The 57,671-nt window shown below is 42.6% G+C and carries 43 protein-coding genes and 2 pseudogenes (2 of these 45 cut by a window edge); 23 read left to right on the plus strand and 22 right to left on the minus strand.

All coding sequences use genetic code 11. From position 1 onward, the window contains the following. Window positions 1–117: the 3' portion of a class I SAM-dependent methyltransferase gene (locus tag JFC08_RS04750; protein ID WP_198329899.1), read on the plus strand. The gene continues 561 nt to the left of window position 1, outside the view; only the last 117 of its 678 coding nucleotides appear in the window; its start codon lies off the left edge, out of view; the stop codon is at window positions 115–117. A gap of 91 nt (window positions 118–208) precedes the next feature. On the opposite strand, the gene JFC08_RS04755 is transcribed toward JFC08_RS04750, so the two are convergent. Together JFC08_RS04755 and purD are read right to left on the minus strand one after the other, a co-directional pair. Then, window positions 209–1,603 (minus strand): ABC1 kinase family protein, encoded by a 1,395-nt coding sequence (locus tag JFC08_RS04755; protein WP_198329900.1) that lies wholly within the window; start codon window positions 1,601–1,603, stop codon window positions 209–211. Window positions 1,604–1,901: 298 nt separating this feature from the next. Then, complete coding sequence (purD, locus tag JFC08_RS04760; RefSeq protein WP_198329961.1) at window positions 1,902–3,230, minus strand: phosphoribosylamine--glycine ligase; 1,329 nt, start codon at window positions 3,228–3,230, stop codon at window positions 1,902–1,904. A 457-nt stretch (window positions 3,231–3,687) separates the two neighbouring features. Here purD and JFC08_RS04765 point away from each other — a divergent pair, with 457 nt between their 5' ends. Beyond that, entirely contained in the window at window positions 3,688–8,535 is a 4,848-nt protein-coding gene (locus tag JFC08_RS04765; protein WP_198329901.1) for an NAD-glutamate dehydrogenase, read from the plus strand. A 159-nt stretch (window positions 8,536–8,694) separates the two neighbouring features. Here the strand turns inward: JFC08_RS04765 and JFC08_RS04770 are convergent, their stop codons facing one another. The 5 genes from JFC08_RS04770 to JFC08_RS04790 all read right to left on the minus strand — a co-directional run bounded on the left by JFC08_RS04770 (window position 8,695) and on the right by JFC08_RS04790 (window position 16,994). Next, window positions 8,695–8,964, minus strand: a complete 270-nt coding sequence (locus tag JFC08_RS04770; RefSeq protein ID WP_198329902.1) for a hypothetical protein — start codon at window positions 8,962–8,964, stop codon at window positions 8,695–8,697. A 90-nt stretch (window positions 8,965–9,054) separates the two neighbouring features. Continuing rightward, window positions 9,055–9,753 carry a WG repeat-containing protein gene (locus JFC08_RS04775; RefSeq protein ID WP_198329903.1) on the minus strand — a complete coding sequence of 233 codons (699 nt, stop codon included), beginning with the start codon at window positions 9,751–9,753 and terminating at the stop codon, window positions 9,055–9,057. Window positions 9,754–9,817: 64 nt separating this feature from the next. Next, a complete protein-coding gene (locus tag JFC08_RS04780; protein ID WP_198329904.1) occupies window positions 9,818–13,873 on the minus strand; it encodes an AAA family ATPase in 4,056 nt (1,351 codons plus the stop codon). Between the two features lie 59 nt (window positions 13,874–13,932). Continuing rightward, window positions 13,933–15,447: a leucine-rich repeat domain-containing protein gene (locus JFC08_RS04785; RefSeq protein ID WP_198329905.1), complete on the minus strand. Its 1,515-nt coding sequence runs from the start codon at window positions 15,445–15,447 to the stop codon at window positions 13,933–13,935. Next, complete coding sequence (locus tag JFC08_RS04790) at window positions 15,447–16,994, minus strand: exonuclease SbcCD subunit D C-terminal domain-containing protein (RefSeq protein WP_198329906.1); 1,548 nt, start codon at window positions 16,992–16,994, stop codon at window positions 15,447–15,449. Before JFC08_RS04790 ends, JFC08_RS04785 begins: the two co-directional genes overlap by 1 nt. 274 nt (window positions 16,995–17,268) lie before the next feature. On the opposite strand from JFC08_RS04790, the gene JFC08_RS04795 reads away from it, so the two are divergent. Next, a complete protein-coding gene (locus JFC08_RS04795; protein ID WP_198329907.1) occupies window positions 17,269–17,934 on the plus strand; it encodes a DUF4377 domain-containing protein in 666 nt (221 codons plus the stop codon). Window positions 17,935–18,038: 104 nt separating this feature from the next. On the opposite strand, the gene cysG is transcribed toward JFC08_RS04795, so the two are convergent. Together cysG and JFC08_RS04805 are read right to left on the minus strand one after the other, a co-directional pair. After that, entirely contained in the window at window positions 18,039–19,643 is a 1,605-nt protein-coding gene (cysG, locus tag JFC08_RS04800; protein WP_198329908.1) for a siroheme synthase CysG, read from the minus strand. 258 nt (window positions 19,644–19,901) lie between these two features. Next, on the minus strand, window positions 19,902–20,852 hold the full coding sequence (locus JFC08_RS04805; RefSeq protein WP_198329909.1) for an acetyltransferase: 951 nt from the start codon (window positions 20,850–20,852) through the stop codon (window positions 19,902–19,904). A 390-nt stretch (window positions 20,853–21,242) separates the two neighbouring features. On the opposite strand from JFC08_RS04805, the gene JFC08_RS04810 reads away from it, so the two are divergent. Beyond that, window positions 21,243–22,058: a DUF817 family protein gene (locus tag JFC08_RS04810; RefSeq protein WP_198329910.1), complete on the plus strand. Its 816-nt coding sequence runs from the start codon at window positions 21,243–21,245 to the stop codon at window positions 22,056–22,058. A 167-nt stretch (window positions 22,059–22,225) separates the two neighbouring features. Here JFC08_RS04810 and JFC08_RS04815 read toward each other — a convergent pair whose 3' ends face one another. The 3 genes from JFC08_RS04815 to JFC08_RS04825 form a co-directional block, all read right to left on the minus strand. After that, complete coding sequence (locus JFC08_RS04815; protein WP_198329911.1) at window positions 22,226–22,864, minus strand: phosphoadenosine phosphosulfate reductase domain-containing protein; 639 nt, start codon at window positions 22,862–22,864, stop codon at window positions 22,226–22,228. A 65-nt stretch (window positions 22,865–22,929) separates the two neighbouring features. Continuing rightward, entirely contained in the window at window positions 22,930–23,550 is a 621-nt protein-coding gene (locus JFC08_RS04820; RefSeq protein ID WP_198329912.1) for a DUF934 domain-containing protein, read from the minus strand. Continuing rightward, window positions 23,543–25,234 (minus strand): nitrite/sulfite reductase, encoded by a 1,692-nt coding sequence (locus JFC08_RS04825; RefSeq protein WP_198329913.1) that lies wholly within the window; start codon window positions 25,232–25,234, stop codon window positions 23,543–23,545. The genes JFC08_RS04820 and JFC08_RS04825 overlap by 8 nt, the downstream gene beginning before the upstream one ends. Window positions 25,235–25,476: 242 nt before the next feature. On the opposite strand from JFC08_RS04825, the gene sat reads away from it, so the two are divergent. After that, on the plus strand, window positions 25,477–26,727 hold the full coding sequence (gene sat, locus JFC08_RS04830) for a sulfate adenylyltransferase (protein WP_198329914.1): 1,251 nt from the start codon (window positions 25,477–25,479) through the stop codon (window positions 26,725–26,727). A gap of 116 nt (window positions 26,728–26,843) precedes the next feature. Here the strand turns inward: sat and JFC08_RS04835 are convergent, their stop codons facing one another. Together JFC08_RS04835 and JFC08_RS04840 are read right to left on the minus strand one after the other, a co-directional pair. After that, window positions 26,844–27,359: a hypothetical protein gene (locus tag JFC08_RS04835; protein WP_227697646.1), complete on the minus strand. Its 516-nt coding sequence runs from the start codon at window positions 27,357–27,359 to the stop codon at window positions 26,844–26,846. Between the two features lie 182 nt (window positions 27,360–27,541). Then, a pseudogene (locus tag JFC08_RS04840) lies at window positions 27,542–28,841 on the minus strand (RNA-guided endonuclease InsQ/TnpB family protein). Between the two features lie 74 nt (window positions 28,842–28,915). Here JFC08_RS04840 and tnpA point away from each other — a divergent pair. The 6 genes and pseudogenes from tnpA to JFC08_RS04870 form a co-directional block, all read left to right on the plus strand. Beyond that, window positions 28,916–29,314, plus strand: coding sequence for an IS200/IS605 family transposase (gene tnpA, locus JFC08_RS04845; protein WP_198329916.1), 399 nt, complete (start codon window positions 28,916–28,918; stop codon window positions 29,312–29,314). A gap of 340 nt (window positions 29,315–29,654) precedes the next feature. Continuing rightward, window positions 29,655–30,671: a sulfate ABC transporter substrate-binding protein gene (locus tag JFC08_RS04850; protein WP_198329962.1), complete on the plus strand. Its 1,017-nt coding sequence runs from the start codon at window positions 29,655–29,657 to the stop codon at window positions 30,669–30,671. Between the two features lie 250 nt (window positions 30,672–30,921). Next, the gene (locus tag JFC08_RS04855) at window positions 30,922–32,016 is read left to right on the plus strand and encodes a sulfate ABC transporter substrate-binding protein (RefSeq protein WP_198329917.1); all 1,095 of its coding nucleotides are present in this window, start codon (window positions 30,922–30,924) and stop codon (window positions 32,014–32,016) included. A 283-nt stretch (window positions 32,017–32,299) separates the two neighbouring features. Continuing rightward, a complete protein-coding gene (cysT, locus tag JFC08_RS04860; protein ID WP_198329918.1) occupies window positions 32,300–33,184 on the plus strand; it encodes a sulfate ABC transporter permease subunit CysT in 885 nt (294 codons plus the stop codon). Beyond that, on the plus strand, window positions 33,184–34,140 hold the full coding sequence (gene cysW / locus JFC08_RS04865; protein ID WP_198329919.1) for a sulfate ABC transporter permease subunit CysW: 957 nt from the start codon (window positions 33,184–33,186) through the stop codon (window positions 34,138–34,140). Before cysT ends, cysW begins: the two co-directional genes overlap by 1 nt. Before the next feature lie 119 nt (window positions 34,141–34,259). Then, window positions 34,260–34,979: pseudogene (locus JFC08_RS04870) on the plus strand (sulfate/molybdate ABC transporter ATP-binding protein); the annotation flags it as partial. A gap of 152 nt (window positions 34,980–35,131) precedes the next feature. Here JFC08_RS04870 and JFC08_RS04875 read toward each other — a convergent pair. Further along, window positions 35,132–35,461, minus strand: a complete 330-nt coding sequence (locus JFC08_RS04875; RefSeq protein WP_045456178.1) for an ArsR/SmtB family transcription factor — start codon at window positions 35,459–35,461, stop codon at window positions 35,132–35,134. A 378-nt stretch (window positions 35,462–35,839) separates the two neighbouring features. Between JFC08_RS04875 and JFC08_RS04880 the strand changes: the two genes are divergently transcribed. The 3 genes from JFC08_RS04880 to bfr (JFC08_RS04890) all read left to right on the plus strand — a co-directional run bounded on the left by JFC08_RS04880 (window position 35,840) and on the right by bfr (JFC08_RS04890) (window position 37,503). After that, on the plus strand, window positions 35,840–36,031 hold the full coding sequence (locus tag JFC08_RS04880; RefSeq protein WP_198329921.1) for a (2Fe-2S)-binding protein: 192 nt from the start codon (window positions 35,840–35,842) through the stop codon (window positions 36,029–36,031). A 436-nt stretch (window positions 36,032–36,467) separates the two neighbouring features. After that, window positions 36,468–36,956: a bacterioferritin gene (gene bfr, locus JFC08_RS04885; protein ID WP_045447320.1), complete on the plus strand. Its 489-nt coding sequence runs from the start codon at window positions 36,468–36,470 to the stop codon at window positions 36,954–36,956. A 67-nt stretch (window positions 36,957–37,023) separates the two neighbouring features. Then, window positions 37,024–37,503, plus strand: coding sequence for a bacterioferritin (bfr, locus tag JFC08_RS04890; protein ID WP_198329922.1), 480 nt, complete (start codon window positions 37,024–37,026; stop codon window positions 37,501–37,503). A gap of 191 nt (window positions 37,504–37,694) precedes the next feature. On the opposite strand, the gene JFC08_RS04895 is transcribed toward bfr (JFC08_RS04890), so the two are convergent. After that, complete coding sequence (locus tag JFC08_RS04895) at window positions 37,695–39,071, minus strand: DHA2 family efflux MFS transporter permease subunit (protein WP_198329923.1); 1,377 nt, start codon at window positions 39,069–39,071, stop codon at window positions 37,695–37,697. 355 nt (window positions 39,072–39,426) lie between these two features. Between JFC08_RS04895 and yghU the strand changes: the two genes are divergently transcribed. The 5 genes from yghU to uvrA all read left to right on the plus strand — a co-directional run bounded on the left by yghU (window position 39,427) and on the right by uvrA (window position 48,364). Beyond that, entirely contained in the window at window positions 39,427–40,281 is an 855-nt protein-coding gene (yghU, locus tag JFC08_RS04900; RefSeq protein WP_045447313.1) for a glutathione-dependent disulfide-bond oxidoreductase, read from the plus strand. Between the two features lie 359 nt (window positions 40,282–40,640). Continuing rightward, window positions 40,641–41,912 (plus strand): DUF1176 domain-containing protein, encoded by a 1,272-nt coding sequence (locus JFC08_RS04905; protein ID WP_227697648.1) that lies wholly within the window; start codon window positions 40,641–40,643, stop codon window positions 41,910–41,912. Window positions 41,913–42,495: 583 nt separating this feature from the next. Beyond that, a complete protein-coding gene (csdA, locus tag JFC08_RS04910; RefSeq protein ID WP_198329924.1) occupies window positions 42,496–44,163 on the plus strand; it encodes a DEAD/DEAH box helicase CsdA in 1,668 nt (555 codons plus the stop codon). 175 nt (window positions 44,164–44,338) lie between these two features. Continuing rightward, window positions 44,339–45,583 (plus strand): DUF819 family protein, encoded by a 1,245-nt coding sequence (locus JFC08_RS04915; RefSeq protein WP_198329925.1) that lies wholly within the window; start codon window positions 44,339–44,341, stop codon window positions 45,581–45,583. Window positions 45,584–45,796: 213 nt separating this feature from the next. Continuing rightward, window positions 45,797–48,364, plus strand: coding sequence for an excinuclease ABC subunit UvrA (uvrA, locus tag JFC08_RS04920; RefSeq protein WP_198329926.1), 2,568 nt, complete (start codon window positions 45,797–45,799; stop codon window positions 48,362–48,364). Between the two features lie 50 nt (window positions 48,365–48,414). Here the strand turns inward: uvrA and JFC08_RS04925 are convergent, their stop codons facing one another. The 3 genes from JFC08_RS04925 to JFC08_RS04935 all read right to left on the minus strand — a co-directional run bounded on the left by JFC08_RS04925 (window position 48,415) and on the right by JFC08_RS04935 (window position 49,721). Next, the gene (locus JFC08_RS04925) at window positions 48,415–49,023 is read right to left on the minus strand and encodes a proteasome-type protease (RefSeq protein WP_198329927.1); all 609 of its coding nucleotides are present in this window, start codon (window positions 49,021–49,023) and stop codon (window positions 48,415–48,417) included. 19 nt (window positions 49,024–49,042) lie between these two features. Further along, complete coding sequence (locus JFC08_RS04930; RefSeq protein ID WP_193007391.1) at window positions 49,043–49,294, minus strand: hypothetical protein; 252 nt, start codon at window positions 49,292–49,294, stop codon at window positions 49,043–49,045. Between the two features lie 247 nt (window positions 49,295–49,541). Beyond that, window positions 49,542–49,721, minus strand: a complete 180-nt coding sequence (locus JFC08_RS04935; protein WP_198329928.1) for a hypothetical protein — start codon at window positions 49,719–49,721, stop codon at window positions 49,542–49,544. 194 nt (window positions 49,722–49,915) lie between these two features. Here JFC08_RS04935 and JFC08_RS04940 point away from each other — a divergent pair, with 194 nt between their 5' ends. Together JFC08_RS04940 and JFC08_RS04945 are read left to right on the plus strand one after the other, a co-directional pair. After that, window positions 49,916–50,641, plus strand: a complete 726-nt coding sequence (locus tag JFC08_RS04940) for a virulence RhuM family protein (protein WP_238048435.1) — start codon at window positions 49,916–49,918, stop codon at window positions 50,639–50,641. 162 nt (window positions 50,642–50,803) lie between these two features. Continuing rightward, on the plus strand, window positions 50,804–51,547 hold the full coding sequence (locus JFC08_RS04945; RefSeq protein WP_193007393.1) for a M90 family metallopeptidase: 744 nt from the start codon (window positions 50,804–50,806) through the stop codon (window positions 51,545–51,547). A gap of 149 nt (window positions 51,548–51,696) precedes the next feature. Here JFC08_RS04945 and JFC08_RS04950 read toward each other — a convergent pair whose 3' ends face one another. Next, on the minus strand, window positions 51,697–52,362 hold the full coding sequence (locus tag JFC08_RS04950; RefSeq protein WP_198329929.1) for a hypothetical protein: 666 nt from the start codon (window positions 52,360–52,362) through the stop codon (window positions 51,697–51,699). Between the two features lie 223 nt (window positions 52,363–52,585). Here JFC08_RS04950 and JFC08_RS04955 point away from each other — a divergent pair, with 223 nt between their 5' ends. After that, window positions 52,586–53,071 (plus strand): hypothetical protein, encoded by a 486-nt coding sequence (locus JFC08_RS04955; protein ID WP_227697649.1) that lies wholly within the window; start codon window positions 52,586–52,588, stop codon window positions 53,069–53,071. Window positions 53,072–54,401: 1,330 nt separating this feature from the next. Next, window positions 54,402–55,670, plus strand: coding sequence for a tyrosine-type recombinase/integrase (locus JFC08_RS04960; protein WP_198329930.1), 1,269 nt, complete (start codon window positions 54,402–54,404; stop codon window positions 55,668–55,670). 246 nt (window positions 55,671–55,916) lie between these two features. Here JFC08_RS04960 and lldD read toward each other — a convergent pair whose 3' ends face one another. Beyond that, complete coding sequence (gene lldD / locus JFC08_RS04965; RefSeq protein ID WP_193836978.1) at window positions 55,917–57,059, minus strand: FMN-dependent L-lactate dehydrogenase LldD; 1,143 nt, start codon at window positions 57,057–57,059, stop codon at window positions 55,917–55,919. Window positions 57,060–57,186: 127 nt separating this feature from the next. Then, window positions 57,187–57,671, minus strand: the final stretch of a protein-coding gene (gene dld, locus JFC08_RS04970) for a D-lactate dehydrogenase (RefSeq protein WP_445260950.1). Its footprint extends 1,288 nt past the window's final position; the window shows 485 of its 1,773 coding nt (coding positions 1,289–1,773); the start codon falls outside the window, past its right edge; its stop codon occupies window positions 57,187–57,189.

Here is a 57,671-nt window from a genome sequence, read left to right on the forward strand (position 1 = left end):
GAAATAAAATATTTAGCCCGTGGAGAGGTATGCTGGGAACTTATTATGCATAAGCCCGAGGGTTATAAAACTAGGTTTGATGAGTGGAAGGCCGACACTATGAATCAAGTTAAATAGCCTAAGCAAATAAAAAGCTAAAAAATAAAACCGCCACAAAAAGGCGGTTCAAAAATTACTTACTATTAGAGAAAATTTTCTTAAGTCAAAACTATAAATAAGGTTTTACTAAGGTATCTGAATCAGTATAAGCGTCAAGCACCGTCAGAAAGGTATAAGCACCAATAAATTTTCGACTAATAAACATAAATTCTTTTGGTGGTAAGTTAAACTCAAAAGACTGCATCGCTTTTGTGGCTTGTATTGAGAGGCGAGAGTGAAGTTTGCTGTTCGCCCAAATATAACGGTCGTCCTTATCTAGACAATCGCTAGGAATATCAGGATTGGTCGCTGGATCACTAAACGGTTCGGTTGCCAATAAAAATAGTGACGCCATGTCAGAGCGTACTTTATCACTCATACTATCAAAGAAGTCATAACCCGTCATCGCAAGCATCATTGCCTGATGGTCATGGCGGTAACCAGCTTTTAGTAAGCCATGCGCAATGGTCAAAAGGTTGTTATCAAATTGACGAATAGCACCAAAATCTAATAATACTAATTTATCGATATCGCCTTCATTTTCACTGACACGAACCAAATAATTACCAAAGTTGGGGTCTGTCTGCATTTCACCCCACACAAAAATCTCTTGCATCATGATTTCGATGGCTGCCTGACCAATAGCGTTACGACGCTCATGAGGTAATAATTGTAATGCCTCAGAAACTACGGTAATACCTGGCTCATAAGACATGCAGAGTAGGCGCTTTTTGGAATAAGTACGATTAATCTTGGGAATTATGTAACGCGGATCATTACTCAGACGGTCATAAAACCGTTCTGTCGTCGCGGCTTCAGCTTCGTAGTCCACTTCATGATGGAGTAGGTCACGTATCTCTTCGAACCAAGCATCGAGCGAACGGGTCTGCGGAACGATGTTACTCACTCTTAATAGTTGCTTAAATAAAGCAAGATCTGAGTTGATTGCATCAGCAACACCCGGATACTGAATTTTTAATACAACTTGCTCGCCAGTCGCAATCACGGTGGCGCGATGAACTTGCGCGAGCGACGCGGTACCTATAGGAACCGTATCGACATCTAATTCATGTAATTTTTCGCCCAATAATTGCTGCAGCGTTTGTTGCATGGTTGGCCATGATAACGTAGCGGTATCATCATTGAGCGTTTGCAAGGCACGGGTGATTTCTGGTGGCAAAATATGTTCGCCATAAATCGCTAGCATTTGACCAATTTTGACGACCGAACCTTTTAGCTTACCTAGCTCTTCTGCGAGGTAGTTTGCTTGTGCTTCCATAAATACTTGGTTACGTGCTGTGCGTGCTTCTTTATTTAAGAACATACCAGACACACTATTACCCGCCCAGCGGCGACCAATGTTTAAGGAGGTTTTAGCAATCGACATTCGTCTATCAAACCCTGAGGTTTTTAAGTTATCGATGGATTGCTTGGTGCTAGAAGGTTTAGACGTATCATTTGCCATAAATATAATCATTCATCCAGTTGGTATTGATTTGTGGGTTCAAAACCTACAATACAAGGGAGATGCGATGTACGGGTACAAAATTGTATCATATAAAGCACATTTGGTTGATGAGCCTAAGCTTGCCAATAGCAGTTACTTTGTAAGCCGCAGTATATATTTGCAGATTATAATTTCGTAAAAAATAATATCAAAAAATAAGACCTAGCATGATGCTAGGTCAAATCCTAATAGCTAAGAGTAATTTGGTGTATCAGACTGAAGCTGTGAACAGCCCTCGCCTGAGTAATATTGATTTTTAACTGTTTTCACGAGCAATGGCATGATGCCCAATATCACGGCGATACTGTGCACCATCGAAACTAATCGCACCTGTTACCGCAAGTGCGGCTTGCTGAGCGTCTGAAATACTATCTGCAAGAGCAGTCACGCATAGTACACGTCCGCCATTCGTCACCACTTCTTTTTCACGGTCTATGGCATCGCTGTCAGAAAAAGCAGTGCCAGCATGGAAGACTTTGACAGCGTTGTCATTATTGTCATCTAGTTCTGGCAAGCCAGCAATTACATCACCTTTTGATGATGTTTCAGGATAGCCTTTTGAAGCAACGACGATACCGAGGGCAGGGCGGCTGTCCCACTGAGCATCACTGGGCAACTGTCCTGCTAGACCTTGTGCCACCAAATCTACCATTGATGATTGTAAACGCATTAAGATAGGCTGAGTTTCTGGATCACCAAAACGGCAGTTAAATTCGATCACATAAGGGTCACCTGTTTCATCAATCATGAGACCTGCATATAAAAATCCTGTATAAGGGTGACCCGCATTATTCATTGCATCAACCACTGGTTGAATGACTTGGGTCATGACTTTTTCATGGACATTTTGAGTGACCACTGGCGCAGGAGAGTATGCTCCCATGCCGCCTGTGTTCGGACCTGTATCGCCTTCAAAAGCCCGTTTATGGTCTTGGCTTGTTGCCATTGGCAAGATATTTTTACCATCAATCATGCAGATAAAGCTGGCTTCTTCACCTTGCAAAAATTGCTCAATCACCACGCGGCTGCCTGCATCACCAAACTTATTGTCCGCAAGCATATCATCGATGGCCTCATATGCCTGTTCGATAGTTTCTGCAACGATGACCCCTTTGCCAGCGGCAAGGCCATCAGCTTTGATAACGATGGGTGCACCTTGTTCATCGATATAAGCTTTGGCAGCTACTGCTTCGGTGAAGCCTTTGTAGGCTGCGGTAGGGATATTGTTTTGCTCCATAAATTCTTTGGCGAAGGTTTTGGAACCTTCTAATTGCGCACAGTATGCTGTTGGTCCCCACGCTTGAATCCCAGCATCGCGGCAAGCATCAACGATACCAGTGACCAAAGGCGCTTCTGGTCCAACAATGACCATATCAATGGCATTGTTTTGGCAAAAATCGATGATTGCACTATGTTCACTGGCGTTCTCGTCAGTAGATATTAGTACAACGTTTTGGCATTTAGGTTCAAGCGCTGTACCAGCATTACCAGGCGCGACGTAGACATTATTGACCTTGTCGTCTTTTGCACATTGCCATGCTAGCGCGTGTTCGCGACCACCTGAACCAATCACCAAAATATTCATCATACGTCTTGCCCTTAGCATTAAAGTTAATTATGAGTTAGCCACACACTCTCAAATATACTGGCATATTCTAACAAAAAAGTCGTACCGATTGCCATGAGTATCCACTTGCCAGCAATTAATCATCAATAAACGGAAAAACCTGTCTCATGAGCAAATGTTATCGACATGTTGCTGATTCATGAAATGATGTTGTACGCTTTAGCTGGTGCGCTATGTACGTTACACTTCACTAAATTAATGGTATTAAATCCCAATTGCGACATATTCCTAAAAATAAGGGTAAAAAAAGGAGAGAAACTTAAAATATCAAGAAAAAACAGAATAAATTGCGTAAATGGATATACTGCTCCGCAGCACCAATAATGTTTCACATATTTATGCGCTGCCATTAGTTAGTACGAATTAATAAACTTAAATAAATGATAAATCAAATCTATAAAAAAGGATGAAGGACATGCCAAACTCCCTCAGTATCGCAAAAGAGCGCATCAGCCAGATAAGCGATATTGCTACCAGTTATGTACAAAAAGACAAATCATTATTTGATCATTTTATTCATAGCTATTATCAGCCATTGCACGCAGAGGCAGCTGAGACTATCAGTAATGCTGACCTAGCGGGCATGGCATTACATCATTTTACGTTGCTCCAAGCCTATGATGGCAGCAAGCCACAACTGAAGGTGCTGAACCCCAAAGCAGAAGAGCAGCATTTTCATAGCTCACATACGGTTATTCAAATTGTTGCCTATGACAGACCGTTTTTAGTCGATACGATTTTGATGAGTCTTGAGTCTGAAGGTATCGATGTTCATCGTACTTATAACATCATTGTCAGTGTTGCACGTGATGATAATGGTCATATTACTCATGTCGAAGGCGCACATGAAAGCGCGACCTCTCATTTGTCTTTGATTCATTGTGAAATTGCCTATCAAGATGATGAAGATCTGGCTGCGCTACAGCAAATGTTATTGGCAAAAATTGATACGCTAGATACAGTCGTTGGCGATTGGAAGCAGATGCGTGCGCAGTTGACGGATATCAAAGCTGAGCTATCAAACAAGCCACTGCCAGAAGTTTTTTACTCGCAGCAAGAGATACAAGCGTTTTTAGATTGGATATTAGACGATCATTTTATATTCTTGGGTTATCGTGAATACCGTTTGGAAGGCGGGCAGGCTGTCGAAGTGAATGCTGAACCTGCTGATTTAGATTTATTCGCCATTGGTAATAGTGGTCTTGGTCTATTACGCGGTGCTGAAGAAGATAAACTTTCAGAGAGTTTTAGCCAATTGCCAAAAGTATTAAAGCAACTATTGACTGAACCGCGAGTGTTGATGTTGTCCAAATCAAGCCGTGTATCGCCTGTGCATCGTCCCGTATATATGGACTTTTTGGGTATTCATAAATTTGATGATAGTGGTAAGCTGGTTGGTGAATATCGATTTATTGGTCTATTGACCTCACAAGCGTATCAACTAACGGTACAGCAAATTCCGCTATTACGTGACAAAGCCAATAAGATTATGGCGATGGCAGAATTGCCACGTGACGGTCATGCGCACCATAAAATGATGCATGTGATTAACACCTTGCCGCGTGACGACCTCTTTCAAGCCAGCGTCGAAGAGCTATATCCTATCGTTTCTGGTATCAGCCAGTTGCAAGATAAAAAGAGCCTGCGCCTATTCAGCCGTGTGGATCATTATCAGCGTTTTGTCTCATGTTTGGTCTATATCCCGCGCGACAAGTTCAACACTGAGCTACGTATCAAAGTACAGAACGTCCTAAAAGAAGCCTACGGTGGCACATCATCAGGGTTTACCACAGAATTCAATGAATCAGCTCACGCACGTGTGCATGTCCATGTGCGTACGGTGCCAGGTCAAGTGAAAGACGTCGATACTGCTGCACTTGAAGCAAAACTATCTGCTTTAATGCAATCATGGAGCGACAGCTATCAAAAGATGCTGCTGGATAATGTGGGTGAGCAACAAGCCAATGCTCTAAACCGTCGCTTTTTAAATTATATCCCTGCGGCTTATCAAGAGCGTTTTGATGCCCGTACTGCGGTTGAAGACACCAAGCGTTTGGCTGTATTGACAGCAGAACAGCCGATGATTTGGCATTTATACCAGTCAACTGGCGACGCAAGCAATCAATTACACCTAAAACTGTATGGTCGTGAACAGCCTGTTATTTTGTCTAAAGTCCTGCCAATCCTTGAAAACTTTGGTGTGTCTGTCATTTCAGCGCAAACCTATGAGTTTGATTTGCCAGAGCAGCCCATTTGGATGCAAGAGTATGAACTAACACTAGAGCATGTCGATACTGTCAACATGCAAGTGGTGCGTGGTCAGTTTGAAGACAGTCTCAAGCAGATTTGGGCGGGACATGTCGAGAGTGACTCCTTTAACGAATTGGTATTAACGACCAACTTAGATACTTATGATGTGGTGGTACTACGAGCATTATCACGTTATATGATGCAAGCGAAAGCACCATTCTCTAGTACGTATATTCAGCAAACGGTAGTAAAAAATAGCGACATTAGCGTGGCGCTAGGTAGTCTGTTTGATGCCCGTATGAACCCTAAATACAGTGAAGATGACCGCACAGAAAAAACCGCGCAGATTCAACAGCAAATCACGGCGGCATTGGCAGGTGTGGATAGCTTGGATGAAGACCGTATCTTGCGTTGGTATTTAGATTTAATTAACGCCATGGTACGCACCAACTTCTATCAAACCGATAGCGATGGTCAGCGTAAAGATCGTTTATCGTTTAAGTTTTTGGCAGCAGATATTCCTAATCTACCAAAACCAAAACCGATGTTTGAGATATTCGTGTATTCGCCGCGTGTTGAAGCCGTGCATTTGCGCGGTGGTAAAGTGGCCCGTGGTGGTCTGCGTTGGTCGGATCGTATGGAAGATTTCCGCACCGAAGTACTTGGTTTGGTCAAAGCACAAATGGTCAAAAACGCCGTAATCGTTCCTGTTGGTTCAAAAGGCGGTTTTATCGTCAAAACCAAAACTATGGCAGATGGTCGCGACGCATTCCAAGCCGAAGGCATTGCTTGTTATCAAGCATTCCTACGCGGCATGCTCGATGTGACGGATAATATCGTTGATGGCAAAATTGTCCCGCCAGCCAACACCGTGCGTCATGATGAAGATGATCCGTACTTAGTGGTCGCGGCTGATAAAGGAACCGCCAGCTTCTCTGATATTGCCAATGCCTTGTCTGCTGAATATGACTTCTGGCTCGACGATGCCTTTGCTTCAGGTGGCTCAGTTGGTTACGATCACAAAGCCATGGGTATCACTGCACGCGGTGGTTGGGAATCGGTCAAACGCCACTTCCGTATGCGCGGCATGGACATTCAGAACCGTGATAACTTTACCGTGGTTGGTATTGGTGATATGAGCGGTGACGTATTCGGCAATGGTATGCTGCTATCAACCCATACCCAGCTGGTCGCCGCATTTAACCATCTACATATCTTTATTGATCCTAATCCAGATGCTGCTGCTTCACACGCAGAACGTGCCCGCTTATTTGACATGCCGCGTTCGACGTGGGATGACTATGAAAAGTCGCTTATTAGCCAAGGAGGTGGCGTTTTCTCCCGCCAAGATAAGAGCATCACGCTCAGTGCTGAGATGAAACAGCGTTTTGATATCGCCGAAGATAGCATGGCACCCAATGAGTTAATCAGTGCGTTGTTAAAATCGCCTGTTGATCTCATTTGGAATGGCGGTATCGGTACTTATGTGAAAAGCGTGAATGAGAGCCATGCTGATGTCGGCGACCGTGCCAATGACGCAGTACGGGTCAACGGCAATGAGCTACGTACGGCCATCGTTGGTGAAGGTGGTAACTTAGGCTTTACCCAGCAAGGGCGTATCGAATATGCACAAACAGGCGGTCGCATTTATACCGACGCTATCGATAACTCAGGCGGCGTAAACTGCTCAGATCATGAAGTCAATATCAAAATTTTACTTGGCAAAGTGGTCGAGCAAGGCGACATGACTTTAAAGCAGCGTAATGAGTTGCTTGAGAGCATGACTGATAGCGTGGCAGAACTGGTATTGCGTCAAAATTACCTTCAGCCACAAGCGATCGAGCTTAGCCACATTCGTGCGGCGGCTAACTTAAGCGATCATCAACGTTTTATTCAGATGTTAGAAGGTGAAGGGCGTCTTGATCGGGCGATTGAATATCTGCCATCAGATGAAGAAATTGCCAAACGTCAAAAAGCAGATACTGGCTTGACCAACCCTGAGCTGGCAGTTGTCATGGCTTATGGCAAAATGTGGGTGTATGACAACTTATTATCATCAGACTTGCCAGATGATGCGTATTTTATCAATGAGCTGCGCAAGTATTTCCCTGATGAGCTGGCGACGCAGTTCTTTGATGAGATGACTGAACATCGCTTACATCGTGAGATTATCAGCACCTATTTGACCAATAGTGTGGTCAATCGTTTGGGTATTGAAGCACTGTTCCGTCTTTATGAGGAAACAGACCAATCGCTGGCGACCATCGTGCGTGGTTATGCGATTAGCCGTGATGTCTTCAATGTGTCAAAAGCTTGGAACACGCTTGAAGCACTGGACAATCAAGTCGATGCTACATTACTGCTAACTCTTGAGCTGCGTCTACGTGACGCGCTTGAGCAAGGTGTTGTTTGGTTTATAAATGCCTTTGGTCAAGAATTGCAAGTCGCTGACATGATCAGTCGCTTTAGTGATAGTGTTGAGAAATTAACCAAATCAGGCGGCTTTATTGAGCAACAATTTGCAGAATACTTGCAAGAAGATACCACTAGCCTGATGCAGAATGATCTGTCTAATAATGATGCCGCGTTGTTTGCGATGCTGCCTTATCATGTTGATGCACTTGATGCCGCACTGCTCGCTGAGCAATATGAGCGTCCTGTTGATGAGATTGCAACATTATACTTTGATGCCTATCACGTCTTGCAGTTAGATTGGATGATGGACAACATCGCCACGTTACCACAGCAAGACTACTGGGATCGCCGCGCGCGCCATGCGTTGATGAACGAGCTGTCACGTAGTCTACGTCTACTGATGGATGCCATATTATCTAAACCAGATGCGAAGCAAGCATTTGGTGAATGGCGTTCACGTCACTTAGATCATTTGGAGTCAGTCACCACAGAGATGAGCAAGTTAGATAATCTGCATAGCAATGATGAAAATGGTCAAATTGGTCTTTCAACGTTGTCAGTATTGATGAGTGAGCTAAGCGGTTTAGTAACTAAGTAATTAGTTATTAAGTAATTACTATTAAGTACTAGTGACTAAGTAAAACGCCTAAATAAATCAATGGTCTTTGACATAAAACCCCACCGTTATAAGCTAACGGTGGGGTTTTTTATTGATTAATACTATCGATCGTATCTACAAAGTACCAAAATTAGATATTTACTCTACTGTTATCAGGGTATTTAAACGTACCAATTTTCCATTGTGCTCAAACCATACTTTATCCGCGTCATCGCGATAACTGTCAAATTTGGGTGTTAGTATCACGTCACCTTTATCATTAATCAGCCCAACCTTGCCAGCCTGTTTAAAGGTATAAAGCTGATGATAGAGCAGTTTTCTAATAGGCGCATTAGAGGAAAAAGTCAGCTTACCATTAGCAGCAACAATGTCGGCACTAATAATATACTCTTGGATATCTTCACTCATAGCAGTCGCTATGTCATCAGTAATCTCATGAGATAAGCTGCTGCGCAAAAATAGTAGTGGATTGGCGTTATTATTAAAGGACTCTATATGCTAATTGGCTGCAAATGGAATGATGACGTCATTATTTTGGTCAATCAGTGCGGTCTCACCTTGCAAACTTACTTGCAGATATAAAGGCTGACCCGTACAAGCGTTAAGCGGATTAATGGCTTCGTACTGCGGCATCACCGCCCAGTAGCCTTTATCATCAAGTAGTCCTGTCAGACTTTTATGATTGCTCGCTGCATTATCCGTTACTAAAAAATAATCTTGGTCATAGTGCGCATGCTGGATATGAGCGTTTGCTAACGGATAAACCCACTCGCCATGACGATTGATAATACCTTGTTTGGTATTGCCCTCTGATGACTTAACGCTGACAATAAAGCTGGTCGTTATATCAGGTTCAGTTTGAATATCGTCATACTCAAAAGGCACAATTATCTTGCCAGCTGCGTTTACGACACCATATTTTCCGTTTTTCTGAGCCAATAAATACTTATCCATCAATATATAGCCGTCTGTCAATCCATCGAGAATAACGGTGCCATTTAAATCTTGTAGCTGCTGCGACCCATCTGTTAATTCGACTAACTTGCCAGCAAAGGGTACGTTAGTTTCAATACGCTCAAAATAGCTATTCGGTAAATAACCAGCGCAGCTGATGGTTGCCTGAGCGGTGCCAGTCGCGATAACCAAGACTCCAACTAAAACAACGGGCAGGGCGTTAGCAATCTTTGCGTTACCCACACTCTGTATAACCCTACTTAGCATCATAATAATATCATCATAGTCCTTTCATCTCTTTCACACTTTAAACAGCATCTTTAGTGGTGACTCTACTACAGCCTTGACCACTTATTTCACTATAACCACCTGAGAGCTTCTTCACGTGAATTTGGGTAAAAATGCGTGCTTTCAGCGCTTGCACATGAGAGATGATACCAATGATTTTACCTTCTTGTTGCAAGTTGGTTAAGGTGTCGAGGGCAATATCTAATGACTCCTCATCAAGCGTGCCAAAACCTTCATCCAAAAACAGTGAATCGACCCGCGTATTTTGGCTGGCCATTTGTGATAAGCCAAGCGCTAGAGCGAGACTGATAATAAAACCTTCGCCACCTGATAGGTTCTTGGTACTACGAATATCACCGCCTTGATAATTATCAATAACGTTGAGCTCTAGCGGATTATTAATATCGGGTGTTAGCAAATAGCGGTCACTCATTTTCTTCAATTGAATATTGGCATGGTCAATCATAATTTTAAAGGTTAAACCTTGTGCAAAATTGCGATATTTTTTACCATCTGCTGAACCGATAAGCTCATACAGCTGCTGCCACACTTGTAAGGCTTCTTTTTGAGCATTTATGGCAATATTTTGCGTTGTTTGCGCCACTTTTTGTTGTTCATTGTCTATTAGTCGCTGCTTAATTGCCCCAATTGCGCCCAATCGCTGCTCATTCTCTAACTTGAGTTCAGTATGCTTACTGGCAAGACTGTCTCGATTCTCATCTGTCAGCTCAGTTAATGCCAAAGATACCTTTTCATCGAATGCATGCTGCGTCTGTTTTAATTGCATGTTGGCATGATTTAAAGCCTGTTCAATAGAGGCGTATTGCTGTTGGAGCGTATCACGTGTCGCTTTCGGCAGACGAGCGTTAAAAAAATCAGTTTCAGTATCGAACTGCGATTGTATTAACACGCTTGAAAACTCACTTTCCTGTGTGCTAAGCGTGATAGAAATCTTACTAAGATCAGTTGATAGTTGTTGGGCACGATTCTGTAGTTGCAACAGCAACTGCTCGTTATTATCTCGTTGCCTTTGTGCTTCTACCTTTTTGGACTTCGCGTTATCAAGTGCTGTATGCAAACGATTGCTTTCTTCATCAGGATCTTTATCAGTGAATTTCTGTGTTCTATCGTCTTGTAATTGCTTAAGCGCTGTTGTTTGTTCTTCGATACTGTTGTTAAGCTTATTAAGCTCAGTATTTTCATTATCCAACTGTACTTGCTTGGCCTCAATTAGAGTGGTTAATTTACTACTTTCCGTTTGTAAGGTTTGGGCGCTGTCTTTTTGAGCATGAAAGTACTGTTTCAGCTGTTTTAAACCCAAACTTAGCTGGCGCAAATGACCAATATATGTATCACTATCCTGTTGATTAACAACTATTTTATCTTGAATGCTATTGTTTAATATTGATAAAGTATTTTTTATTGCAGTAGAATCTGTTATTACACTATGGGTTGAATCATTATCAGATATCTTGCTTAAATGATTTTGATATTGATCAGCCGGATAGGTTTCTACCACAGTCGCTACCGCAGCTATTACTGTGGTCAGCTCCACAAAACTTGCCTGTAGCACGCGATCTATGTCGTCTATTCGTTGAGTGTTGAGCCTAATATCAGTGGTTATCTTATGATTATCATTATGATAGTGCTGCTGTTGTTTTTGAGTATTATCAAGCGCTTCGGTCGTCTCAGACAGTGTTTGAGTGAAGCTGTCATATTGGTTAAGCGTACTTTTGATCCTTTCTTTTTCTTGGCTCAGTGCTGCTTTAACATCGTTGACGGTAGATAATAAATGGCTAAGCAACTGTGGGTCTGTGCTTATACTGTCGGCAGCATCGCCAGCTAAATACTGAGTAACTGACAGTATTTTATTATTCATATCACTTATAGGCTGAACAATAGTGTTGATAGCAGTGTCAGTGTCAGTGTCAGTGTCAGTGTCAGTGTCAGTGTCAGTGTCAGTGTCAGTGTCAGTGTCAGTGTCAGTGTCAGAATTGATATTATTTTCGATATAGCTATTGATATCGCTACAAAGCGTTTGCGCTTGCATGCGTAATGTGGCGAGTTGATTGCTTTCATTTTGCAGCTGGTTTTGTTTGCCAGCATATTGACTTTGACAATCTGATAATTCGTGCGTCATATTATCTATACGCATATCAATATTAATAATCTGTTGCCGTGTTTGTTCCGTTAATGAGGTCTCATGTTGGCTATTATGACTTTCTAATAGTGGGTGCTGCTGTCCGTAGGGGTGTTCAAGCGCTCCGCATAATGGACATGGCATGCCATCCTGTAACTCGATAATATAATTCTCAAGATTAGCAACTTTCTGTAGTGCTTCAAGATAGTCTTGCTTGTCTTGGCGTTGAGTTTTTTCGCCTTTAATAGCTGATTCATGATTAGTTATTATATCTCTAAGCGTATTCAATGCTTGTTGGATATCTGGCACAGCTGCGCTAACAATAGTTATTCTTTCTGAAACGTCAGCCAGTTGCTGGAGTCCAAGGCGTATTTGTTCACTGTGCTGAGTAAGCGTGTCTATATAATCAATATCAGCACGTAGCTCATTTGGTGACTTATCTTCTAATAATGCCGTTTGCTGCTGTTGTAATTCTTTAAGTACTTGTTGTTTTTGCTCAATAAGCTTGTTATCTGCTTCTTGTTGCTGATTGAGAGTCGAAAGTTGTTGTTGCAACTGGCTATTTGAGTGTTGATACGCCTGTTTATTGTCACTTGATTGAATATTGCTCTGTAGCAATGATTTCATACGAGTGCAATTATTATTAAAGGTAATAATATCGCTATCAATATTATTTAGCGCACTACGCTCGCCTAGATAGCTTGCGATACGAGTCAGCTCGCTCTTAATATCTTGCTCTGCTGTTTGATGTATCATTATTTCTTGTGATAAGCGCTGGATACTCGATGATAAGATGTTTTTGCGCTGATTATCAGCGGCTAACGTATGTGTGTGCTGCTGTATTTTGGTATCGATTTTTCGCACGCTATCGATGATGGGCTGGGTATCGCGTAGCTCATTTTCCAGTTGGGATTCAGAGGTATTGGCAACGTTAAAAGTCGTGGTCGCTTGCTCTAATAATGTTGTTTGAGTAGGGATTTTATCAAGTAAATCCTGTTGTTCATTGCTGAGTTGTTTGCTTATATCACGACTGTGCGTCAGTGCTTGAAAAGCGCCTTCAATCTCAAGCGCCTTATTGGCCGCATTTAGACGCAAAGCATTGGGAACAAAGTCTTGCTCATCTTGTGTGGCGTTGGTCAGTGCGGTGAGATTTTGCGCTAAGCTTTGCTTTAATTTCGCAACGTCATCTAGCCAGCCCAGTTGCTTAGTGATGGTATCAAAGTCTTGCTGCTGCGTTGTTTGTAAGCTTTGCTGCGTTTGTAGTTCTGTTATCAGTTGTGCTTCGTTTTCAGCACTCAATAAGGGTAAGCTATCCACACCAGCTTGCAATTTAGCAAGCTCATGCTCCTTATCCCGTTTTTTCTCAAAGACATTTTTAGATATTTGCGCATAAATATCAGTGCCAGTTATTTTCTCTAAAATAGCGGCTCTTTCCCATGTATCTGATTTTAAAAAAGCAGCAAAACCACCTTGCGCCAACATAATTGAGCGCGTAAATTGGCTAAAATCCATGCCAATGAGTTCTTTGATAAACGGCGCTGTTTTAGACTTAGCATCCTCTAAGATATCACCTGTTTCAACGTCACTGATCTCATGGATAATAGAGGCAAGCTTGCCTTTGGGTTTTTTATGCGCGCGATGCTGATACCAAAAGCAGCGATAATGCTTACCGCCAATTTCTATAACCACTTCAGCTGAACACTCGCCAGTACCTTGGGTCATCATCTCATTAGATGCACCTGTGATATCACCCAGTCTCGGAGTCTGACTGTATAGCGCTAAGCAAATCGCATCCAAAATGGTAGTCTTGCCAGCGCCAGTATGTCCGGTAATGGCAAAAATACCTTCGCTAATAAAAGCGGGGTCGGTGAAGTCAATAAGCCACTCGCCTTTGAGCGAGTTTAGGTTTTTTAGGCGTAATTCTATTAGGCGCATGGCAGGGTCTTATAAAATTTGGTAGTAAAATTAGGGTGTTTTATTTTTTGTCATCATTATTAAGCAGGGATTCGCTTAAAAGGCTTGATAAAAAAACGGAAAATAAAATTACTTATAGATTTGAATATAGAGGGTTTGTAGTCATCCAAGATGACAATAAGGCTGGGTAACTGAATTAATTTTTGAAAGCTTTTAGGTAGCACTTTAATATTATTGTGTTCAAAATTAAGTACACTGAGGTTAGTTAGCTGGCCAATACTATCTGGAAACTCATTAAGTTGATTGTTGTCTAGTGTCAGTTGCTCTAACTCTATTAAATCACCAATGCTATCTGGAAGTTCAGTGAGTTGATTGTTGTCTAGTAAAAGAACTGCTAATTGATGGAGACAGCCTATATTACTAGGCAATGTGGTTATTTGATTGTTTTCGAGTGCTAGAACAGTCAACGTCGATATATTGCCAATACTGTCAGGTAATATGGATATTTTATTACCACTAAGTGTTAATAGACCTACTTGAATGTCATTTGGAAACTCAGTGATTTTATTATTATTCAACGACAATCCGTATAACTCAGAAAAATCCCTAAAACTATTGGGTAATCGCTCAATTTGGTTGTTATTTACGCTAAGCAGTGTTACTTGTGTGCATCTTGGAAGTTCAGTGAGCTGATTAAAATCCAGATTAAGCGTGTGTAATTGTGTCAAATTAGAGATATTAGATGTGATATTTGATATCTGATTATTAGGCAGATGAATATTTACTAGTGAAGGAACATTATACAAAGCTTCAGGAAATTGAGTAAGATTGTTATCGCTAGCATTAATGATAGATAGCTCGGTAAGCTTACTAATATCATTAGGTATGTGAGACAGGTTGTTTTCAGAGATTTCAAGATGCTCTAATAGATAAAGCTCAGTAATGATTTCAGGGAATTGACTGAAGCTGTTGTTACCAATACTCAGTAGTGAAAGCTGGGTTAATTTGTTCATACTATCTGGTAATTCTTTGAGTTTATTGTCAGATAGCATCAGCTCGTCCAGCGCGGTGAGATCACCAATGCTATCAGGCAGAGAGGAGAGGTTATTTTCATGTACACTTAGTGTTTTTAGTTGCTGTAGTGCACCAATCCAGCTTGGTAGTTCAAGTAATCCACAATCAGAAGCTTCAAGAACTTCTAGTTTAGTAAGGTTGTAAATACAACTGGGTAAGTGTGTTAACGTATTATTTGCAAAAGCTAACTGAGTTAGTTGTGTCAGGCTAGCTATACTATCAGGCAGATTCTTCAAACTATTAAAATTCAGGTTAAGCTTAGTGAGATTAATAAGGTTGCTAAAATTATCAGGTAAGGTCGTTAAGTTGTTAAGGCTCACATCAAGCGTAGTAAGGTTAATAAGATTGCCAAAACTATCGGGCAGATCATTTATTTGCTTGGACGCCATATTTATTTCTGTGACTTGATCCAATTGTCTGACGCTTCTTGGAATAATGTCTTCTGAAATATTATTTTTAATAGCCCAATCAATAATCGGTTTTAATTTTTCGTACTTTGTATCCCAATTTTGTTCGGTCATTATTCTGCTCTACTGTCTGTATGATGAATGGCATGCAGTATTTGCTCATAAGCGTCGCGTAGGCTCAGCTTCTGCGCGTCTGTTACCTCATTAAGCGTCAGACAGCGTTCAAATACTTCTAACTCATTTAAATCTTGTAAGGTTTCAGAGGCTGACTCTTGATTGAGCACCTTATCATAAGTGGAAAGGTTTTTGATTTTCAGTACCTCACATGGCAAGCCGTCTACTATAGCTTCTATTTGTTCACGCAGATTGGCAACAATGTCATCGCCAGTATAAATAACTTCAAGCCAAGTTGACTCTAACGATGAGCACGACTGCGTCAGCGTATGAATGGTTGTCTCAATGGTTTGCATATCACCTGAGACTTGCGCTAATGACTGAAAACAAGGAATGGGGACAGAGAGGACTTGCATGTCACGGTCAGTGTCGTGATGCAGCAATGTCGAATCTTTACTAGGGTTTTTATCTCTCGTAAGTTGAGGTAATAACTGGTGATTACTACTTAGAGGGTCGTTACTTTCTGATTCTGATAACGATATAATTTCCTCTTTAGAAGTATCTTCAAAGCCAAATAAGTCATCCATAAAGTCGTTATTGCTCTTAGTACTGCTCAAGGTTTTCTTATTTTCCGCAGGAGTAACTTCCGTTTGTAGGTCTGAGCTATTAATAACACTATCATTCATGAATTTTTCATTACCAAACTGTACCAGTAATACTTGCTTTTGTTGCTTAGCCTCACCAAATCCCATCGCGATTGGCGAGCCTGAATAGCGAATGCTCTCACGACCACCGACGCGTTGCGGTACGTGCAAATGTCCAAGTGCAACGTAGTCAAAAATTTCATCGAACATGTCAGCAGAAATTTTACCGAGTGAGCCGACATAAAGCTCACGCACACCATCATCATCAGTGGTGGTGCCACCAGCTGCAAATAGATGCCCTGTGGCAATGATGGGAATGTGATGCTGGTATACTTCAACTAATTGAGCTTGCTTCGCTTTAGCAATGCTAGCTACTTCATCATAATGGGCACGAATGCCTTTAATGACATTGGCGTCTTTGCTATCAGCCGACTCGCCAGCACTACTGCTACGGACATCACGATCACGCAAATAGGGAACAGCCGCAATAATACAATGCGGGTTTCCATTTGTATCGTCTAACACCAATACTTCATCGTTTAAGTCTTCACAAGCAGTACCAATAACATGGACGTTTAAAAACTTGAGTACGTTACTTGGTGCATCTAAAAATGTCGGCGAATCGTGGTTACCTGCGACGATAACGATATGTTGACAGCATGATTTTGAAACCTTACCTAAAAATCCATAATATAGCGCTTGAGCTCTATTGCTTGGGGTCATGGTGTCAAAGATATCACCAGCAACGATTAGTATATCCACTTTCTGTAGGCTAATGGTGTCTTGCAACCAATCTAAAAACGACTCAAATTCGGCATAACGCATTCGTCCATAAAGCCTGCGCCCCAAATGCCAGTCGGAAGTATGAAGGATAGTGAGAGGTTTGGTAGTAGATACAGGCATAATTGAGTTTCATGATGGATAAAAGACATCGATTATTCTAGCAAGAATTGGTGCGATTTGCTTTGTTATAAACTTACCAGTAAAGCAAAGTAGATAAGAATGAGTAGTGACATTTAGCCGTAAATGAAACGATGATCGTTTATTAAAAATAATGGCTATTTAAAAAAGCTGATTAACAAAGCGGATTTTTAATAGTATTAAGTAACAAATGAATGGTACTAGAAAAGGTCCATATTTAGTAACATCCAAGCCATTATTAATATAAGGGTATGTTATGTCGTTGATCAGATTATGCACATTGGCTTTAATTGCCACTTCCTCTTTGGCTGCTTGTAGCAGTTATGAGCAAGCAAATATGAATAATAAAACCAGTGTGAGTCAAATAAAAGATAGCACCGCGTTTTTCCATTCGATCAAACCGAGTCATTCTGACGCAATCATTGGTCAAGTGATTGACGTCATCTCGCAAGACAGAGAGCAGCAAAAAGTCACTATCGTCGCTCAGGATGGACAGACGTATACCGCAGAAATCAGTAAAGCCAACTTTGCTCAGAAAAACGCCCATCAAATGCAGAAATTAACCATAGGCGATTATGTTGAAGTGATGGGAGAGCAATCGACATCACAATCAGAGATAGATAGTAAGCGCCACATTACTGTCCATGCGATGCCTTATATTTTGCGTAAAATTATCATCGCTGACCATCAAGTAGACTGTGTCGGTGTTGCGCCGCAATCATGCTTACTGACTAAGCCTGCTGAACAAGCTAACGCCGACTGGGAGTATCGATATAGTGGTATAGAAGGTTTTGATTTTGAACCTAATTATGAATACACTTTGCTCATTAAGAATACACCTATTAGCAATCCGCCTGCTGACGCATCATCAATTCATAGCACGCTAATAAAAGTCATTGAGAAACAAAAGACCAAATCTTAATTGTTAAAAATGAATAGCTCATAAAAGATCAATAGCGTTATACTAAATACTAAAAAGCCCTACTAATCTACTGGCAGGGCTTTTTAGAAATTGAAGATCATACGTCAACCAATCACTAACTGCTCCAAACCATCATCAGCCGTTGCCAAATTAGCCACCATAGATAACGCATGGGCTTGCTGGCTAGTATGATTTGCCTTTGGTGTAGCCGCTGTGCCACCACGTAGCCAGTTACTAGCTGTGGTGTCACTATTGTTGTTTTTCTGCTGATTTTGCAAATTATACCAAGCCAAATCATGATGGAGTGCGACCACGTCTCCCATAATGAGCAAGGCTGGCGTGGGTAGCTGGTTTTTTTCTTGCAACTCAACGATGTCGGCAAGCGTTCCCGTTAATACCTGCTGATTGGGCATGCTGGCATTGGAGACAATGGCAATCGGGGTATCACTACTGCGCCCTGCATCAATCAAGCCTGTCGTCAAACGCGCCAGCGAATGCAATCCCATATAAAATACGACTGTTTCATCCGTATTCAAAAAGCTCTTAAAATTACTATTGGGCGCGCCAGCCTTTAAAAATCCAGTGACAAAACGTACCGACTGTGAATGGTCACGATGGGTCAGCGGAATGCCAGCATAGCTTGCGGCGGCATTGGCAGCGGTAATGCCGGGGACGACTTGATAAGGGATACTGTGCGCACGCAAGCTCTCAATTTCTTCGCCGCCCCGCCCAAAGATGAAGGGATCACCGCCTTTCAGACGCACCACACGGCGACCTTCTTTAGCACTATTGACCAACAATTCATTAATGCCTAATTGCGCTACTGCATGATTGCTGCGTTTTTTGCCAACAAATACTTTATCAGCATCACGGCGGCATAGATCTAACACTTGCGGTGAGACGAGCGCATCATAGTAGACGATATCCGCTTGTTGCATCAAACGCAGCGCTTTAAAAGTGAGCAGCTCTGGGTCACCTGGGCCTGCACCAACGATATAGACTTCGCCTACATTATTTTGTAGGGTTTGAGGTTCTGTGGATATATCATTTTCTGTATGTTTTTCAGTGATAATTGATGCTGTTTTATCTAAATCGGCTTGTAATTGTGCCGCCGCTTCATCTTCATTACCAGCAAACATCAGCTGACTGACTGGACCTTCAAATGCTTTTTCCCAAAACTGCCTGCGTCCTGTCAGCGTAGGTATTTTAGTTTTCACTTCGCTACGAAAATCCCCAGCAAGCTTTGCCAATTTACCATAGCCTTGTGGAATCAAGGTTTCGAGGCGAGCGCGTAATAGACGTGCCAACACTGGCGCTTTGCCGTTTGACGATATGCCAATCACGATTGGATTGCGATCAACAATCGCAGGGAAGATAAAATCGCATAAATGTGGCGTATCGACGACGTTTACAGGGATATTTAATGCCGTAGCATCGGCATGAATTTGATGGTTCAGCGCTTCGTCATCCGTGCCAGCGATAATGACGCGTGCGCCTGTCATATAAGTTTTATTATAATTCTCATAAATGAGTGCGTGCTTACTGTCACTGAGCAAGGCTTGTAGTTCAACACAGATATTTGGCGCAAGAACAGTGATGCACGCGCCAGCACGGCTGAGCAAATCTGCTTTACGTAGCGCCACATCACCGCCGCCAACAATGAGTACTTTACGGTCTTCTAATTTAAAAAATAATGGAAAGGTGTTCATAGGATTACCTGTAATTCATTCAATGTAAGGTATGTCGCTATTATGAGGTATCACAGGCATACGCTCACGTAGCGAATTGGCATTAGCATATTCGTTTTTGTCATGTTGGTGAGGGTTTTTGGTGTAAAAGGGAATAGGTAAGGCGTGAAATACAGAACTAAAAAAGCCACAGGCTTACGTCAAAGCTTGTGGCTGTCATGTAGATTAGATTTTTGCATTAGATATTAGCAATAATGAGATTTGACCACGTACAAAAACCTACTCAAACTCACTCAGCATCTTAGTCATACGGGCATCTTTTTGTTGCCAGATATCCTCTAACCAGTCAAACATCATTTTTTTGGTGGTTTCATCACGGTCATAGCCGCCGTCCATGATGGCAGCAAATAATTCATCTGGTATCTTTAAGCGAGTCACATCGACGCCCAAACGGCGAATATTACCTTTCCATAAATCATCATAGTCAGGCGCGCCGTCTGGGTAGACAATGGTCACGTCCAAGATAGAATCCAACTCATTGCCTAACGCATTAATGGCTAATGACAAACCGCCAGCCCGTGGTTTTAACAAATGCTGATAAGGGGATTTTTGCTGGTCGTGTTTTTCTGGGGTAAAGCGCGTGCCTTCCAAATAGTTTAATAGCGCGAAAGGTTTGTTTTTTAATTGACGACAGGCACGCTTAGCCTCAAGCAAGTTTTGTTTTTTAAGCTCTGGATTCTTGGCCATCGCTTTGGCAGAAAAGCGCTTCATCATCGGAAAGTCTAAGAAATAAAAGGCTTGACCGATAACAGGAATATAAATCAGATTAAACTTGGTAAAAAACCGTGTCAGAGGCAACGTATCTTGGCTGATATATTGCACAATGCTGGTATCAACCCATGATTGATGGTTGCTTACCAATAGATACTGTTTGTCTTCGCTCAGATCGTCAGGCAGGTTAATGCGCCAGTCTTTGTGAGGTAGGGCATGATCAATGACGGCGTTATTACTATTAATCCAGTATTTGGTAATCGCAATCAGCGCATCATCCGCAGCTTTTGCTCCTGTCAATACTTTTGCCGCTCCCAAAGTCCAGATGGGCAAGCCCACCATTGCACTATTGGCAGTAAGAACACTCGTACCAGTTAAAAAAGAGGCGGTCTTGCCTACCGCTGGTAGCTTATCGTGCAGTTTTTCATAGAGTGAATCGATTTTTTTTATAAAAGACATAATAAATATCCATATTAATGAGCGCGAGTGCCTATAAGGAAATAAAAAAGGATGAGTAACTTTGTCCATGATGTGGCTTTACAGCGTCGGTTTAATGCTGAGCAGCCACTGAGGCAAGCCATAGAATACCGCAATGTTAGACAATAAAACGTTCAAGAAACGTTAATTATTCAAATACTGACTTCTTTATACAGATAGAGATATTCAAAAATAATAGAAAATTGTCTATTAAGCGGAGTATTTGCTATAGTTTAGCGGCCTCTAATGAATACTTTATATAATAAGCTATTGTGAGGAATAGGAGGATGTATGTCATGGTTCACCATAGCGTATTAAGCGAGCTGTTAAAGCAATAAACGGTAGTCAATATGATTGTAGTGCTAATCTAAGGTGTTGAACATTATTCCGCGTGGCGCCGCGCTGAGTTTAGCGTCTGCTTTGTTTGGCATACTTTTATTATTGGCTTTTGTACTGACTCATCAAATAAGTTGGTCAATTTCTGGTATCTATCGCTATGATCTGTTGTTGGCTTATGCTTTGATTATTCAGGTTTTTTTGGTTTATTTCAAATTAGAGACACCACGTGAGGTATGGGTCATTGCTATTTTTCATATCATGGCCATGGCAATGGAGTTGTTTTTAACCCATCCCAAAATTGGTTCTTGGTATTATCCTGAACCATCCATTTTTAGAGTTGCCACTGTGCCACTTTTTGCCGGTTTTATGTATTCGGCCGTAGGTAGTTTTTTAGCGCGTGGCTTAAGATTGTTTAATGCCTCTTTTACCGACTTGCCACGTTTACTATGGGTGAGTGTATTGGTTATTTTTTCTTATGCCAACTTCTTCACTAAGTTTTTTGTCCCTGATATTCGCAATATATTGTTCATCGCTTCGATAATTTTATTTTGGAAAACCAGAGTGTTTTTTCAAATCCATCACAAAAATAATCTTCAATTGCATGATACCAAGCAATATCAATGTCCATTTTTACCATTACTGTTGTTCCTCGCTTTTTTGGTTTGGTTGGCAGAAAATATTGCTACTTTTACCAATATTTGGCGTTATCCGTCACAAGCAAATGCATGGCATATGGTAGGTTGGGGTAAGCTGGGCTCTTGGTACTTATTACTTATGTTAAGTCTAGTGTTGGTTTTGGCAGTCATGGGTAAAAGGGATGAGAAAGGCGGTTGGCAGTTAGCTCGATAATTTTGATACTTACGTGTGTCCTCATTGTTTTGGCGGTAGCGATTGAATGATATATTCAAATTTTGTGGGACTGAATATTGAATCTACTATGACAATAAAAAAACACCTCTTATATCTAAGAAGTGTTTTTATCGTAAAGCTACGAAATACCTAAAGCTACGAAATACCTAAAGCTGCGTATGCAAACCACACTCACGGCTTTCTTCTACTTTCGTTGGATCAAAGTAATCAAATTCATTCGGTAAGTGATGCTCTTCGAGATAAACATCTAAATCGGCGTCAGTGTTTTCAAACAATGGCGCTACTTTTAAGACGCCATCTTTTGACAAGCTAAGCACATCAAGACCTTGGCGGAATTCAGTTTGATCTTTACGAATCGCATTAAACCAAACATCTGGCTTTAACTCATCTAGCGCACGGCGGAAGGGCTCTAATTTTACTTGGTCAGTGAATTCATCATGCTGTGGGTTGTCGATACCTGGGATACCGTTCATGGTCGCGTCACGATACGCTGCCGTTTGCTTAGGAATATAGGTGATGACGTTTAAGTTTAAATCACGGATGACTTTATTGGCAAATTGATAGGTCGCATCAGTATTGTAGCCTGAGTCTACCCACAATACCGTGATGTCAGGGCGCTGTTTGGCCACCAAATGCAGAATCGCTGACTCGTATGGGCGGAAGTTAGTCGTGATGATTGGATTTTTTGCTTGAGTCAGTGCCCACTCAACGATTTGCTCAGGTGACTTACCTTGCAGGTCTTGGTTGGCTTGGTCGAGGTCTAAACTTGGATGTAATTGGCTCATAATACCTTCCTTAATGGTTGTTAATATAAAATCGTTGATTAAAAAATTTATGATCATTGTTAAAGCTAGGCAATTGAGGGTTCTGACGGTTTAGCAAACATCGGTAAATCCGAAGCACTTTGTCCATCATAACTACTGGCAAGGGCAGTAAATGCGTGCTCAATACCGAATTTAGAGTCTGGCTGCATGTCATGCTCGCTCAATACAAAGCTATCAACACCCATGCGCAGTAGATACGCGATTTGATCACGGCCAAACGCGCCAGCCACCCGAATCTCACCTTGGTAGCCAATTTGGCGTAGGGTACGTGCAAAGCTAAAGTTGCGACCATCAGCGAATTTAGGTACATCGATAACGATAAGCGCCTGCGTTGATAAGAAATCACTAAGACCTTCTAACGCATCAGCATCGGTGTCAGCCGTCACCCACAATCCAAGTCGACTACTGTGCTGTACAATCAGCTCATAAACCTCTTTAACCAGACCACCGACCTGCGCGCCTGATTCGTCTAATAGGTCAGCGAGCGGTACAATCACATCGGGCTTTTCTTGCCTTTGTAGCAACTCAAGCAACGTGATGTTTGTCGATACAATACTCTCTGGTAGCGCGTCCGTAGTGAGCACATGCCAGTTATCTTGACTGCTGATATCTGTGCCATGACTGTCCAAAATATGATGATTAGCCATAGACCTTCTCCTTAAATGGATCAATACCAACGCGCTCAACCAATTGACCAAAGCTTTCGACATCATTGTCGGTGCTGGCACGCAAGTCTACATAGACATCGACGATCTGCTGTATGGTATTGGCAACCTCAAGAGCAGGGACAGATTTACCTAATATTTTGCCAAGTTTGGCATCGTCACTGGAATTGCCACCAATGCTGATCTGATACCAATGCTCACCTTTTTTATCGACACCCAAGATACCAATGTCACCTGTATGATGGTGCGCACAAGCATTGATACAACCAGACATGTTTAAGCGAATCTCACCCAAATCATACAGATAGTCCAGATCATCGAACTGTTTTTCGATCTGTTCAGCGATGTTATGCGTGGTCGCATTAGCAAGCGAGCAGTAGTCCCAACCTGGGCAAACAATCATATCTGTTAGGGTATTAATATTAGCGCGTGCTAAATGCAACTCTGCTAGCTGCTGCCACAATTCATAGAGAGTGTTGGTTCGCACATCAGCGAATACCAGATTCTGCTGATAAGTACCACGCAGTTCACCAAAGCTGTATTTGTCAGACAGATCAGCCAGTGCATCCATCTGCGACTCGCTGACATCACCAGAGGGCACATATTTGCCATCGATCAAGCCTGCTTTGAGCGAAATAACGACCGCACGATAACCAGCGACTTTATGCGCCACCGTGTTTTGGTTATACCAATTGGCAAAGTCTTTATCAGCACTCAGTTGCTGTTGTAGCTCAGACTGTACTTGCAATGCGTCAAACGATGCATAGTCAGGCTCACTAAAGAAGCTGCTCGCGGTCGCAAAGTTCTCATCAGTCAACGTAAGTGGACCGTCTTTAGTATGGGATTCCCACTCGGCATTGACCAACTTAGCAAATGATGGGCCGCCCATGCTTTCGACCAAAATCTTGATACGTGATCTGTATTTGCTGCCTTTGTCACGGCGACCGTGCAAGTTATAGACACGCAAGATAGCGTCTAAATAACTCAGCAGATGCTGACGCGGCAAGAACTTATTGATGACTTTACCAAGGACTGGGATACGTCCTAGACCGCCACCGACCAATACTTCAAAGCCAATCTCGCCTTCATCGTTGGTTTTGATATGCAGACCCACATCATGTACTTGGGTTGCCGCGCGGTCATCATTGGTCCCGATAACGGCAATCTTAAATTTACGCGGTAAAAAAGCAAACTCAGGATGGAAGGTTGACCACTGACGAATAATCTCACAATAGGGACGTGGATCAGCGATTTCTTCTTTATGGATACCAGCATATGGATCGGTGGTTGTGTTACGAATACAGTTGCCCGAGGTTTGGATCGAATGCATCTGTACTGATGCCAGCTCTGCCAAAATATCAGGCACGTCTTCTAGCTTTGGCCAATTCAGCTGGATATTGGTACGGGTAGTGAAGTGCCCATAACCTTTGTCATATTTACGAGTAATCTCAGCCAATTTTCGCAATTGGTAGCTGGCAAGTAGCCCGTAAGGAATGGCGATACGCAACATCGGTGCATAACGCTGAATATAAAGGCCGTTTTGCAAGCGCAGCGGCAAAAATTGCTCTTCTGGCAGCTCACCTGCCAAAAACCGTTCGGTTTGGTCGCGAAACTGAGCGACTCGTTCTTCTACCAAGGTTTGGTCAGCGTAATTATATTGATACATGACGTAATCTCAATTTTGTTTTTAGTCTTAAAAGCAGTGACGAAAATGATTTGCGTGTGTAATCGGTCTTATTGCCAGTCGCAAGGTAAACCATTCAGAGTCACATCATATAAGCTTGCGTCTATAAACATAAATTCCTTTAAGACATATGTATATCCAAACACAGCATAAATTTTCATAACGAAAGTTAGGTAGCCTATGCTTATCAAACTTATCACTACCCATAAAGGTTATAAATCAATATGACATCTATCACCTCTAAGCAACCATCAAAACTCGTTCCTCCACATGGCAGTACTGAGCTGAAGCCACTATTGTTGAATGCTGAGGCACGCGCACAAGCATTGAAACTTGCCAGCACATTGCCGACCATTACGCTAAGCTCACGTGAGCGTGGTGATTTAATCATGTTTGGTATTGGCGGCTTTACGCCATTGAATGGCTTTATGAATCAAGCAGATTGGCAGGGTGTGGTTGATGATATGCGTTTGCAAAGTGGTGACAATGCGGGTCTGTTTTGGCCAATTCCGATCACCTTGTCTGCACCAAAAGCGACTGCAGATAGTTTGAGTCAAGGCGATAAAGTAGCCTTGATCGCTCAAGACGGCGAAATCATGGGTATCTTGACGGTAGAAGAAACCTATACCATCGATAAAAAGCATGAGTGTCAGCAAGTATTCACCACAACAGACCCAGAACATCCGGGCGTACAACAAGTTTTAGAGCAAGGCGAAGTCAATATTGCAGGTAGTGTCGAGGTATTGAGCGAAGGCGAGTTCCCAACGTTATATCCAGAAATCTACAAAACGCCAGCAGAAACGCGTGCTATTTTGGACGCTAAAGGTTGGAAAACGGTTGCTGCTTTCCAAACGCGTAATCCAATGCATCGCTCACATGAGTATTTGGCAAAAATTGCAATTGAGATCTGTGATGGCGTATTGATTCATTCATTGCTAGGGGCATTGAAACCTGGTGATATCCCAGCCGACGTGCGCCAAGAAGCCATTAAAACCTTGATTGATAATTACTTTAGACAAGACACTGTTATTCAAGCAGGTTATCCGCTAGATATGCGCTATGCCGGTCCACGTGAAGCACTGTTGCATGCCGTATTCCGTCAAAACTATGGCTGTAGCCACTTGATTGTTGGTCGTGACCATGCTGGTGTCGGCGATTATTATGGTGCATTTGATGCACAAACGATTTTTGAACAGGTTGGTAAAGATGATCTTATCACTCAACCACTCAAAATTGGCTGGACGTTCTGGTGTAATGCCTGTAATGCCATGGCTTCCGACAAGACTTGCCCGCATGAAGCGTCTGAACACGTTAAAGTATCAGGTACCAAGCTGCGTAAAGCGCTATCAGAAGATGAAGAAGTACCAGACAACTTTAGCCGTCCAGAAGTACTACAAATTTTGCGTGATTATTATGCTGGTATCGCAAGAGAGGAACGTGCTGAAGTAAAATTGGTTGGTGCCTCTGCGGTGTAAACCAAGATTATCAGCATACAAACCAGTATCAAAAAAAGGTGTCAGACGATAAGTCTGACACCTTTTTTTGATACTGGTTTTCAACGCCTCTTGCCTAAACTAGCGTTCGTTATCTATTAAATCTCTAAATCTGTTGTCAGCTTTTGATACTCACCGACCAATGTGCCACCGCCCGAACAAAAATAATTCAACGCGTATTTATCTTGACTATCAATAGTCAGCTTATCATCCTTAAATTGAAAGAATGCCGTACTGTCATTGACTTTGCTTTGGAAAATAATGCCGTGCGCGTCATCTTGACCCATTAATGTCGCCTTGCCATCAAACTGGCAACTGGGCTTTTTAATATCGCTACGGGCGCGAACCTTTATGTTGATTTGCTGATCACTCTCTGCCCGTACCATGACGCCAACCCAATCATAGCCTTGCGCGCGCTTTTCATAACCTTCATCAGCATAATCTCCAACGACTGCTTGCACAGCTGGCATGACATCGGCTATTGGTTGTTTTACGGCTTGGTGATTCACGCTAGGTGTCACGTTATTACAGCCACTTAAGGCAAACAGAGCCGCCGATGCGGTGAAAAATACCGAAAAAAAGCGTGAGTGACGAGCGGCACGAGGTGGAGACATGATCATTTAAGTACCTTTGATAAAGGAGTGATTAAGAGGAATGGTCGTTATCTAAACGAAACGCCTAACAGCATGGCTGTAAGGATATTAGAGATAGTATCGTTTACATAAAGGCTCGTCTATTTGACATACTCCCACCACTTTCGCCAAGCTCAAGTGGGGGATTCTAAAAGCAAACGCTCTTAGGCAACATTCTCACGAATATCACAAGTTTTCTGTTTCAACGGGCGACCCTTTACCGCATCTTCCCTCCGCAGACAACACGGCATGCCCTGCCGCTAATATGTTGCGAGCCGCGTTAACATCTGCGTTCGCAACATAACCACATTGGACGCACTCAAATTTTGATTGAGTTTGTCTATTTTCTTTGGCGACATGCTTGCAGTTAAAGCAGGTTTGGCTGGTGTAACGTGGATTGATTTTCACTAGCAGCCCACCTTGCCATTGCTGCTTGTACTCAAGCATATTGACCCAGCCTTGATCCAAAATTGATTTATTCAATCCTGATTTGGCTTTGACATTATAACCTTTTTTCTCCATCGACCCGCTTGCAGACTTCGACATATTGGCTACTTTTAAGTCCTCACAAGCAATCATAGCGTGGTTTTTGCTGATGCTGGTGGTGATTTTATGCAAGTAGTCATGACGAATATTGGCGATATGATGGTGCAATTTCTGTATCTTACGGTTTTGCTTTTTCCAGTTTTCACTGAATTTTACTTTCTTGATTAATTGACGCTGTAATCTAGCAAGCTTGAGTTGATTGGCTTTAAAGCTGTTTTTAGGTTTGATGTATTCACCATTTGAGGTGGTGAGTAGTTTGCTGATACCCATGTCTAACCCAATAGCGCTTATGGCAGGATGCCGAGGGTTCTCAGCCAGTTCACGTTCACACCCAAACGACACGTACCAGCGCCCTGATTTCTTGCTGATGGTGACGTTTTTGATGGTGCCGATAATGTTTTGGGATTTTCTAAACTTCACCAAGCCAATACCGTTGGGTAGTTTGACTCGATTGTCCTCAACACGGCAATATTTATCAAACTGAACCAAGCGAATTGAGTCGCAGCCATCGGACTTGTGCTTAAATCTTGGCATCAGTGGGCGTAGTTGGATCTCCGATCCATCAGCCAATTTAAAGAACTTGGGTTTACGGAGTTTCTTTTTATTTTCTTTTAACCTGGCATGGACTTTGGGGTCAAAAAAACGTGACCAAGCAGAGGCGAGATCACGTACTTTTTGTTGTAAAGCCACCGCATTTGAACTGGTTTTTAGGAAATTAAAATCAGGATTACTTTTTAAATCTATAATTTTATTAACCAGATTGGTGGCATTAATAAACTCGTTGTTAGCAAACATCTCAAATGAGATTACCAGCATTTGATTCCAAACAAAACGCGCAGAGCCGACAAGATTATTTAAAATAACCGTTTGCTCCGTATTAGGCTCAAGCCTAAATTTATACGCTTTGTTGATCTTCATAAACACTTTCTTTATTAATGAGTGTGTATTTGATATTATGCTTATAATTCTAGCACTTAAGGGTATTTATTACAATGAGTGAGATATATAAAAATCGCTATGCCGCCTTTAACCTGCACGTTCATTTGGTTTTTTTTACCAAGTACCGAAAAAAAGCTTTAGTTGAGTTGCATCATGATTATTTTAGTGAGTGTGTTGCTGAGGTCTGTAAAAGTTTTGACGCTGAGCTAAAGGAGTGTAACGGTGAGGCAGATCACATTCACATGCTTATTCAGTATCCGCCAACGGTGCAGTTAAGCAAGTTGGTTAATAATCTAAAGTCAGTCACAAGTAGACGAATGAGAGGCGATTTCATTGAGTTAAGAGCAGCTTATGCCAAGCCGGTGCTTTGGTCCCGATCTTATTTTGCAAGCTCTTGTGGTGGTGCGCCATTAGATATTATTAAGCAATATATTCAGAATCAGCGAGGCTAGCCTAAGCCTTGTAAAATAATTAATAAAATGACTTATGCCAAGTTAATCACTCGATAAGCGCATTTGTCACTAAGCATTTAACTCACATGCTGTTAGCATATTTCTCATTATCTATAGAACCGCATCCAAAGAATTATGCGCATTAATAAGATTGTTAATGCTGTGGAAAACGCTTCTATCAAAATTATCGAGAGCACTCATGCAACCAGATAACAAAAGTATTCAGCAAATATCTCAAAAGCATCATTTTGCTAACCTCCATACATTTATTAAGGATAAAAAGACGCCAACGCCGCTCGCCAATATCAGTGTTAAAGTTGGTAGCGTACTAGCCTTTGCCATGCTAATGACAGGCTGTAATCCTACCGAAGCCACTCAACAAGACGGCTCGAACGCGACAGGTGATGCAAAAAATATCAGTTTATTAAATGTCTCTTATGATGTATCACGCGATTTTTATAAAGATTATAACGCTTTATTTAGCGCAGATTATCAACAAAAGCATTCAGACAGTCAGGTCAATATCAACCAATCACATGGTGGGTCAAGCAAACAAGCATTGTCGGTTGCCAATGGTCTGCAAGCAGATGTAGTCACTTTAAACCAAGAAAGTGATATGAATCTGTTGGTGAAAAAAGGCTTGGTCACAGCTGATTGGCAGCAAGCGTTCCCGAACAATGCGGTGCCTTATACCAGTATCATGGTGTTATTGGTGCGCGATGGTAACCCCAAAAACATCAAAGACTGGTCGGACTTGGCGCGTAACGATATCGACGTAGTGATACCAAACCCGAAAACCAGTGGCACCGCGCGTTATGCGTTTTTGGGTGCTTATGGTTACGGATTACATCAATTTAAAGAAACGATGCAAAGTCCTGCCAAAACGGATGATTTTATCAAAAAGCTACTGGCAAACGTGGTCACTTATGACAATGGCGCACGCGCCGCAACGACCAGCTTTACTCAGCGCGGGCTGGGCGATGTGCTCATCACGACCGAAAATGAAGCGCATTTAGCCGCCAAGCAATTTGCCAAAGGACAGGTCAATATCGTTTATCCCAGTTATTCTATTGTGATTGCGAACCCAGTGGCGGTCGTAACAGCCGTCACTGACAAAGACGGCAAGACGGCAGCGGCGAATGCTTACTTAAAAGGCTTATGGGACACCCCAGCACAAGAGCTGATGGCAGAGATGTATATGCGTCCAAGTAACCCACAAGTGCTGGCAGCTCACAAAGCAACTTTGCCTGATATTGAGACTTTTGAGCCGGTAGCAGTGTTTGGTTCTTGGGAGCAGATCATGAGCACTTTCTTTGTCGATGGTGGGCGTTTTGATCAGCTGGCAAGAGTGAAGTAGGGAGCCGTTTATCAAGAGATTGTCAATGGCCTGATACATACTCAAAGTGCTCAATTTGTATGAGCCAGAGCGGGTAGTTAGTAGTGTGTCAGCGTTATGTATTAACGATACTATTTAAGTGATTGATAACCTTGTATTTATCCCTTTGTTATTCCATTTTGGCAATAACATACGCATATTCATCATTAAACATAATAAGATGGCACTGTTAGCATACTTGCATTACTTAACAGATACCTTTGAGGGATTTATGACATACGCTTTGCACTATCAACAAAAAAGTAAAAAACGTAACGTCTTGAGCATTGCAGGCGTTGCATTAACCTTGGGGCTGGCTGGCTGTAGCAATAGCGAGACAGAGACGACTGCTAATGCAGATGGCACCGCTGCCACAGAAGGTCAAAATATTGAGCTACTGAACGTCTCATATGATGTGGCACGTGACTTTTATAAAGACTACAACCCATTATTCGTTGAGCATTATAAAGCGGAAAATCCAAACAGCAATATTCTAATCAAGCAGTCACATGGTGGCTCAAGCAAACAAGCGCTGTCGGTTGCCAATGGTCTGCAAGCAGATGTCGCTACCATGAACCAAGGCTCTGATATTGAGTTACTTGAGAAAAAGGGTTTGGTTGAGTCAGATTGGGAAAGTAAATTCCCAGACAATGCCGTTCCTTTTACCAGCACCATCGTATTCCTAGTCCGTAAAGACAATCCAAAAGGTATCAATGACTGGGAAGACTTGACCAAAGAAGGCGTTGAGATTGTCATGGCCAATCCAAAAGTGACGGGTAATGGTCGTTATGCATTCTTGGGCGCTTATGGTTATGGCTTGCACGCTTTTGATAAAAACGAGACCAGTGCCAAAAACTACGTGAAAGACATGCTTAAAAACGTCAAAGTTTATGAGAATGGCGGGCGCGCCGCGACCACTACATTCGTTCAACGTGGTATCGGTGATGTCCTAGTGACTTTTGAAAATGAAGCCAACCTTGCTGCCACTGATTTCGGTGCTGGTAAAGTAGACATCGTTTATCCTAAGTACTCTATTAAATCAGAAAGCCCTGTTGCGATTGTCAAGTCAGTGACAGATAAAAAAGGCACAACGGATGCTGCAAAGGCTTATCTTGACTACTTATGGAGCGAGCCTGCTCAGCAGCTAGCAGCCAATCTATACTTGCGTCCTAGCGTCAAAAGCGTCCTTGATAAAAATGGTGATAAATTACCACCGATCGAAACCTTCCGTCCAAATGATGCCTTTGGCACGTGGGATGAAATCATGGGTACTTACTTCAGTGATGGCGGTGTATTCGACCAGCTAGCCATTAACGCACCGCAGTAATCACTTGCTAAGTGCATAAGAGAAGCTACTGCGCTAGCAAATGCAGCCAGTCACACCATTAGTCATGCAGAACCTCATAAAGGACATGGTCATATACGCTATGTCCTTTATACCGTAAGCACACTAATAACTACCTGATAGCATGGTTTTATGGACGATATCATCGTTAAATGCTTTCTGTTAAGTGCTCTTTTTAAGTATCAATAGTGAAAACCCACGTGAAGCAATAACAATAAATAGTAATCATCGCTAAGTACGATTGGTTAGGCAATAGGACATCATTATGAGTGCAAAAACATCTCCTGCCAGCAAAGCCCCTGCAAAAAAAGGGTGGTTAACACGTTTGCGCCAACGCAATGTGCTGCCAGGGTTCGGCCTGAGCATGGGTATCACGGTCTTTAGCTTGTCGCTATTGGTGGTATTACCGTTTGCCATGATGGCCTACACCACGACTCAGATGGGTTGGACTGGATTCTGGGAGACGATTAGTCAACCGCAAGTCACTGCTGCTATCAAGCTAAGCTTATGGATGTCGTTTTTAGCGATGCTCACCAATATGGTGTTTGGCACATTGGTCGCTTGGGTGCTCGTACGCTACGAGTTCTGGGGTAAGTCGTTGATTAATGCGCTAGTTGATTTACCATTTGCATTACCAACGGCGGTCACAGGCATTTCGCTTGCGACCCTTTATGCCCCTAATGGTTTGATTGGACAGTGGTTTGATAAATTTGGCATTCAGGTCGCCTTTACACCTATAGGTATTTGGCTCGCCTTGGTTGTGGTCAGTTTTCCCTTTATTGTCCGTGCGGTACAGCCTGTACTCGCTGAGCTATCGGTTGAATTTGAAGAGGCAGCCGCGGTATTGGGTGCCAATCGCTTGACGACGTTTCGCAAAGTAATTTTGCCAGAGCTGTTGCCCGCTTTACTCATGGGTGCAGGGATGATGTTTGCTCGTGCCACTGGCGAGTACGGTTCGGTTATCTTTATCGCTGGCAATATTCCCATGCAATCAGAGATTTTACCGCTCATTATCATTAGTAAACTAGAGCAGTTTGATGTTCAAGGGGCTTCTGCAGTTGCATTATTTATGCTACTGATCTCATTTGTGATCTTATTGACCATTAACATCATGCAGTGGAAACTGTCGCGCCGTGTAGGAGCTCGCTAATGCAAATATCTAATAGCTACGACTACCAGAGCAACGCAGCGACTAAAGATACGCCATGGATACGCCTTACCTTTATCGTCATCGCAGTGCTATTTATGGTCATCATGTTGGTCATTCCGTTGCTGGCTGTGTTCTATGAAGCTTTTAAAGGTGGCTGGCAGTTGTATATTGCCTCGCTGGTTGATCCAGAAGCCTTACAAGCCATTAAACTGACGTTAATTACCGCGGCTATCGTCTTACCCATCAATATGGTGATGGGTATCGCAATCGCATGGTTAGTAACGCGCTATCAGTTTAAAGGTAAGCAGCTGGTCACCACTTTGCTTGATCTGCCATTTTCAGTATCACCCGTCGTTGCAGGTTTGATGTTTGTTTTACTATTCGGACTCAATTCCACCATTGGCGGCTGGCTTGAGAGCATGGGATTCCAAGTTATTTATGCGGTTCCAGGGATCGTGCTCGCTACTTTATTTGTCACCTTTCCCTTTGTAGCACGTGAGCTGATACCGCTGATGCAGACGCAAGGCGACTCTGAAGAGCAAGCGGCATTGACCTTGGGCGCAACTGGTTGGCAGACGTTTTGGCATGTGACATTACCCAATATCAAATGGGCACTACTTTATGGTTTAATTTTGACCAATGCGCGGGCAATGGGTGAGTTTGGGGCAGTGAGTGTGGTATCTGGTCATATTCGCGGCGAGACCAATACCATGCCACTACTGGTTGAGATTGCTTACAATGATTATAACTTTACCGCCGCTTTTGCCTTATCAAGTCTACTTGCCGCGCTGGCGCTCGTGACGTTGCTTATTCAACAAGTCATGACTAAGCTACAAGAGCGCAAATTTGCCAAGTCCGAACGGCTGGCAAGTGTGCCTGAGTTACTGGTAAGTGCCAACGCTACTAAGGCTACCAATACTACTGATGCAACAACCACTGAAAGTTCGGATAAATGATAAGCAAAATTATCTACACTTGGTCTGCACAAGGGCTGGCATTAGATTTAATTTAATAATGTAAAGGCGGTAACTAAAAAATCTGCCACGATACCAAAGATATAATAAGAGAACCCATTATGAGCATCGAGATTCGCAACGTTAATAAAAAATTCGGTCAGTTTACCGCCTTAGATAATATCAATATCACCGTGCCGACTGGCAAGCTGACCACTTTGCTGGGACCATCAGGCTGTGGCAAAACGACGTTGCTACGCATTATCGCCGGCTTAGAATATGCTGACTCAGGGCAAATATTGTTTGATGAGATGGATGTGACCAATACGCCAGTACAAAAGCGCCATATTGGCTTTATGTTTCAGCATTACGCATTGTTTCGTCATAAAAATATCGCCGATAATGTCGCCTTTGGACTGACCTTGTTACCAAAGAATGAGCGGCCAAGTAAGGCAGATATCAATAAGCGCGTTGCTGAGCTATTAGACTTGGTGCAGTTACCACAAGTGGCCAATGCTTATCCGCATCAACTCTCTGGTGGTCAGCGTCAACGGATTGCGCTGGCTCGTGCCTTAGCAGTGAAGCCGAAGTTATTGTTGCTCGATGAGCCTTTTGGCGCACTCGATGCCAAGGTACGTAAAGAGCTGCGCACGTGGCTAAAGAACATCCATCATGAGCTTGGTATTACCAGTATCATGGTTACTCACGATCAAGAAGAAGCCCGCGCCGTCTCAGATGAGATCGTGATCATGAATCAAGGGCGGGTAGAGCAGGTAGGCACATCGGAGGAGCTGATACACCAGCCAGCCAATGCGTTTATCAGTGATTTTTTAGATTTGGCATAGTAAAATTTGGTGCAGTTCTTCTATTATCACCCATAAAAAAAGACCTACAATAAATAGGTCTTTTTTTATGGGTTAAAGCAGGTCTCAATTTCATTTGGTATCTAGCGTTATTGAGATCAAATGTTGATAGCAATAATGCTAGATAGTCATCATATCTCAGCAGGCTTGGACATATCGATATCTTTGCTAGATATTTGTTTATAAGTAATATCCAAAATCTCTTGGCACCATTCTGGCAAGTCGTCAGCGACTTCATACCACATCCACGTACCGTCGCGAACACAGCTTAAAATACCGAGTTTCTTTAAATGGTTCAGATGACGCGATATCGTTGGCTGTGGTTGATCTAGTATTTCTACTAACTCACCAACACAGCGCGATTCTTTGTTAAATAGAATTTGAAATATTTTTAAGCGCGTCGGGTCAGATAAGACTTTAAATAACTCGATAGGTCGTATCGTAAAATTATTATCAGACATAGAACAATTCCAATTGGGCTTTGTTAATAGGGGTTCAATATAACAGCAGTTATCTACAAAATCGATTAAAAAATGGGCTAAATTACAGTTCGTCGTTAATTTACTACCTTTCATCATATTCGGTTACACGCACGCTTATATTCACTTACATCAATTAACTGCGTGCAATATAACTCTACTTTCATGACTGTACTTTTATACCAATAATATATCAAATGCTATTGCAAATGATAATAGTTATCGTTATTATATATCAAGCCATAAAAATGACCGTGAATATCAAGACAAACACTCTATTCACCATTTTTATCATCAATGCACTAAATTTATGAGCAATAAAAGCAGTTACCGAATAGCGGTATTCAGAGGAGCCAGACCATGTACGTATGCATCTGTAATGACGTAAAAGAAAAGCAAATCAAAGCAGCCATTGCTTCAGGTATCGATACCCTTGACGGTCTAAAAGATACCCTCGATGTTGCGACTTGCTGTGGCTGCTGCGAACCGATGGTTAACGATTACCTAGATGAGTATCATGCGAGACTCGATGTCTTGGCTTACGCTGTTTAAGCGTTATCAAACCAGAGATTTACTACCCAGCTGTTCATCACCTCATTACACCAATATCACTAGTACGCCTCGATATCACATACATTCAATATTCCGCACTTATCCTTTGGTCATTATACATAAAGGGTAAGTTGCGAGCGTCCATATAACTTTACCTATACACCTACTACAATGATATTGAGCATCATTAGCAGCCATTATTGTGATAAACCAGTGACTACTAAAGCTAGTTAATTATGATTCTCAATTAGCATCTTATTCTTAGTTCATAACATTACAAGCTGTATAGAGCCTATATGCTACTATATCTGTCTCACGTTGTAAGACGTTTTGTTGATTTTGATCTTTACTGATCAGTTTACCAATAGTACTATCCTTATATGGATAATTATGAATGTATGGTGATCTGTAAAATATAAATAGGGGAGTATAGGTTATGATAGGTAGCCCAAAAGTCATTGATTATTTGAATTTTTTGTTAGGCGGTGAGCTTGCTGCCCGTGACCAGTATTTTATTCACTCAGAAATGTATGCTGAGTGGCATTATGGTAAATTGTACGACCGTATCCATCATGAGATGGCAGATGAGACGCTACATGCCCAATCTATTATTCGCCGTATCCTAATGTTGAGCGGCACACCGAAAATGACGGTCAATGCCATCAATATCGGCGCGACAGTTCCTGAAATGCTGCAACTTGACCTTGAGCTAGAGTATCAAGTACAACAGCACTTAAAAGACGGTATTGCTCTTTGTGAAGCAGAGCGCGATTATGTCACGCGTGAGATGTTGGTAGAACAACTAAAAGACACTGAAGAAGATCATGCGCATTGGCTTGAGCAACAGTTGCGCTTAATTGAGATGATCAGTCTGCCCAATTATCTGCAAAGCCAAATGGCTGAAGTCACTCCCAATCTTGTTTAATGTCACGAAGATATGAACAATAACCATAGTATTTAGCATAAATAACGACATGAAAGGGAGAGAGATAATGAAAGGGGATAAAGAGGTTATTCGCGCTTTAAATAAAGTGCTCGGACAGTCATTGATTGCCATCAACCAGTACTTTTTACATGCGCGCATTGCGCGCCATTGGGGATTAGAAGCCCTTAATGAGAGTTTCTACAAACAATCCATCGCTGAGATGAAATGGTCTGATGAGCTGATTACCCGAATTTTATTGCTAGGCGGTTTACCAAATTTGCAAGATTACGGCAAGATGTTCATCGGTGAAGATGTGCCAGAGATTATCGAATGCAATTTGCGCTTAGAAAAACAAAAGTTCGAGATCATTACCGATGCTATTACTCTATGTGAAACAAAGTCTGACTATGTGTCACGCCAGCTATTGGTGACGCTAAAAGATGGTAATGAAGAGTATCAAGACTGGTTAGAGACTCAAGAAGACTTGATCGAAAGCGTTGGGGTTGAGCGCTATATCCAATCACAAATGGATGATGACGCGCCTTAATGGTTCATTATTGATGCAATGAGCCGTACTGTGCTCTAAAAATGCCAGCGTGTCTTGTGGTTTATAATCACTTACATGTTGGCATTTTTATGTCTCATATTTGACAACGCGTGCTATCAGCACTGCTGACAAAAGCAACGCTTAATCAATATTTTTTCAAACTCTTTATTCAAAATCTAAATATCAGCGGCTCAGTATAAGCCGCGCCCATCTTCGGGCTTAAGTCGTAAGAAGTACAGCCCCGAGAGAATGGTCAAGACCCCAAGTATCCAATAGGTGGTTTGAAACGCTGTCAGCGTATCCATTTGTAGGCGCTCACGTAACAGCGTCAGTACCGCTGCCCCAAAAGCAATACCGAAACTAATCGCTAACTGCTGATTGACCGCCATCAAGCTATTGCCGCTACTGGTTTGAGCGCCTTCTAAATCACCGATAGTAATCGTATTCATCGCGCTGAATTGCATAGAATTACAAGCGCCCATTATGGTCAAAATAGGGATAAACCATAACCACTGTGAGGCATCGGTAAACTGTGCCAACACAATGATGAGAGTGCCCATCAAAAACGTGTTGAAGACCAGCACTTTGCGATAAGTATAACGCTGAATAATTTTACTGACCCAGGGTTTAATCCCGATAGCACCGACTGCGATGGGCGCGAGTAGCCAACCTGCCTGCGATGGTGAATATTCAAACACCACTTGCAGCAACAGCGGCAGCAAAAACGGTACAGCGCTAATACCTAAGCGCGTGAATAGGTTACCAGTGATGCCAATACGAAAGGTGCGAATGTCAAACAAACTCAAGGGGAACAACGGTGCTTGACGACGCTTGGCGTGCCAGATATAAGCGCCGATCAATAAACTGGCCACCAAACTAAGCAGCAACCCATAAAACCCTCGACCAGTCTGTGAGCCGAACTCTACAGCAAGCGTAAACCCACAAGCAGCGGCGGCAAACAATAAAAATCCTGTCCAATCAAGCCGCTTGGTATCCTCAAATAGTGCGGGAACCAGTTTTTTGCCCATGATAAAACCAAAAATGCCCATCGGTATATTGATCAAAAATATCCAATGCCAACTGGTATATTGTACGATATAGCCACCTAAGACCGGTCCTACTAGCGGTGCTACCAAAGCAGGAATTACCGCAAAGTTCATGACGGTCAGCAGCTTATTGCGTGGGTAGGATTTGACCAATATTAAGCGAGCCACAGGCGTCATCATCGCCCCGCCAATACCTTGTATAACCCGTGAACCAATCAAAAAATCCAACGTTGGTGACGCAGCACATAGTAGTGAGCCAATACAAAAGATAATAATCGCTGCCAAAAATACTCGGCGCGTGCCGTATTTATCCGCCAAAAAACCACTGATGGGAATAAATATGGCCAAAGTTAGCGCATAACTGATCACCGCCCACTGCATTTTTAATGGAGACTCACCCAGCGCCTGTGCCATCTGCGGTAATGAGGTATTTAGTATAGTGGCATCCAAAATTTGCATAAATAGCGCCACCGCTAGCACATAGGGCAAGTATTTATCTTGTGTCGGGGTTAGCGTTACCATGTAAATCTCATTAGATATCCCATCATAAAATGAACAAAATAGTCTATTGACGACTAATTCGCTATACCAACCGAGTAGTATAAGAAAGACTCAATCATAATAAAAGGGAATCAAAGTAACGGCTGGCGGTTGAGGTTATAAAATTCTGTGCTTAGAGGTAATAATATTAACACTGCTTACAAGAGAGGGCTTTAATATCAGGGTTGGTTATCGTTATAGTAAACCCTCGCTAACGACTTAAGCCAATAGATAAGCAATACAGCCAATCTCATCTCAATCATATGAGATGGAATTGACTACCGACGATATAAGTAGAAGCATCAACAATACGATAAAGATAAACTGAGGATATATTATGAGTCAGGAAAATAACAAAGCTTGCAATCATACCGATGGGCAAAACGATAAATATGTCCCGCCAAAGGTTTGGACGCAGGACAAAGAAAACGGTGGTAAGTTTGCCAGTATCAATCGCCCAACAGCGGGTGCGCGCTATGAGAAAGCGCTGCCAGTAGGCGATGCGCCATTACAGCTGTACTCATTGAATACGCCAAATGGCGTCAAGGTTAATATCCTGTTAGAAGAGCTTGCCGAGATTGGTGTTAAAGGTGCTGAATATGATGCCTATAAAATTGATATCTCTCAAGGAGAGCAGTTTGGTTCTGGCTTTGTAGCAATAAACCCTAACTCAAAAATTCCAGCCTTGGTTGATCATTCTGCCGATATAGCTGGCGAGCCGATAGCGCTTTTCGAGTCTGGTGCTATCTTGATGTATCTGGCAGAAAAATTTGACCAATTTATGCCTTTGTCACTTGGCAAAGCACGGGCAGAGTGTTTGTCTTGGGTCATGTGGCAGATGGGTAGTGCGCCTTTCTTAGGTGGCGGCTTCGGACATTTTTATGCTTATGCACCTGAACCGCTAGAGTACCCGATCAACCGCTATACCATGGAAACCAAACGCCAGCTCGATGTGCTGGATACCCATCTAAAAGACAGCACATATATGTGTGGCAACAACGAAGCCGATTATAATATTGCAGATATGATTATTTGGGCATGGTATGGACAATTGGTGCTTGGAAAGCTTTATGACGCTGCCGAATTCCTGCAAGTTGATGACTACAAGCATGTAAAGCGTTGGGCACAGGCAATTGCTGAACGTCCAGCCGTTAAGCGTGCCGTAGACTTGTCATTAAAGCCTATTGACTAAACCTATCGATAACATACGCATTAATAAAATCAAGGCTGATAGGCTATTTGCTTATCAGCCTTGATTTTATCCGACATCTTGCTATTCTATATTCATATATGGTTATATTAAAATAGAGATATACTTACCTGTTTACACAATGATACATTAGTACAACAGATAGAAACCTTAGTACGTTAAGATAGCTTGAGTGCCTCAAGCAGATAGCACCTTAATAAGCGGGTATTTGTACTGCTCATTTAATTGGCTCAATACCATTGGGATACCAGTAAGGCGAATAGAGCGACTTATAATAGACTGAGTAAGTCACACAGAATATTTGATTGAAATAAGATTGACTATATTGATGGATAATGATTATGAAGGATGATAACCGTAAACGGATCAACTTCTCACGACAGGCGATGGCTAGCGAATTAAAAGTTATTAATACTAAACTCAGCGCCATTCATAACGATCAACAGATAGATGCTAATCGATACTCAATATTGCAATACAAAGCCAACTTAACCACCCATCCTAAAAAAATAAAAAAGATACTCTTATTGATGATAAAAAATAAAATACGATTACCTATGTTTGCTGCTATCAGCGCAGCTTTATTTAGTACAGCGACGATGGCCAGCAATGGCGTTGAATTTACCAATCAAGACTGGCAAGTAGTCTGCGACAATACCCGTACGTGCCGGCTGGCAGGCTATCAAGCAGAAAACAATAGTGAATTTCCTATATCGGTATTGCTCATACGCCGTGCAGGCGCAAATGCTGGTGTGGATGGCAAGGTAAAGCTGGGCGGTGCTAAAGAAAGCTCATCTAAAGCCTTGATGCAACTTGGCAATCGTCATCGTATATCGTTGTTCATCAATGGTAGAGACTATGGCGAAACCAAGCCGTTTTCAACTGCAGCAGGTAATGCTGATCTGACCCCAACACAAGTCACAGCGCTACTAGAAGCACTGACTAAGTCAAGCAAAATTGAGCTAGTGCTACGTAACTCACGCTGGCAACTCTCTGATAAAGGGGCTAGCGCCGTCATGCTCAAAGCAGATGAAGCCCAAGGTCGAGTAGGGACATCATCTGCCTTTATCAATACTGATGGTGCCGCCAAATCAAATAGCACTGTATTGTCACCCAAGTCCGCACCAAAACTGCACTTTGTGGCGCCCAATCCGAAAGCCGTCGCTAGTGACAATAGAAAGTTTGTGATGAAATCGTCGCAGCTAGCGGCGCTGATGAAAAGTACGATGAAAGATGCGGATAGTGACTGTCCCAATCTATCAGATAAATCACCATGGCGTGTGAGCCGACTGAATGGCTCACAGCTGTTGGCACAACACGATTGCTGGACAGGTGCTTATAATACTGGTGCAGGTATCTGGGTCATCAATGACAGTAAACCTTATAAACCGACATTGGTAACCACCAACGCCACTGGCTATGATAAGGGTAAAATCACTTCCGTACAAAAAGGTCGCGGCATTGGTGATTGTTTAACCAAGACTGATTGGGTATGGACAGGTAAGGCATTTGAAAAAAGCCATGAAAGTACCACAGGACTTTGCCGTATGATTGAAGCGGGCGGTGCGTGGCAGCTGCCGACGTATGTCACTGAAGTTAAAATGGTGCGATAGCCGCCAATAATACTGCTGATTGTCTTATTACTCAGCATATTGAATGCGTACATCTATAAGTAATTTTGCTTTATTTACCGAGAAATTTAATAAATAGCTACATATAATATTTTATTGTGCTATACTGCGTCGCCACGTTAGCTTAGGCTTTCGTGAATTATGAGATTGATAACATCGCCTGCGATTTTGGGTCTAGGATGACCATAAGTAATTGTTGCCGATGATTTTGTGTACTTGAATAACCTGTCATGAAAATAGCAGTTATTTTTGACTCATATCTTATCTACCGAACCATAAATGTGGTTTAAATTGGTTGTTATTCGCGATTATTTGCTTTGGACAAAGCATTAATAATACGCTTATATCAAACAAGGATGAGACACTCGGCACTACCACCAAAATACGTCAGACAGCACGAACGCATTTATTGTAGAGGCTCTAAGCTTTATTGGCTTGGCTTCTGATTATCGACACTTACATGTGGTCCGGTAATTCTTTAATAAAGGCAGCGTGGTGAACGGTTATCAGTGGTATGCATCAAGCTTGCTGAATTTACAGCAACTTATACTTACCAAGGATTCTCATGACTGATATTTTATCTGCAATCGCCGCTGAAAACGGCATCATCGAAAACACTGACACTCCAAATACTGATACTAATAATCAAGCGGCTACTACTGACGCGACTGATGAAGATCAAATTACCTTTGCTGAACTAGACATTGCCAAGCCGATTTTGACCGCGCTTGATCGCAGTGGTTATACCAATCCAACCCCTATCCAAGCACAAGCGATTCCTTTTGCTCTAGCAGGTCGTGACTTACTATTGTCTGCGCAAACCGGTAGTGGTAAAACAGCGGCATTCGTTATCCCTGTACTTGACCGTTTAAGCCGTGCCACTAGCTTTGATAAACTAACTAAAGCCCTTATCTTAACGCCAACGCGTGAACTTGCTCAGCAAGTACATGATAGCGTACGTACTTATTCTAAAGATATGCGTGGTCTATTCTGCGTACCTTTAGTTGGCGGCGCACCATACAATGGTCAGATCACTGCGTTGAAAAAAGGCGTTCAAGTTATCGTTGCGACCCCAGGTCGTCTACTTGACCATATCAATGCTGGTCGTGTTGACTTATCAAGCCTAGAAATTTTGGTCCTTGATGAAGCTGACCGTATGCTAGACATGGGTTTTGCTGATGACATCAGTGACATCCTTCGTGCCGCACCAATTGATCGTCAAACGATCATGTGTTCTGCAACTTGGGATGGCCCAGTAGGTAAAATCGCTGCCAGCTTCACTAAGAACCCTGAGCGTGTATCAATCAAAGTAGAATCTGCACACATCGAAGAAAAAGTGTACTACTGTGATGATTTTGATCATAAAAACCGTTTGCTTGACAAAATCGTTTGCCAGCAAGATATGGAACAGATCATTATCTTTGCTGCTACCAAACGTAGCACTGAAAAACTGGCCAAACAGCTACAAGAAGCAGGTCATAAAGCCAGCTTCCTACATGGTGATTTGCCACAAAGCAAGCGTAACCGTATCGTTCAAGACTTGCGTAATGGTAAAGTTAAAATCCTAGTAGCGACTGACGTTGCTGCTCGTGGTCTAGATATCCCAGCTATCTCGCACGTTATTAACTATGATCTTCCACGTCAGACTGAAGATTACGTCCATCGTATCGGTCGTTGTGGTCGTGCTGGTCGTACTGGTATCGCTATCAGCTTATGTAGCATGGATGATCGTCCACAGCTAAACGCTATCAACCGTTATTTAGATCGCAAAATGGAAGTATGTATCATCGAAGGCATGGAGCCTAAGAAGACTTATGTACCTAGCGAAAATAAAGGTAATGGTCGTGGCCGTGGTCGCGGTCGTTCAAACGGCGGCGGTGGTAATGGTCAAGGCCGTGGTCGCGCGGGTGGTGGTTATCAAGGTAATCCTGCTAATGCTCGCGGTCGTTCAAGCGACAGCTCATCAACTGGTCAACGCGCTAGCAATGACAGCGGTTATCAAGGTAAGCCACGTGACACGTCAGGCAAGCCAAATGAGCGTTCAGGTGGCAAGCCGTATCAAGGCAAGCGCACTGGTGCTCCTAGCCGCGGCGATAGCACTGGCGTTCCACGTGGTGAGCGTGCTGCAACAGGTCGTGGTCGTCCAAGTGGCAGCCAAGGTCGCCCAGCAGGTCGTTCTGACAGCCGTGGTCAAGGTCGTCCAAACGGCGGCAACCGTGGTAACAACTCGTAATACTGTTATATTTGGTGATTAAAATTATTAATTACTTGATCGCCTAAAGATAGCACTAAAAAGCCAGATACTCGTTATCTGGCTTTTTTGTGTTTATTCGATCGCTGCTTGCGCGTTTTTTTCGCCTTGTCTATACTAACAAGCTTTTATTCATCGTGTGCTGCGGAGCTATTTGATGCCCGATATTTCTCATTTAACTATTGATAGCCTGCCATTGGCTTTTGGCATCATTATGGCCATTATCGGTTTGGTTTTTTATACCCAAGGATTACCCGGTAAATTCTGGCAGCGCTTTTATGCGGTATTGCCGGGTATTGTGCTGTGCTGCTTTATCCCTGCAACGCTTAATAGTTTAGGCGTCTTCGCTGACGGTATCGGCTCACAGATTTATGGCTTTACTGCCACGTATCTGTTGCCAGCAAGTTTGCTGTTAATGACCTTATCGATGGATGTACCGGAGATATTGGGGCTAGGCTGGAAAGCCATCGCCATGTTTTTTGCTGCTAGTATCGCGATTATTATTAGTGGTCCAATAAGCTTAGGTGTCGCTAAATGGATATCGCCTGAGATGTTTACTGATGACACGCTATGGCGTGGGTTTTCGGCGGTGGCGGGTAGCTGGATCGGCGGCGCGGCAAATCAAGCAGCGATGAAAGAGTTGTTTGGCGTCAGTGATGATTTATTTGGGATGATGATTTTGGTCGATACCACCAATGCTTCATTATGGTTATTGGCTATCTTGGTATTGGCGAAGCATAGCGATAAGATAGATAGGCTATTGAGGGCAGACACCAGTAGTATTGATAAAGTGATTAAGGCGGTTGAGAATTATGAGCGTGACAATGCTCGTCCAGCAACTTTAAATGACTTGATGGTGATGTTTGGCTTATGCTTTGCTATGGTGGGTGTCGCACACTTTGTTGGTGGGCAAATTGCAGGGTTTTTTGCGCCCTATAGCTGGGCAGTACAATATAGCTTTGCCAGCTCATTCTTTTGGATGGTTGTGATTATAACCTTGATAGGGGTTATTTTTTCCTTTACCAAGATTCGTAGGCTCGACCATGTGGGCGCTTCCAAAATTGGTACGGTATTTATCTTTATCTTAATTGCTGCCATTGGTATGCAAATCAATCTTGCGGGTATCGTTTCGCAATGGCGACTGCTCCTTATTGGTTTATTATGGATGAGCATTCACGTTGTCATTATCTTTGCTGTGGCTAGGATGATTCGTGCGCCGTTTTTCTTTTTGGCAGTCGGCTCCAATGCCAATACTGGCGGTGCCTCATCAGCACCCATTGTCGCAACAGCGTTTCACCCATCGCTTGCACCTGTGGGTGTGTTTTTGGGTATTATGGGCTATGCGGTGGGTACGTTTGGCGGGTATATCAGTACCCAATTGATGCGCTTGGTAGTGGGTTAGTATTTAGGTTATCCATATTCTGATAGCATTTTTTCCTCAAAAAACCTGCAATGATTGCGGGTTTTTTTATTATAAGGTGCCTAATGACTTAAGTTGTCGTTTTGTCTATCTATGCTATGGATATGTAAGCCTTGCCAAGCCCTGACATCAGTACGTGTTAACATTTGCACCACTTATAAAAATAACCACAAATTCGTTAGGAACAGTAGCGCTATGGCCCATTCAAAAACATTAGAAGAAAATTCAAATCAGACAGACACGGCGAAACATGGCTATCCTCACTATAACCGAGACATTATCCAAGTCAGAGGCGCACGCGTTCATAATTTAAAGAACGTCGATGTGGATTTACCGCGCAATGCCTTAGTGGTCTTTACGGGTATATCTGGATCGGGAAAATCATCACTGGCATTCGGTACGCTATTTGCCGAGTCACAGCGCCGCTATCTTGATTCAGTATCGCCTTATGCCAGAAGGCTCATCGATCAGGTTGATGAACCCGATGTCGATACTATAGAAGGGTTACCGCCAGCAGTTGCCTTACAGCAGCAGCGGGGTACGCCGTCAGTACGCTCGTCCGTCGGTAGTGTAACAACCATATCTAATGGTCTTCGTATGCTGTACTCACGAGCCGGAGAGTATCCCGCCGGCCAAGAGATACTGTATGCCGATGCGTTCTCGCCCAATACGCCAGATGGTGCCTGTCCCACGTGTTCAGGTATCGGCCGTGTGTTTGAGGTCACCGAGGATCTGCTGGTACCAGATAATACCAAGAGCATTCGCGAGCGTGCCATTGCGGCATGGCCACCGGCATGGCAAGGTCAAAACCTGAGCCGTATATTGACCACACTAGGCTATGATATCGATAAGCCTTGGCACACCCTGCCAAAGAAGACCCGCGACTGGATCTTGTTTACCGATGAGACACCAACAGTGCCTGTTTATCCTGAGTATGATATAGAACAGACACGGGAGGCAATTGAGAAAGGGGAAAAGCCAAACTATATGGGTACGTTTACCAGTGCCAAAAACTTTATTTTGCATTCTTTTGCCACTACTCAAAGCCCGCGCACCAAGAAACGCGTCTCGCAATTTATGCAGATATCCGAGTGTCCAGAATGTCACGGCAAAAAACTTAATAAAGAATCACTGTCGGTTAAATTTGCAGGACTCGATATCGGTGAGCTATCGCAGCTCACATTGACGGATATGGCCATCAAACTTGAGAAAACAGCACACACCAAAGTGGCAGATGACACACCAAACCGCGAAAAAGCCATCGTTGCCCAGCGTATTGCCAGTGATATTCTCTCTCGTATTGAGGCACTAACAAGGCTTGGTCTGGGCTATCTGTCGCTTGAGCGTACCACACCAACGCTATCGCCTGGTGAGCTACAGCGATTGCGATTAGCGACCCAGATTCGCTCGCAACTGTTTGGCGTGGTTTATGTCCTTGATGAGCCATCAGCAGGTCTGCACCCTGCTGACACGCAGGCGCTACTTGGGGCGCTAGATGAGTTGATCGCGTCTGGTAACTCGGTGTTTGTGGTTGAGCACGACGTGAGTGTGATTGGGCATGCTGATTGGGTGGTAGATGTCGGGCCACAGGCTGGCACGCATGGCGGAGAGATTGTCTATAGTGGGCCTGTAGAAGGGCTACGTGAGGTTGCGCAGTCGCATACGGGTCAATATCTCTTTGCTAACGACACGGCGAATCATCAGTCAAAATCTGACACAAGGCAACCGACAGCGTGGCTGAAACTCGCAAATATCGAGCGCAATAATATAACAGGCTTGGATGTTGAGTTTCCGCTTGGGGTGATGACTAGTGTCACGGGTGTCTCAGGGTCAGGTAAGTCGAGTCTTGTCAGCCAAGCATTGGTAGAGCTTATCAGTGAAGTATTGGGGCAAAAGACGGTTGCTGAAGCGCCTGTAGGTGAGGCAGATTTGCTTGAGCAAGAGCTTGAGACAGCCACTGGTGGTGAAATTGTCGCTGGCATGGAGCAAGTCCGTCGTCTTATTAATATCAATCAAAAGGCGATTGGGCGGACACCGCGCTCAAACCTAGCAACCTATACAGGATTGTTCGATGATGTGCGTAAGCTGTTTGCCGCAACTAAGCAAGCAAAAGCACATGGCTATGACGCTGGACGTTTCTCGTTTAACACCAAAAAAGGCCGCTGTCCAAATTGTGAAGGTTTGGGTTTTGTCAGTGTGGAGCTGCTATTTTTACCAAGTGTCTATGCACCTTGCCAGGTCTGTCATGGGCAACGCTATGACGAAGAAACACTTACCATCACGTATCGAGATAAAAACATTGCTGAAGTATTAAATTTAACCGTTGAAGCGGCTCATGAGTTCTTTGTTGATGAAGCGCCTATCTTGCGCGCATTGGATGCATTGCTGCAAGTGGGGCTTGGCTACTTACGTTTGGGGCAGCCCGCCACTGAGCTGTCAGGGGGTGAAGCACAGCGCATCAAGCTTGCCACTGAACTACAACGCACGCAACGAGGCGATACGCTCTATATCTTAGATGAGCCAACCACAGGTTTACATCCTGCTGATGTATCCATGCTGATGAAGCAATTAAACGGTTTGGTCGATGCAGGGAACACCGTCATCATGGTTGAGCATGATATGCAAGTAGCCAGTAATAGCGACTGGATGATTGATATGGGGCCAGGGGCAGGTGATGAGGGCGGGTTAATTGTCGCTCAAGGTACGCCAGAAGACGTGGCCCAATCAGAAGACAGTCGCACCGCACCGTTTTTATTGGTGTGATTTTATTGATGTGACGACCAGCCTTCAAATTGGGTCTAAGGGTGAAGGGTCTATCCCCAATAATTATCAGGGCATTTAGGCAATTCAACTAACGTGCGACGTAACGCATCTGACCATTGATGACGGATGGTATTAAAATATTCATCACGCTCATCAATACGGCGACCTTTGGGTAAGATTAAACTGTCATTTTCATAAAGCACAAAATCTATCGGCATACCGACTGATAGATTTGAGTGAATCGTGGAATCAAATGATAGCATCAAGGCACGTGCCGCGTGTCTTACATCCGTGTTATAGCTGACAGAACGATCCAAAATAGGTTTGCCGTATTTGCTTTCGCCCAACTGAAAGAAAGGCATATCTTCTGTGGCTTTGATGCAATTGCCTTCAGGATAAATTAGGTATAACTCAGGCGGATGTCCTTTAATTTGACCACCAAGCATAAATGAGCTAGTAAAAGCCCCATCGCGACTAGAATTAGCGACTGCTTTTGCATGATTCATAATATCACGCATACATTCGCCAACCATTTGCGCCGCATCAAACAACGTCGCTACCGTATTGAGGTTGCTCTCAGCACGCTGGTCAATGTCGTTTTGTAGTTTATTGAACACTGCCTGCGACGTCGCTAAGCTACCCGCTGTCTGTAGCACCATAAAGCGCTCGCCCTCAACGCTATACTGATATAACTTTTGACTCTAAGACTGCCATTATCGCTACACGCTCTGCAAACTGTGCTTCAGGAGGCTGCTCTCGGAACGAATAACTCAGAACCTTATGTAGAAATCGCTCAAATGTCAGCTCGTCCTCTGATATAGGTGATTCAGGTAACGGATCGGGTTGCTGGGATAATAAACAAAGCTTTTCGACCAAGCTTGGATCTTGTACCTGCCAAGCATGCTGAATTTGTTCGAACGACAGACTCATAGCGGTGTGCCTTAATAATAATGTAGTCAGCGAATGATATTTTGTAAGCACATAAAAGCCTATTTGATAATAAATATCAAAAACTTTTGTTAATTAAAAATAGAAACACGACATCTTATGACGCGCAAATGAACAAGTAAAACTGTGCGACACTAAATGACGCATACATATTAATAGTTACCACTATTGGATAAAGATTGATTGACAGCTTGCTTGAGACTGGGGCAGAATAGGGACGTTGTGAGATTTAGCGTTTCACCGTTTTCGGTGAAGGACGATGCTGCGTCCACGAGTCAAGCCATTGCATTTTACCCAAGGAAGACTGTTTCAGTCCTGCTAATGCACTAGGGGCACTATCTAGGTGCAGTCCAGTGAGTCTTCCATGTACCAGGTTATGAGGTAGATTAAACAACACTGAATGAGACATCGTTATGATGCTATTCAAAACACCAAACCCAAGTCAGTCATTATGTACTGGCTTGGGTTTTTTGTTGTCCTAATTATCATCGATGTACTTAAAAGTTAGATAGCTTAAGATATCGTTATTTTTATTAGATTATAGTGTGTTATTACGCGACGAGAGCTCTTTATGAATAGATCTCTTGCAAAAGTACCAGTTCATTGACTTCCACTGACGGAATTACAAGGGCTGACGATGACTTATGCAAGAAGTCTAATGATGATGCGGTAAAAGTAGAGATATACGAAAGTGCTGATGGACAGACTCGGATTGAGATTCGCTTAGAGCATGATACTTTGTGGCTCTCACAAGCACAATTAGCCACACTGTTTGAAAAGGACTCTGACACGATTGGTTTGCACCTAAAAAACATCTATAAAGAAGGCGAACTCGACCCCGAAGCAACTACCGAGCAATCCTCGGTAGTTCGTAAAGAGGGAAACCGACAAGTGCGACGCAACATTCGCTTTTACAATCTAGATGCCATTATTTCTGTGGGTTATCGGGTTAATTCTAAAAAAGGCACGCAGTTTCGTATATGGGCGACCCAGCGCTTACGTGAGTACTTGGTGAAAGGATATACGCTTAACCAACAGCGCCTTGATAAAAACTCCAATGAATTGCAGCAAGCGTTAAACCTTATCAGAAAGACAGCTCAAAGCCCTGAGTTGAATACCAATGAAGGGCGCGGCCTGATTGAAATAATCAGTCGCTATACACAGACGTTTTTGTGGTTACAGCGCTATGACGTTCAAATCGAGACGTTTGAGCTGAGTGTGAGTAACAAGGTTCATAACAATGTCTATGCTTATCTGAATGGTGATACCACCTTTGCACGTGATGATAAAGACAGCTCAGTACAGTTAGGCTTACAATATCAATTTTAAAACATAATGTATGGATGACAGTCTGCGCCGCTCAGTAATGTATTTATGAGCGGCGTTTTTTATACATTTTAATATAGTAATTATCATGGCGTGCTACTGGTTATCGCTATAATATACGTAGAACGGCTGGCCTATATACTAAGAAGAATAGGGATAAAGTGTATGTTTGACATCATAAAAGACTGGCGCGAGCAGCGCATATTGGACAACAGTGAGTTTACTCATGCTGACTGGCTGCAAGCGGCTCAGCGTATTGTGATACTTGATCGGTTAAATGAGGACGAGCTAACACGCTTGTTTGAGCTGGCGACGCTGTTTTTGGCGGATAAGTCAATCACGGGCGCACAAGGTTTTGAGATTAGCGATACGGTGCGGCAATCCATCGCCTTGCAAGCTTGCTTGCCTATCTTAAACCTTAGCCTTGAGTGGTATGCTGGCTGGTCAGCCATTATTATTTATCCTAGTTCCTACAAGAGCGAAACCACCACTGTCGATGAGCTGGGCATTGTCCATGAGGGCAGTCAGCACCGTAGCGGCGAAGCATGGCTGCGCGGCCCCGTTATTCTGTCGTGGAAGGATGCCAAACACTCAGGGGAGCGCGACGGTCATAATGTCGTCATTCATGAGTTTGTGCATAAACTTGATATGTTAAATGGTCGTGCCAACGGCTTTCCACCGCTACAAGTGGATATGAATCCTGCGCGCTGGACTGAAATTATGACACGAGATTTTGAGGATTTTCAAAGCCATCATAAATCAGGTCTTGATCGTTATGGCGCGACTAATCCTGCGGAGTTTTTTGCGGTACTCAGTGAGGTGTTTTTTGAGACGCCGCAAAAGCTGATCGATGCTTACCCTGATATTTACGACATAATGATGAAGTTTTTTCGCCAAACACCACTTTAATCAAAATCATTAATAGTCACTATTAATGTTCGATAATGAATATATAGGCATGAAAAAGCAATAAAAAAGGGCAGTGCATAGGTTTTATGACACCGCCTTTTTTTTGCTTATTTTTCATTTAAGTCTATGTTTTTATAGATAAAAATTATTTAAGTTGTCCATTGCTCATTCACAATAGCGACCAAATAGCGTTTACCTTGATATTCTTCAAACACTAAACGCATGATACGCCAATCCATACCGGAATATTCCTCTGAGCCTTTATGATAAAACTCGACAACCTCTGAATTGGGATAAATTTTCTTTAGGTTGTTAATCATATTCCCACTGTGTTGGAACTCATTAATACTGATATTGGCATTGTTAAATTGGCTAGCATCAATCCACGTGTCTAAATATGTAGGTAGTGGCGTGACGAGTAGATCGCCCGTACCGTCTTTTTCACCCCAAGTAAAACGAATTTTGGACTGTTGCAAATATTGGGCGAATTGTTCACGGCTAAAGACTTTATCCGTCTCAGGACGCACATAGGCATACATCGAAAAACGGACGCCACGGGTCGGATGAATATCATTGGTGATGCGAGCGAAGTCTTTATTCGCAAGCGCGCGCTGAATACGTAAGGCTTGCTGCTTAAGGGTTTGCTGACTGATATCGGAGACAACGGGCGTTGATGAATGGCCGTTAGATTGATTTGGAGTGGCTATATTGGATTCAGCAGAAGATTGACAGCCAGTTGCTGCTAGCGCCAAAGCCAATGCGCCGCCAACGGTTAATTTAGATGAACGGTCTTTGAAAGTAGATAATAGGGTCATGAAGCATCCTTATCGCAGTGGTTTTCGAAATATACGTTACTGTGAATATAATTGGGCAAATTTCACAAGATTACTAAGCAAAAATTTATTATTTAAAAGTTATTAAGTAATAGATCGTTTTTAGTAGATAAACCGGAATGATACGATAATACAGCAGAGTCATAATATGGTTATGATGTAATGGTTTATAACACTTATATCATTGAAGCTCGTAGAGAACGCCATGCCAACACATTATTCACTGACGCTGCTAGCTATGGGACTGATAGCAACCAATTTTGCTATAGCTGATATAGCAGAGTCAACTCAGACTTATGCAGCCATAAAAATAGCGACCATTAGCAACATGTATCAGCAAGACGTCAACAATCAAGGCATGGATAATCCGGTCGTATTGCAACAGTATGCCGACCCAGATCTACAAGCCGCGATGCAGATTGAGCAAGACTATTTTGATAGAGAGCAAATATCTTGTCATGTTGATTATGATGTATTGTGGGATTCGCAAGATCCTGATTATACCCAAGACAAACAGTTTTCGATGACTGACCAAGGATTGGTGCAAGTGAGTTTGGCACATGGCAGCAATGTTTATTATGAGTTGTCATGTAATGGTACCGATGACGATGCTAATTGCCGAGTGGCAGATGTGATTTTAGATGAAGATGGCAAGTCTTTTCGCAAGCATTTACTAGAAACCTGTCGCTAGCCAATGCTGAGCATTATTTTTATTGATACCTAAATATAAAAAGTTATAAACCCTGAATAAAAATCACAGAAATAATCATGAGAGCTTATAAATGGCACTGTATAAAACTATGAGCCTAACTTCTAAAGCCATTGGTTTGTTTTCGCATAATGTATATTATGTTAAACTAGAGCTACCGTACAATAAGTTCATGGGATTATGATTATATGATAAACCCTTATTAAGGTTGGTTGATGATTGATTAATTCTCATACGTACTAACTATTCATAAAGTCATCTTCATTAACACTGATACAGTTACTAGCTAAGCTTTCTTAAGGAGTCAATGTACAGAGCTATCACTGATCCTATTATATTTGTAATCGAGCTTAACGTATTGAGCCATGTCGCTAGTTAACCTATTTGATAAACTTGTTCTACTCATCATTGTTAAGTTTACTACCTTCATACGGCACAATAATCCCTCTGAATAATCTGCCATTCCTAATCATCACCTAATCACCAAATTACTCATCAATCGATTGTTGGTAGCTTAGCCGACTTCCTCATTAATGCGAATGTGCTTGAACTACGTTAGGTACAGAAATATTCGCCACCAAGTGACAATCTCAAAATAGAAGCAATAACCTCTCTGGATGACTATTACTCTATATCATTGATAAAAACGTATACAAGCTCTGACAATGATCCTATTTGGCATCTCAGTGAGTCCAAGTCTAGATACACCTTATAGCTGCTATTATCATAGCTAACCAAGTTGTAATACGTTTTTATTGAGAGTCACCGAAAAAGCCTTTTCAGATTAGTACAATATTCATTGGTCTTTTCTAGCTTCTCTTGCTCTTTCTGAAATATCTTAATCTAAAGCATTGAGTTGATACCTTCCAAATTTGCACAGAACAGCACTATCACCCTGATTAAGGTATTCTGTGCGAGTACAGGAGCACGGTTTTTCGTGCAAGTATGTCAAAGGACTCTATTGCCAATAGCAAACAGCACTCTTACTTTTAATCTATGTGAAGTTTATTCCTTCAAACGCCATATATATCAACAAAAAAAATAGCTTACTCCTTCTTTCTCCACTATACTATAATCATCCCCAAGTGAAGGTTGGGGATGATTATACTTTAAAACCTTTCATTTAAAGGGTTTTGCAAAATAACTAATGAATAACAGTGTCCATGTTAGTGTCCAATAGCTATCTGTATTTCTCAGAAGACGCTTTTCAAGATTTATAAAACGTGCGCAAAGATTGCTCTAAATCTAAGTATAGAGTTAATAGATTAACATTCACAATTTACCTAGCTTATAAAACTGACGGATGTACATCATGACTGTCGATAATTTAAATGATATCAATAAACTTGAATGCCGAGATAAAGATTACTCGGTCAGTGTCTCAGGTATCGCGGGTTTAAGTATTCGTACTTATCCAAATGGTAAAAAGGAATACTACTTACGGTACGCTCATCCGCATATCGATGGTAAGCGCCCTAGAATGATGTTAGGTAAGGTCGAAGATGTCAGTCTATATGAAGCTAAGTATAAAGCAGAAACTATACTTAGCACGGTCGCACAAGGCTCCGACCCTAAAGCCATTCATAAAAAAGAACAAGTCAATAAGTATGCTCATCTAAAGAACGCCACATTTTCTGAAATCACACAAGCGTGGCGAGATCACAAAACGTCAAGTCGTCACCATAGTAAATCTAGAAAGCGCGCGTTTAGTGACTCAACCCTTAAATTTTGGGATTTATGTCTAGGATATATGTGTCGTGAGATTGGCGACTTAAGAATGAACGATATCACAAGCGAGATGATATTGAGTGTATGTGAGGCGATTCAAAACAATGAAAATCAAGCAACCTTCGTTGGTGCAAGCACTAGGCTTTATACCGAAAAAGTCTTCTCATTTGCTGTTGCAAGAGGATTATGCGATAGAAATGTAGCTATTGATACACGTGGCGAGCTCGCACCTGCCAGTTCAGGCAACCACTTACCAGCCATTACCAAGCCTGATCAGTTTGCTACCCTCCTGAACGATATGTCCCATTTCAAAGGTGCAAGTAAAACCACATTAGAAGCGATGAATTTACTACCGTATGTCTTTGTGCGTAGTATCGATTTGCGGTCTATGCGTTGGCAAGATATAGATTGGGATAATAAGCTATGGGAGTTTTCTCCTACTAAAGGCGAAGGTCGTGATGACATGGTATCTCATTTAGTTGTACCACTAGCCACTCAAGTAATTGAGCGCTTACGAAAAATACAAGCAATCACAGGTCACAAAGAACATGTATTTGCATCGATACGTGTCTCAAGCAATCCTTATATTAGCAAAGCAACACTAGTACAAATATTTCATAGGCTTGGCTACAAAGATGTGCAATGCGCTCATGGATTTCGAGCATCAGCTAAAACCTTACTTATGGAGCAACCTGAGTTGCGTTATTCAGATATCGTGACCGAGCTGCAATTAGGACATCGAATAAAGGATACGCATGGCGGCGCTTATAACCGATTAGATGAAATTGATACTCGAATACTGATGATGCAAGATTGGGCTGATTATATAGATAAGCTCCGGGGTTCAACGTAATACTTACTTTACGTTAATAATATACCTATTAGCATTCACAATGCACAATAAGCCCTTTGCATAGCATCTCATTCCCAGTCATCACATAACAACCAAAACACCCTAACATTCTATTGTTGGTAGCCTAGATATTGGAATTTCTGCAACCTCGCGCTTGTGATCAACGACCAATCTGACGGCTTCTAATCTCCGGTATCTTATCTGCATGAGCTCACTTCATGTACTGACAAACTCTATAGCCTCAGTTTAATTATCCAGTTTTACCAAACAGTCAGAATTAATATCAGCAATCGTTTTGGCACCAGTCAAGGTCATTGCGACGCGTATTTCTTTATCTAGCAGTTCTAACAAATTGCTTACCCCTGCACCGCCATCCGCTGCTAAAGCATAAATAAAAGCGCGCCCTAGCATGCAAATATCAGCGCCCAAAGCCAACATACGCACAATATCTAAGCCATTACGTATGCCAGAGTCGGCTAAAATTTTAATCTCTCCTTTAACCGCATCGGCAATAGGAGGCAGCGCCCGTGCACTGGATAAAACACCGTCCAGTTGTCGCCCACCATGATTGGATACGACTATGCCGTCTGCCCCAAAACGCACCGCATCTTTGGCATCTTCTGGGTCCAAAATACCTTTGATGACCATAGGCCCATCCCAGTACTCGCGAATCCAATCTAAATCTTTCCAAGAAATAGAGGGGTCAAAGTTATTACCTAGCCAGCCTATATAGTCTTCCAATCCTGTTGTCTTGCCTAAATAAGTAGAGATATTACCCAGATCGTGCGGACGGCCATTCAGTCCTACATCCCATGCCCATTGCGGATGCATCACAGACTGGAAGTAACGGCGCATAGCGGCATTTTTACCGCTCATACCAGAGTGCATATCTCGGTAGCGTGCCCCTGGTACCGGCATATCCACCGTGAAAACCAAGGTCGAACACCCCGCCGCTTTGGCACGCTCCAAGGCATTTTTCATAAAACCTCGGTCCTTTAATACGTAAAGCTGAAACCACATTGGACGGTTAATTTTAGGCACTACTTCCTCAATCGGACAAACCGAAACTGTCGACATGGTAAACGGAATGCCTTTTTGATCGGCTGCCATAGCGGCCTGCACTTCTCCGCGGCGGGCATACATACCTGTCAGACCTACGGGTGACAACGCGACAGGCATAGACAGAGTTTCATTAAATAACTGCGTCTCGAGACTAAGCTGTGACATATCATTCAGTACACGTTGTCTAAGGGCAATTTTTGATAAATCTTCAACATTATGTTTTAAGGTATATTCCTCATAAGCACCGCCATCTATATAATGAAATAGAAATGGTGGCAGTCGGCGCTTGGCAGCAGCCCTGTAGTCGTTTGGAGATGAAATAATCATACGCTTGCCCTTATTCTGTTAGATATCTATGTAATATTTTTGAATCTCTAATTATTTATTGATTAGTGCTAAACGATGGATGCAATTGGCTTGTTTTTGAAGCAGCAAGCTTAGCCCAAACTGCCTATTACAAACAGCACGAGCAGTTACGTTTGGTTTTTGACATTTTACCGATGCCGGGATTAAAGCTATTGGTTGGGTCTAGACTTTTATAGAAATTCTGCAAATCAGGCTCTGCTTCGTATAGATGACCGACATTATGCTCAGCAGGATATTTGGCTCCGCGTGCGCTCAATAGCTCTAACATCATCTTTTTAACAAGCTTGGCATCACTGCCCTTCTTTAATATATAGTCTTGATGAAACACATAACAAAAGAAATGTCCGTAATACAGCTTCTTTTCTAAGTGTTTTTCAATGTCTTCAGGCAAGCTTTCAAGCCACTCTAGCTCGTTACGTGGTATGGCAATATCCAGCGCTAATATCTCACCGACCTCTTTTTCATGTATAACTTCATAGCGTAATGCGGCACCGGCTGCGGCAAAACGATTTAAAAGCGCGCTTTCTGATTCTTCCTGACTACATTCAAAATAGTTACCCGTGTCCGACGCAT

The sequence above is a fragment of the Psychrobacter cibarius genome, from assembly GCF_016107535.1.
GTDB lineage: Bacteria > Pseudomonadota > Gammaproteobacteria > Pseudomonadales > Moraxellaceae > Psychrobacter > Psychrobacter cibarius.

What these genes read in the sequence shown, in the direction of transcription:
- JFC08_RS04755 (WP_198329900.1), bottom strand. Translation starts at nt 1,603, where the DNA reads ATGGCAAATGATACGTCTAAACCTTCTAGCACCAAGCAATCCATCGAT.
- purD (WP_198329961.1), bottom strand. Translation starts at nt 3,230, where the DNA reads ATGAATATTTTGGTGATTGGTTCAGGTGGTCGCGAACACGCGCTAGCA.
- JFC08_RS04765 (WP_198329901.1), top strand. Translation starts at nt 3,688, where the DNA reads ATGCCAAACTCCCTCAGTATCGCAAAAGAGCGCATCAGCCAGATAAGC.
- JFC08_RS04770 (WP_198329902.1), bottom strand. Translation starts at nt 8,964, where the DNA reads ATGAGTGAAGATATCCAAGAGTATATTATTAGTGCCGACATTGTTGCT.
- JFC08_RS04780 (WP_198329904.1), bottom strand. Translation starts at nt 13,873, where the DNA reads ATGCGCCTAATAGAATTACGCCTAAAAAACCTAAACTCGCTCAAAGGC.
- JFC08_RS04785 (WP_198329905.1), bottom strand. Translation starts at nt 15,447, where the DNA reads ATGACCGAACAAAATTGGGATACAAAGTACGAAAAATTAAAACCGATT.
- JFC08_RS04790 (WP_198329906.1), bottom strand. Translation starts at nt 16,994, where the DNA reads ATGCCTGTATCTACTACCAAACCTCTCACTATCCTTCATACTTCCGAC.
- JFC08_RS04795 (WP_198329907.1), top strand. Translation starts at nt 17,269, where the DNA reads ATGTCGTTGATCAGATTATGCACATTGGCTTTAATTGCCACTTCCTCT.
- cysG (WP_198329908.1), bottom strand. Translation starts at nt 19,643, where the DNA reads ATGAACACCTTTCCATTATTTTTTAAATTAGAAGACCGTAAAGTACTC.
- JFC08_RS04805 (WP_198329909.1), bottom strand. Translation starts at nt 20,852, where the DNA reads ATGTCTTTTATAAAAAAAATCGATTCACTCTATGAAAAACTGCACGAT.
- JFC08_RS04815 (WP_198329911.1), bottom strand. Translation starts at nt 22,864, where the DNA reads ATGAGCCAATTACATCCAAGTTTAGACCTCGACCAAGCCAACCAAGAC.
- JFC08_RS04820 (WP_198329912.1), bottom strand. Translation starts at nt 23,550, where the DNA reads ATGGCTAATCATCATATTTTGGACAGTCATGGCACAGATATCAGCAGT.
- JFC08_RS04825 (WP_198329913.1), bottom strand. Translation starts at nt 25,234, where the DNA reads ATGTATCAATATAATTACGCTGACCAAACCTTGGTAGAAGAACGAGTC.
- sat (WP_198329914.1), top strand. Translation starts at nt 25,477, where the DNA reads ATGACATCTATCACCTCTAAGCAACCATCAAAACTCGTTCCTCCACAT.
- JFC08_RS04835 (WP_227697646.1), bottom strand. Translation starts at nt 27,359, where the DNA reads ATGTCTCCACCTCGTGCCGCTCGTCACTCACGCTTTTTTTCGGTATTT.
- tnpA (WP_198329916.1), top strand. Translation starts at nt 28,916, where the DNA reads ATGAGTGAGATATATAAAAATCGCTATGCCGCCTTTAACCTGCACGTT.
- JFC08_RS04850 (WP_198329962.1), top strand. Translation starts at nt 29,655, where the DNA reads ATGCTAATGACAGGCTGTAATCCTACCGAAGCCACTCAACAAGACGGC.
- JFC08_RS04855 (WP_198329917.1), top strand. Translation starts at nt 30,922, where the DNA reads ATGACATACGCTTTGCACTATCAACAAAAAAGTAAAAAACGTAACGTC.
- cysT (WP_198329918.1), top strand. Translation starts at nt 32,300, where the DNA reads ATGAGTGCAAAAACATCTCCTGCCAGCAAAGCCCCTGCAAAAAAAGGG.
- cysW (WP_198329919.1), top strand. Translation starts at nt 33,184, where the DNA reads ATGCAAATATCTAATAGCTACGACTACCAGAGCAACGCAGCGACTAAA.
- JFC08_RS04875 (WP_045456178.1), bottom strand. Translation starts at nt 35,461, where the DNA reads ATGTCTGATAATAATTTTACGATACGACCTATCGAGTTATTTAAAGTC.
- JFC08_RS04880 (WP_198329921.1), top strand. Translation starts at nt 35,840, where the DNA reads ATGTACGTATGCATCTGTAATGACGTAAAAGAAAAGCAAATCAAAGCA.
- bfr (WP_045447320.1), top strand. Translation starts at nt 36,468, where the DNA reads ATGATAGGTAGCCCAAAAGTCATTGATTATTTGAATTTTTTGTTAGGC.
- bfr (WP_198329922.1), top strand. Translation starts at nt 37,024, where the DNA reads ATGAAAGGGGATAAAGAGGTTATTCGCGCTTTAAATAAAGTGCTCGGA.
- JFC08_RS04895 (WP_198329923.1), bottom strand. Translation starts at nt 39,071, where the DNA reads ATGGTAACGCTAACCCCGACACAAGATAAATACTTGCCCTATGTGCTA.
- yghU (WP_045447313.1), top strand. Translation starts at nt 39,427, where the DNA reads ATGAGTCAGGAAAATAACAAAGCTTGCAATCATACCGATGGGCAAAAC.
- JFC08_RS04905 (WP_227697648.1), top strand. Translation starts at nt 40,641, where the DNA reads ATGAAGGATGATAACCGTAAACGGATCAACTTCTCACGACAGGCGATG.
- csdA (WP_198329924.1), top strand. Translation starts at nt 42,496, where the DNA reads ATGACTGATATTTTATCTGCAATCGCCGCTGAAAACGGCATCATCGAA.
- JFC08_RS04915 (WP_198329925.1), top strand. Translation starts at nt 44,339, where the DNA reads ATGCCCGATATTTCTCATTTAACTATTGATAGCCTGCCATTGGCTTTT.
- uvrA (WP_198329926.1), top strand. Translation starts at nt 45,797, where the DNA reads ATGGCCCATTCAAAAACATTAGAAGAAAATTCAAATCAGACAGACACG.
- JFC08_RS04925 (WP_198329927.1), bottom strand. Translation starts at nt 49,023, where the DNA reads ATGGTGCTACAGACAGCGGGTAGCTTAGCGACGTCGCAGGCAGTGTTC.
- JFC08_RS04930 (WP_193007391.1), bottom strand. Translation starts at nt 49,294, where the DNA reads ATGAGTCTGTCGTTCGAACAAATTCAGCATGCTTGGCAGGTACAAGAT.
- JFC08_RS04935 (WP_198329928.1), bottom strand. Translation starts at nt 49,721, where the DNA reads ATGTCTCATTCAGTGTTGTTTAATCTACCTCATAACCTGGTACATGGA.
- JFC08_RS04945 (WP_193007393.1), top strand. Translation starts at nt 50,804, where the DNA reads ATGTTTGACATCATAAAAGACTGGCGCGAGCAGCGCATATTGGACAAC.
- JFC08_RS04950 (WP_198329929.1), bottom strand. Translation starts at nt 52,362, where the DNA reads ATGACCCTATTATCTACTTTCAAAGACCGTTCATCTAAATTAACCGTT.
- JFC08_RS04955 (WP_227697649.1), top strand. Translation starts at nt 52,586, where the DNA reads ATGCCAACACATTATTCACTGACGCTGCTAGCTATGGGACTGATAGCA.
- JFC08_RS04960 (WP_198329930.1), top strand. Translation starts at nt 54,402, where the DNA reads ATGACTGTCGATAATTTAAATGATATCAATAAACTTGAATGCCGAGAT.
- lldD (WP_193836978.1), bottom strand. Translation starts at nt 57,059, where the DNA reads ATGATTATTTCATCTCCAAACGACTACAGGGCTGCTGCCAAGCGCCGA.